Here is a 50,927-nt window from a genome sequence, read left to right as displayed (position 1 = left end):
CGGTGGAGCTGTGCGTAGATGTGATCAAGAGACAGGCCAGTTCGATGATTTTCGCTTCCCACTCAGCKTCGCCTTCCAGCGCTTTCAGAGCAGAACCACGAACGATTGGGGTATCGTCGCCTGGGAAATCGTACTGAGACAGCAGTTCACGAACTTCCATCTCTACCAGTTCCAGCAGCTCTTCGTCATCAACCATGTCGCATTTGTTCAGGAACACGATGATGAAAGGAACGCCTACCTGACGACCCAGCAGGATGTGCTCACGAGTCTGAGGCATTGGGCCGTCAGTCGCAGCAACAACCAGGATCGCGCCGTCCATCTGCGCAGCACCGGTGATCATGTTTTTAACATAGTCGGCGTGGCCTGGGCAGTCTACGTGTGCGTAGTGGCGAGTCGGGGTGTCGTACTCAACGTGAGAGGTGTTGATGGTGATACCACGAGCTTTTTCTTCTGGTGCGTTATCGATCTGGTCGAATGCACGAGCAGAACCACCGTAGGTTTTAGCCAGAACGGTAGTGATTGCAGCAGTCAGGGTAGTTTTACCATGGTCAACGTGGCCGATAGTACCAACGTTGACGTGCGGTTTTGTACGTTCAAATTTTTCTTTAGACACGGCTATATTCCTTACTATAGTGCTCTCCCCTGTGGAGAGAGCACGGGACTTAGGTTTTAATCCTGTGGATTACTTACCACGGGCTTCAATAACGGCCTGAGCAACGTTGTTAGGCGCATCATCATACTTCAGGAATTCCATGGTGTATGATGCACGACCTTTGGTCAGAGAACGCAGCTGAGTTGCATATCCGAACATTTCAGACAGCGGAACTTCAGCGTGGATCTTAACGCCAGTTACTTCGGATTCCTGACCACGCAGCATACCGCGACGACGGCTCAAGTCACCGATAACGTCACCGGTGTTCTCTTCAGGAGTTTCTACTTCAACCTTCATGATTGGCTCAAGCAGAACTGGTTTTGCTTTCTTAAAGCCTTCTTTAAAGGCAATAGACGCAGCCAGTTTAAACGCCAGTTCAGAGGAGTCAACGTCGTGGTAAGAACCGAAGTGCAGACGAACACCCATGTCAACAACCGGATAGCCAGCCAGAGGGCCCGCTTTCAGCTGTTCCTGGATGCCTTTATCAACGGCTGGGATGTATTCGCCAGGAATTACACCACCTTTGATGTCGTTGATGAACTCGTAACCTTTCGGGTTAGAGCCCGGCTCCAGTGGGTACATGTCGATCACAACGTGACCGTACTGACCGCGACCACCAGACTGCTTAGCGTGTTTACCTTCAATGTCGGTAACTTTCGCGCGAATCGCTTCGCGGTAAGCAACCTGAGGTTTACCCACGTTCGCTTCAACGTTGAATTCACGCTTCATACGGTCAACGATGATGTCCAGGTGCAGTTCACCCATACCAGCGATGATGGTCTGGTTAGATTCTTCATCAGTCCATACGCGGAATGATGGGTCTTCTTTCGCCAGACGGCCCAGAGCCAGACCCATTTTTTCCTGGTCAGCTTTGGTTTTTGGTTCAACTGCGATGGAGATTACCGGCTCTGGGAATTCCATACGCTCCAGAATGATCGGGTGATCCGGGTCACACAGGGTGTCACCAGTGGTCACGTCTTTCAGACCGATAGCTGCAGCGATGTCGCCCGCACGAACTTCTTTGATCTCTTCACGTTTGTTAGCGTGCATCTGTACGATACGGCCAAAACGCTCACGCGCCGCTTTCACGGAGTTCAGGATGGTGTCACCGGAGTTAACCACACCAGAGTAAACGCGGAAGAAGGTCAGGTTACCCACGAATGGGTCGGTAGCAATTTTGAACGCCAGTGCAGAGAATGGCTCTTCGTCGCTTGCGTGACGCTCAGCCGGGGTATCTTTACCGTCGTCCAGGATGCCGTTGATCGCAGGAACGTCAACTGGGGATGGCAGGTAGTCAACTACCGCATCCAGCATCGCCTGAACACCTTTGTTCTTGAACGCAGAACCACAGGTTACCAGGATGATTTCGTTGTTCAGAACGCGCTGACGCAGAGCTTTTTTGATCTCTTCTTCAGTCAGTTCTTCACCACCCAGGTATTTCTCCATCAGCTCTTCAGAAGCTTCAGCAGCGGATTCGATCAGGTTCTGGTGCCATTCGTCAGCCAGGTCCTGCATTGCAGCTGGGATATCTTCGTATTCGAAGGTAACGCCCTGGTCTGCATCGTTCCAGTTGATGGCTTTCATTTTCACCAGGTCGATTACGCCGGTGAAGCCTTCTTCAGCACCAATTGCCAGCTGCAGCGGAACAGGGTTCGCGCCCAGACGGGTTTTGATCTGACCAACAACTTTCAGGAAGTTAGCACCCATACGGTCCATTTTGTTAACGAACGCGATGCGTGGAACTTTATATTTGTTCGCCTGACGCCATACGGTTTCAGACTGTGGCTGAACACCACCAACTGCGCAATAAACCATTACCGCGCCGTCAAGAACACGCATGGAACGTTCTACTTCGATGGTGAAGTCAACGTGCCCTGGGGTGTCGATGATGTTTACGCGATGCGGTTCGTACTGCTTAGCCATACCTGACCAGAATGCAGTAGTCGCTGCGGAGGTGATAGTGATACCACGCTCCTGCTCCTGTTCCATCCAGTCCATGGTGGCTGCGCCGTCATGAACTTCACCGATTTTGTGGTTTACACCGGTGTAGAACAGAATACGTTCGGTAGTAGTGGTTTTACCGGCGTCGATGTGCGCACTGATACCGATGTTACGGTAGCGTGCGATGGGTGTTGTACGAGCCATTTGATTCCTCGTTTATATCTTTAGGCGTTCAGTTAAGTTACCCAGAGCGGGCGGCTTCTCTGAAGCGCCCGCCTGGTGACTAAGACTCCGAAGGGATTACCAACGGTAGTGTGCGAACGCCTTGTTGGCTTCTGCCATACGGTGAACGTCTTCACGTTTCTTAACTGCAGTACCTTTGTTGTCTGCAGCATCAGAAAGTTCGTTCGCCAGACGCAGAGCCATGGATTTATCACCGCGTTTACGAGCAGCTTCAACGATCCAACGCATTGCCAGGGCATTACGACGAACCGGACGAACTTCAACTGGAACCTGATAAGTAGAACCACCAACGCGGCGGGACTTAACTTCTACAGTTGGGCGAACGTTGTCGAGAGCGACTTCGAAAGCTTCCAGTTCATTTTTACCAGAACGCTGAGCCAGGGTCTCAAGCGCGCTGTATACGATTGCTTCTGCAGTAGATTTTTTACCATCTACCATCAGGATATTGACAAATTTTGCCAGCAGTTCTGATCCGAATTTCGGATCTGGAAGAATTTTACGCTGACCAATGACGCGACGACGTGGCATGGGAATACTCCGTTGTTAATTCAGGATTGTCCAAAACTCAAAGAGTTTAGTGTGACATTAAGATAAATCAGTTTGGCCTTACTTAACGGAGAACCATTAAGCCTTAGGACGCTTCACGCCGTACTTGGAGCGAGCCTGCTTACGGTCTTTAACACCTGAGCAGTCCAGCGCACCACGAACGGTGTGGTAACGAACACCCGGAAGGTCTTTAACACGACCGCCACGGATCAGGATCACGGAGTGCTCCTGCAGGTTGTGACCTTCACCACCGATGTAGGAAGTCACTTCGAAACCGTTAGTCAAACGCACACGGCATACTTTACGCAGTGCGGAGTTTGGTTTTTTAGGAGTGGTGGTATATACACGAGTACATACGCCACGTTTCTGCGGGCAGGCTTCCAGCGCAGGCACGTTGCTTTTCGCAACTTTGCGTGCACGTGGTTTGCGTACCAGCTGGTTAACTGTTGCCATTAAATAGCTCCTGGTTTTAGCTTTTGCTTCGTAAACACGTAATAAAACGACCTCATACAATATGAGGACGCGAAATTTTAGGGCTACGTCGAAAAGGTGTCAAGAAATATACAGCGATCTCAAATCACCAGTTCATTTGACTGGCGTGTGTCACAGTAAGATTGACGAAATCAGTATAGCCAACCACGTCAATTTTGGCTGAAATTTGACCAGAAAGACCCCGCGCATCCAGATCGTCTTTCAGCGCAGAGACTGTTATGGGGGCATTCGTGAGAATTTCAACGAAACGACTGCCTTCAAGTGCGGCAAGCACGCCGTCCTGAATCAGCAGCAGATCATCACCGTCGCGCAGCATACTCAGTAACGCGTCGATGTCACATTGCCATGGTGAATGGCTCAGAGTATGGAGCATGGCAGCCTCAGAAAGTCAGAACGGTGTCGTAGTGGGAAAGGTGTTCGCGCAATGCCGCAGAAGACACGACGGTCACATCCAGCACGAAAGGCGTCTTCTCATCCAAACCGCGAGCGGCCAGCGAATCGGCGCAGACATACAGGGTTTCAATGTCGTACAGCGGCAGCACTTTGAAGGTCGCGATGTAATCCCGCGCCAGAATGGCCTGTGGCTGCTGATCCGCCAGAAGCTGAAACACCCCGTCCCCCAAAAAGAAGACGCCGATATCTTCGGTCAGCGCGGACGTCGCAAGTAACGCATCCAGCCCTTCGCGGCCGGAAGCGCTGCCGTGCGGCGCAGACGTAAACACAAATGCCACGCGCTTCATCAGAATTGCACCACTCTGTCGCAGGTTAACGCCGCCTGTGCCAGCGCACCCAGGCCACTTAACGAAAAACCGGGCTGCAGGTTAGAACCCGATAAACCAAGACGCGCGGCTTCGGTTGCATCTGTCACGCCGCGGCGCAGTGCCGCCGCGACGCAGATATGCAGTTCTACGCCCTGCTTTTCGTTTAGTGCCTGCCAGCCGCGCACCACGTCAAACTCATCGCTCGCCGGTGACGTAAACTGGTTCGCGTTATACACCCCTTCCCGATAGAAGAAGACGCTCGCCAGCTCATGTCCGGCTGCCAGCAGCGCATGCGCAAACTGCAGCGCGCTGCTGGCCTGCTGAGTCCCGTACGCCGGGCCTGTCACCATTAACGCAAAACGCATTACTTGTCTTGTCCCAGGAAATCACCGCTTTTGAACTGGCGAATATAGAGATAGACCGTGTGCTTGGAGATGTTCAGACGATCGGCCACCTGGTTGATGGCGTCTTTAATATCAAAAATCCCTTTTTCATAGAGATTGAGCACGATCTGACGATTCTTGGCGTTGTTCGAGACGTTGCGATCGGCATTCACCTCTTCAATGGTGAACTCCAGCGTCTGCGTCACAAGATCTTCGACGGAAGAGGCAAAGTTAACAGAAGAGCCAACATCCGGCGTTTCGGGTGGAACAAAGGTGCTCATGATCTGCGAGAATGGCACATCAAGGTTCATGTTGATGCACAGCAGCCCAATCACGCGATGCTCGCGGTTTCGAATCGCGATGGTTTCTGACTTCATCAGCACGCCGCTTTTGGCGCGGGTGAAATAGCATTTGGAGACGCTGCTGTCCGCGCCGGTCATGTCATGCAACATACGCAATGCAAGGTCGGTAATTGGCGAACCAATTTTACGGCCAGTATGCTCACCATTCGCAATGCGGATGGCGGAACACTTCAGATCTTGCAGGGAGTGCAATACGATTTCGCAGTGGGAGCCAATGAGCATCGCTAACCCGTCCACTACCGCTTCATAGGATTTCAGAATATCGAAGTCGGTCTGATCGAAAGGACGTTGATCCAGTAAATCAAGTTCACTGGTTTCGTTGGTTAAAAGCGACCTGGACATGAAAAAAACACTCCTTTTCAGGAGCCTGTCGTTAGGTTTTCAGGGCAGGCTCATTATCTACACGGACAACTAAATTAATACAGCGTGCCTAACGCTTTCCAGTGTTAATTATATCTGCCCCACAATAAAAAACCGCCGCCTTAAAGGCGGCGGTTTTTTTTCAGCATTACTTCTTAGCGGCAGCGGCTTTATCGTCAGCCGGTGCGTCTGCCTTGGCATCCGCTTTCGGTGCCGGTTTGATATCCAGCAGCTCTACGTCAAAGACTAGGGTAGAGTTGGCAGGGATACCTGGAACGCCGGTTTTGCCATAGGCCAGATCCGGTGGAATAACCATCTTGATCTTGCCGCCTTTCTTGATGTTTTTCAGGCCTTCAGTCCAGCCCGGGATCACACCATCCAGACGGAAGGAGAGTGGCTCACCACGGGTGTAAGAGTTATCAAACTCTTTACCGTCGATCAGCGTACCTTTGTAGTTCACGACAACGGTGTCGCTGTCTTTAGGCGCATCGCCGGTGCCTTCTTTCTCAACTTTGTACACCAGGCCAGTCGAAGAGGTTTTCACACCCTTCTCTTTAGCAAAGGCATCGCGGTAGGCTTTGCCTTTCGCTTCGTTGTCTTTAGCGTCCGCGTCCATCTTGGTCTGCGCGGCGCCCTTCACACGCGCTTCGAACGCCTGCAGAGTCTGTTCAATTTCCTGGTCAGACAGCTTGCTCTTATCGGCAAATGCGTCCTGAACGCCCGCGATCAGCTGAGCTTTATCCAGTTTGATGCCCAGTTTCTCTTGTTCTTTCAGAGAGTTTTCCATGTAACGACCCAGAGATGCGCCCAGTGCGTAGGCGGATTTCTGGTCGTCATTTTTGAACGCCGCTTTGCTGTCTGCAGTGGCAGCAGGCTTCGCAGCAGTATCAGCAGCGAATGACAGCGGCGCGTTCAGCGCAACAGCCATCGTCGTCGCCAGCAGCGTTACTTTAAACAGTGATTTCATCCATATCTCCAGGGCCTGGGGACTCTCACCCCAGCGTTAAACGTAAATGAGTGACGTACTATAAAACGTTGCAGAAGAAATCTACAGACAGACACGTCCAATTCTCGCCACTTTTCAGACTATTTTTGTTTAAATAAGTTTCTTGCCAGAGGGATGCGAACTGTACTTAAGGATAAACTCAGTTAAACTGCGCCGCCGCTGGGCCATTATGGCGAATCTGAAATAAACGAGGTGAATGATGAAGGATACAACGATAGAAGCGAGAATGGCTGAGCTGGAAAGCCGCCTGGCTTTTCAGGACATCACCATCGAAGAGCTAAACCAGACCGTGACCGCACATGAGCTCGAAATGGCGAAACTGCGGGATCATATGCGCCTGCTGACGGAAAAGCTGAAGGCTACGCAGCCGTCGAACATTGCCTCTCAGTCGGAAGAGACGCCACCTCCTCATTATTGAGGCGTAAAAAAAGCGGGATTATCCCGCTTTTTTATTTTCCGCATGACGGAATTAGTGGCAGCCGCAACCGCCGTTACCGCAACCACCTTTACCGTGGCCGTGGTCATGACCATGGTCGTGGCCGTGACCACCGCAGCAGCCATCGTGGCCGTGATCGTGGTCATGGTCGTGACCGTGCGCACCGTGAACGTGGCCATGAGCCAGCTCTTCTTCGGTCGCTTCACGGATCGCAACAACTTCTACGTTGAACTTCAGGTTCTGGCCAGCCAGCATGTGGTTGCCGTCAACCACGACGTGGTCATCTTCCACTTCGGTGATTTCAACTGGAACCGGGCCCTGGTCGGTTTCTGCCAGGAAGCGCATGCCAACCTGCAGTTCGTCAACGCCCATGAACACGTCTTTAGGAACGCGCTGAACCAGGTTGTCGTCATACTGACCGTAAGCGTCGTTCGCGCCTACAGCAACGTCAAATTTGTCGCCAACTTCATGACCTTCCAGCGCGTTTTCCAGGCCGGAAATCAGGGAACCGTGACCATGCAGGTAGTCAAGCGGCGCACTCACCGGAGACTCATCAACCAACACACCGTCTTCTGTACGTACCTGATAGGCCAGGCTGACCACCAGGTCTTTTGCTACTTTCATGATATCTCCTGAGCGTGGGAAAATTGCTGGCGCAGATTGTAGCGGAAATCTGCACCTGTGTACCCTTTAGCTTAAAAAAACTCAGGGCATATCGCTAGTCCGGATGAAAAATCCCGATAACTTGCTCTTCTTTGCGAACGTGATCGCGGGCCTCTTTGTCGGCCTCACGCATCTGGTGACCGCACTTAACACACTCAACAACATCAATATTATTTTCCCGCCACATCGCCAGGGTATCTTGCGCCTGGCAGGTCGGGCATTTTGCACCCGCGATAAAGCGTTTACGTACAGCCATCTTTCGTTACCCTTTATTCAAATTCATCCCAGCCATCAAGCTGGCGTCGTTCCTGCTGCATCTCGCGCTGGAAGATCTCCTCCAGCTCGCGACGCGCTTCCCGCACGCGGGAGATTTGCGCCGTATCGGTATGTACCGGCATCAGCTCGCGCAGCATCCGCATATCCAGCCGGCGGAAGTGCATCTGGGCACGCTGCGCCTGATGCGGATGCATGCCAAGCGAGATCAGCGCCTTGCGCCCCAGCTCCAGCGCACTGGAGAACGTCTCACGGGAGAAGTGTTTCACACCCGCCTGCAATAATTCGTGAGCTTCAACACGTCCCCGCGCACGCGCCAGAATATGCAGATGCGGGAAATGCTGCTGGCAGAGATCTACCAGCTTCATCGTGTCTTCCGGATCGTTACAGGTAATGACGATGGACTCTGCCGCCTCTGCCCCCGCCGAGCGCAGTAGCTCGAGCTGGGTCGCATCGCCGTAGTAAACTTTGTAGCCGTATTTGCGCATCAGGTTGACCGCGCTGATATCCCGCTCCAGCACCGTAATGCGCATTTTGTTCGCCATCAGCAAACGCCCGATCACCTGTCCAAAGCGGCCAAAGCCCACCACGATCACCTGGGGCTTATCATCCTCCACCCACGGCGCTTCGTCTTCATCGTCTGACGGATTCAGGCGGCGCGACAGCAGTTTATCCACCAGCTTCATCAACAGCGGCGTGGTCATCATTGACAGCGTGACCGTCACCAGCAAAAGCGCCATCTGATCGTCTTTAAACAGCTTCTGGGAGGAGGCGGTAGAGAACAGCACAAACGCGAACTCGCCTCCCTGACTCAACACGCTCGCAAACTGCATGCGTTCCGAACTGCGCAAGCCGTAAATGCGCGCCATGACGTACAGCACCAGCGTTTTCACCGCCACCAGGATGGCCACGCTCACCACAACCCACAGCAGATGGGTATAGAGCACGCCAAGGTTGAGCGCCATCCCCACCGAAATAAAGAACAGGCCTAACAGCAGCCCTTTAAAGGGATCGATGGCAATTTCCAGCTCGTGCCGGTATTCACTTTCCGCCAGCAGCACCCCGGCGATAAAGGTCCCGAGCGCCATCGACAGCCCCAGCGCATCCACAAACAATGCCGACCCCAGCACCAGCAGCAGCGTCGCGGCGGTAAACACCTCGCGCACGCCGGATGCGGCAATAAAGCGGAACACCGGACGTAACAGGAAACGTCCGCCAATCAGCATCCCCGCGAAGGCCAGCACCTTCATCGCGATTTTCGCCCAGTCGAAGTGGTCGTCGCCGGAGCCCGCCAGCAGCGGCACCAGCGCCAGCGCCGGGATGACCGCCAAATCCTGGAACAGCAGCACCGAAAAACCCAGCTGACCGGCTTCGTTGCGGTTCATCCCCTTGTCGCGCATCAGCTGCAGGGCCATCGCCGTCGACGACATCGCAAGGCCTATCCCCCCTATCACCGCCGCCTGCCAGGAGAAATTCGTCAGCATTAACAGGCCCCCCAGAATCGCGGCGCTGAACACCACCTGCGCGGCACCCACGCCAAAGATGGAGCGTCGGAGCTGCCACAATTTAGAAGGGTTGAGCTCAAGGCCGATGATGAACATCAGGAACACCACGCCCAGTTCGGAGAAGTGAAGAATTTCATCTACATCGCTGATGAATCCCAGTCCCCAGGGACCAATCGCGATCCCCGCCAGCAGATACCCCAGTACCGCACCGATACCAATACGCGCAGCAAGCGGCACCGCGACGACGGCCGCAAATAAAAACAGCACCCCGGCGAGGAGCAAATTCGATCCTTCCATTAACGACCTCCTGCCGGAATCGGTGACGCCAGCCATTCACCATAGGCTCTGGCGTGGCTGGCCAGTTCTTTCGGATCCTGACGTCGGGCCCAGTAGACAATAATCGGGCTCATCCAGTGCATACGGCACATTGCCGCCGTCAGTTCGAAAGGCCGCAGAATGTCGCTCATCGGATAGCGGTTCAGCCCGTCGTGGCGGTAAGCGCTTTCGGGTTCACCGGTCGTAATCACGCTACGCCAGTACTTTCCCGCCAGCTGGTTGCCCCCCACCCCACTGGAGAAGCCCCGGCTCAGCACGCGGTCCAGCCACTCTTTGAGCAGCGCCGGACAGCTGTAGGTATAAAGCGGATGCTGGAACACAATCACGTCATGCTGACGCAGCAGTTCCTGCTCGTAAGGAATATCAATAAAGAAATCAGGATAGTGCGCGTAGAGATCGTGCACCGTCACGTTACTGAGCTGTGTGGCCGGCTTAAGCAGCACCCGGTTTGCCACCGAGTCCTGAGATTCCGGATGGGCATACAGCAGCAGCACTTTTGCTGTCTGAGACATCATTCCCCTCCCGGTCTTGTTTCTGTTTTTGTGTATCGTTGTTGTTTTGGGCTACCATGGCGGCCCGGTGCGGAAAATGGCCCACACCTTACATTATCATAATGACAAATTAACATAGTCGGAACATACGGCGCTTCTATGATTGTTTTCTCCTCGTTACAAATTCGTCGCGGCGTGCGCGTCCTGCTGGATAACGCCACTGCTACCATCAACCCAGGCCAAAAAGTGGGTCTGGTCGGCAAAAACGGCTGTGGTAAATCCACGCTGCTGGCGTTGCTGAAAAACGAGATTAGCGCGGATGGCGGTAACTTCACCTTCCCGGGGAACTGGCAGCTCGCCTGGGTGAACCAGGAGACGCCAGCCCTGAGCGAACCGGCACTCGACTATGTTATCGACGGCGACCGGGAATACCGTAAGCTCGAGGCGGAACTTAACGCCGCTAACGAGCGCAACGACGGTCACGCCATCGCCACCGTTCACGGCAAGCTGGACGCCATTGACGCGTGGACCATTCGCTCCCGCGCCTCCAGCCTGCTTCACGGCCTGGGCTTCAGCAATGAACAGCTGGAACGCCCGGTCAGCGACTTCTCCGGTGGCTGGCGCATGCGCCTCAACCTGGCGCAGGCGCTGATCTGCCGCTCTGACCTGCTGCTGCTCGATGAACCGACTAACCACCTCGATCTCGATGCGGTTATTTGGCTGGAGAAGTGGCTCAAGAGCTATCAGGGCACTCTGATTCTGATCTCCCACGACCGAGACTTCCTCGACCCGGTGGTGGATAAAATCATTCATATCGAACAGCAAACGATGTTCGAGTACACCGGCAACTACAGCTCGTTCGAGCGCCAGCGCGCGACGCGTCTTGCCCAGCAGCAGTCCATGTACGAAAGCCAGCAGCAGCGCGTGGCGCACCTGCAGAGCTTTGTGGATCGCTTCAAGGCCAAAGCGTCAAAAGCAAAGCAGGCCCAGAGCCGCATCAAGATGCTGGAGCGCATGGAGATGATCGCCCCGGCGCACGTCGACAATCCGTTCCACTTCAGCTTCCGCGCCCCGGAAAGCCTGCCAAATCCGCTGCTGAAAACGGAAAAAGTCAGTGCGGGCTATGCCGACCGCATTATTCTCGACTCCATCAAGCTCAACCTGGTGCCGGGTTCACGTATTGGTCTGCTGGGACGCAACGGTGCCGGTAAATCGACGCTGATCAAACTGCTGGCGGGCGAGCTTAACCCGGTCAAGGGTGAAATCGGCCTGGCGAAGGGCATCAAGCTGGGTTACTTCGCCCAGCATCAGCTGGAATTTTTACGCGCGGATGAATCCCCGATTCAGCATCTCGCGCGTCTGGCGCCGCAGGAGATGGAGCAGAAGCTGCGCGACTACCTCGGCGGCTTCGGCTTCCAGGGCGATAAGGTCACCGAAAACACCGAGCGTTTCTCGGGCGGTGAAAAAGCCCGTCTGGTGCTGGCGCTGATCGTCTGGCAGAGACCCAACCTGCTGCTGCTCGATGAACCGACCAACCACCTGGATCTCGATATGCGTCAGGCGCTGACCGAAGCGCTGATTGAGTTCGAAGGCGCACTGGTGGTGGTTTCGCACGACCGTCACCTGATCCGCTCCACCACGGACGATCTCTACTTAGTGCACGATGGCAAAGTCGAACCGTTCGACGGCGATCTGGAAGACTACCAGCAGTGGCTGACGGACGTGCAGAAGCAGGAGAACCAGCCGGAGGAGTCGACGAAAGACAACGCCAACAGCGCGCAGGCACGTAAAGACCAGAAGCGCCGTGAAGCGGAGCTGCGCACTCAGACGCAGCCGCTGCGTAAAGAGATTGCCCGTCTCGAAAAAGAGATGGAAAAGCTCAACGCCACGCTTGCTACCGTTGAAGAGAAGCTCGGCGACAGCGGTCTGTATGACCAGAGCCGTAAAGCCGAACTGACGGACTGCCTGCAAACCCAGGCGAAAACCAAATCCAGCCTCGAAGAGTGCGAGATGGCGTGGCTGGACGCGCAGGAACAACTGGAAGCGATGCTACAGGCTGACTGATCCACCGGGAGGGCTATGAGTTTCGATAACACGAGCGAGATTACATTCCGCAAGCTCAGCATCTTCATGACGTTTATGGAGAAGGGGAATATCGCGCGTACCGCCGAAACTCTGGGCCTGAGCGGCGTCAGCGTTCACCGTGCGCTGCACACGCTGGAAGAGAACGTGCGCTGCCCGCTCTTTACCCACAAGGGGCGTAACCTGATTGCTCTCCCTTCCGCCTGGACCTTGCTGGAATATTGTCAGGAAGTGATGCAGGTGATGGAGCGCGGGCTGGAAGCGTCGCGCAAAATTGCCGGGATCGGCCAGGGGCGGCTGCGCGTGGGCACGCTCTACTCGCTCACCCTGGAAACCGTGCCGCGCCTGATCATGGGCATGAAGCTGCGCCGTCCGGATCTGGAAATGGATCTGACGATGGGCTCCAACGAAACCCTGCTGCACATGCTGGATGAAGGCTCGCTGGACGCCATTCTTATCTCCATTTCCGAGAGCGATATCGACCGTAACAGCCTGGAAGTGCTCCCCCTGTTCCACGACGATATTTTCCTTGCCGCACCGGCCTCCGCGACGCTCAATACCCGCGGCCCGGCCGATCTGCGCGACTATAAAGATCGGAAATTTGTCTCTCTTGCGGAAGGGTTCGCCACCTATGCAGGCTTCCAGGAGGCGTTTCATATCGCCGGGTTCGAACCGGAGATTGTTACCCGGGTGAATGACATTTTCTCCATGCTCAGTCTGGTGCAGGCGGGAGTGGGCTTTACGCTGATGCCGGGCAGGATGAAAAAGGTCTATGAGAATTCCGTGCAGCTCCTGAAGCTTGCCGAGCCGTACCAGATGCAACAGCTGATCGCCATCGTCTTTGCCCGTAACCGCGAGCAGGATCCAAGCCTGCGGGCGCTGGCCGCCGAAGGGCGGATGTATGCCCGCAGTTTGCAGGATAGTGCCTGATGTTATTGCCCGGTGGCGGCTGCGCCTTACCGGGCTAAACCATCACGCACGGAGTCGCTTAGCCAGATGTACCGCCACATCAACTCCGCTGCGCTCCAGCGAAATGGTCTCTCCTTCCCACGGCGCCTGACGCGTCAGGCAGGTCAGTACGCCGCCGGGGGGCATCTCGATCGCCAGCCGGGCTTCGCGTTCATTCGCTGAAATCATCGCCTCCTGCCAGCGCACCGTACGCGCCATGTTCATCGCCAGATCGTCGGCGATCTTTTCCGGCTGCCACAGCACGCGCCCGGTGCTGCCGCTCAGGTAGGCGCAGCGTGGGCGTGAAAGCGTGACCGATTCAAACGCCGTTGCCAGCTTTTGCGCGGGCGCTGTCAGCAGTTCGCAGTGCGACGGCACGCTGACCGCCAGCCGTTTGGCCTTGCTCGCCCCTTTCGCCAGCGCGCGCGACGCCGCCTCCGCCATTCCTTCATCGGTTCCGGCAATCACGATCTGCGTTTCGGCATTCAGGTTGGCAATATAGGTCCCGGTGCCCTGGATAAGGTCTTCCACCTGCGGCAGGGTGAGCCCCATAATTGCCGTCAGGCCGTAGCCGTGCGGATACGCCTGCTCCATCAGATCGCCACGCAGCGCCACCAGCTTCAGCGCATCCGTGAAGTCCAGCGCGCCTGCAATGACCGCCGCCGGATAAGCGCCGATGGACAGCCCGCTGACGATATCCGGCGCCACGCCGCGCCGTTCCAGCTCGCGCGCCCAGGCCACGCCTGCAATTAGCAGGCAAAGCTGAACCGCGCGGGTATGGCTTAACGCGTCTGCGCTATCCAGCGTATCCACTTCGGTGCCAAGCACCTCACGCGCCTGAGCCAGTTCCGTTCCCGGCAGGTTTTGCAGCATGCCTTCGTGCTGCGTGCCCTGCCCCGGAAAGGTAAACACTATTTTCATCACTCCTCCCTGCGCCACGGATCCGCCACCAGGCGCGGTCCACGGCGGGTTTTCAGCAGCGTTTTGCCGTCGCGCAGCCACTCCGCCAGCGCGAAACCGCCCTCGGGCGTATCCACCTGCGTATCGGCACGACACAGCGCACGGCTTAGCCGGGACTGCCACGTCGTCAGGGCGTCCGGTGAGATCGGCAGCGGAGCGCGGATAAGCAGATCGAGATCGCTGTCGGCATGGATCACCGGGATACCGGTCGCCAGCGCGTAGCCGGTACTGCCGGTAATGCCCCACGTCCACGGCCACGCCTGCTGAGAAAGCTGAAGCGCCACCTGAACGGGTGGCTGAGTTACAAAGGGCGAGCGCAGCAGTTCGGCCGCAACGCTCAGGTCTTCCGGTGAAACCACGCGTAACACGTTTTCGGGCTTCACCCATCCGGCCGCCCGCTGGTCGCGACGTAAACCGCGTACGCCAACGGGGATCCGGCCTTCGCTATCCACATCACGCCGCACCACCACCGGCAGGCCGGTATGCCAGGCGGCCTCCACCCAGGATTCAGTGATGCCTTCCAGCGCATCGCGGGCAGTAAGCCAGATAAGGTCGTGCGGGCGTAATGGGGTGGTCATGGTTACATTCCTGAAGTTAGCGAGATAAACAGCGGCAGCGACAGGATACACAGGACGGAGCTTAACAGCAGCACGGCTTCTGCATCCGGCGACTGCACGCCAAAGCGGTTACCGAACACAACGCCGAAGAAGCCCGCAGACAGCGCAATCATCAGGATAGCGGTGATCGCCACGGAGCCGTGCAGACCAAAAATCAAGACGATACCCCAGGCAATGGCTGGCTGAATCAGCAGCTTAGCGATCGTGGAGGTGATGACCATGGTATTAATCTGCAGCTTACGGGCAGAAAGGATCACCCCGGTCAGGAACAGCGCCGCAGCGGTCGCGGACAGTCCCAGCGGTTTGATCGCCGCCAGCACCAGCTCCGGCATTTTGATGCCGATGGCAGACAAAATCACGCCCAGCAGCGGGCCCATCACGATCGGTTTTTTAATGGAACGCCACATCAGCACCGGCAGCATCGAGAGCGTTGAGCCGGAGCTATTGCCTTCAGCGCGCGCTTTTTCACGCTCCAGAATGAGCAGGCAGAACGGGGTCATCAGCACCGAACCGCAGGCGATGGAGACCGCGACGGAGAGCGACGTAGAGGAGCCTTCGCCCAGCACGCTGCCCAGAATCGGCAGACCCAGCGCTGCATAGTTGGGCAGCGCGACGGTGAGCGTCAGCACGGCCGCATCCTGTGGCGATTTCTTAAAGACGCCGGTGGCGAGGAAATAGATGACCGCATAGGTGATCCACATCGCCAGCGTCAGCACCAGGATCAGCGGAGACTGGGCAACGATGCCGGTCCACGGGGTTTGCACGGTGGCACTGAACAGCGCGGCAGGGAGTGCAAAATCCATTACGAAGATATTAAGCAGGGAAACATTTTTGTTATCGACCATCTTTGCCTTGCCGGCCCAGAATCCCAGCAGCATGATGACGAAAATCGGTGCAAGAGCATGAACAATTACGTAAGTCATAAATCACCTGTAGTAAAAAAGTTTTAGCACTGGCGCGATGATTATTATTTTCAGGATGCAGGTTCCCGCGTGGGCGCTGTCACGCGCCCACGGGTTGATGCATCTGGCAGGTCTCTTTTTACTTACCAGCTGGCTCGCATACGTTCGCGTACGAGCGCCGAGCTGCGGCGATTGTCAGCACCCAGACGGTTTTTCAACGTGGTGTCCTGACGAGCGTCACTGATGGCCTGTTGCAGGGTGGATTTCACCAGCGTCAGATCGTTATCGGAGGGGGCATCCGGGTTGCTGATATCCAGCAGGTTAGAGAGCAGCCCCAGCGTGGCGTAGTTGCTGATGTCGTAGGCCATTGGCGGAATGGTCGCCGCCAGTTTTTCCAGCGCCTCGACGGTACGCAGCGTGATGCGCGCCGCAGACTCTTTGCCCATCGCGTGGATCAGCACGCCTTTGTCGTTAAAGGCGATCAGACGGTTAGCCTGGTAGCCGTGCGCCAGGAACGCGCCGGACATCGCCTTGCCGACGATAAGCCCAATCACCGGGTGACCGGCCAGGCGGGCATTCGCATAGGCTGCTGCCGCACCGGCCAGCGCCTGATGAATCCCAAACGCCTCTTCGCGTCGGCCATAGGCCTGGCTTGGGACGTCGATCACCGCCACAATCGGGCGCTTCACGGGTTTGTCAGCATCCGCCGCGACGGTTTCACTGACCACTTTCGCCAGGGTCCAGCCTTCCAGCAGCCCCACTTCCCCTTTCGCCGCGCGCGGGAAGTGGTTGTTGGCATCCGGGACGACGGCAACAAAGCGCACCGCCTCGCCGTTCAGCTCGCCGTCTGCCGCCTGGACGGACGGGCATAGCCCCTCGATACGTTTGGCGTTCGGGGCGAGGATGTCCAGCCAGCGTTCGCCACGGCTCATTGCGTTACTCATCATTTCACCTCCCGGGCAAAAAGCGCGTTAATCTGTTCGGCATCAGCCTGTTTGCGGGTGTCGAAATTCGTCAGACGGTTCAGGTAATCATCGTAGTTATCGGTGCGATGTTTCGCGGGAACGCCTTTAGCAATCGCGTCGTTCATCGCCTGTTTCACCGCGTTGATACCGTCGCCGACGAGCGCATCCACCAGACCGCTTTGATAGCGCACTTCACCGCCGGTCATGCTCCAGATAAACGGACGATCGCGGGAGTCGTACTCCTCAATGCCCGCCTCCTGCTCGATAACCTGCGGGCCGTTGAGGCCAAGACGTGCTTCGCGGGTCACGATCAGGTAGCTGCAGAGCGCCGCCGCGATGGACATCCCGCCGAAGCAGCCCACGGTTCCGGCCACAATGCCAATAACCGGCGTGAAGCGACGCAGGTCCACAATCGCCGCGTGAATATCGGCAATCGCCGCCAGGCCGAGGTTCGCCTCCTGCAGACGCACGCCGCCGGTTTCGAGACACAGCACCGCCTGAGTCGGAATGCCGTTGCGGTTATCTTCTGCCGCCAGCTCCAGCGCCGCCGCCATTTTGGCACCGGACACTTCGCCCATGCTGCCGCCCTGGAACGCGCCTTCAATCGCCACGACGACGGCAGGCTTGCCGTTGATGGTGCCCTTCGCCACCACCATGCCGTCGTCCGCCTGCGGCACAATGCCCTGTGGCCCAAGCCACGGAGAGATAATGCCTTCAAACGGATCCAGCAGTTCGCGGTAGCTGCCCTCGTCGAGCAGGGCCTGCGCGCGCTGGCGCGCTTTCAGTTCGATAAAGCTGCTGTCATCACGCATGGCTCACCCCCTCAAAAACCTGTTCGATGCGAATGCGCGCCACGCCCGGCGTCGCGCCGAAGTCGTGGATGGTCAGCTTCCCTGCGGGCAGGCTGCTGACGGTTTGCAGACGGTTGAACAGCGCCTCCCAGCGCCCCCGGCTGTTGTCCACGGAGGTGGTGATATCAATGGTTAACGTCTGACCCGGTTCGGCGGTGAAGAGCACCTCCATATCCCCGGAACCGACTACCCCTGCCAGCGCCCTGCCGCTTAACGTGCGGCTGGCTGGCACGGTCAATGTGATTTTTTCCATAACATCCTCTTAATGCTTTGAATTTGGCGTTTCGACACGGTCGAGAAACAGCGTGGCGGCAAGCAGGTCGGCAGCGCCGCCCGGTGAGGCGTTGAGCGCCAGCATCTGACGGTCTAACCTCGCCAGCGCCTGCTGGCCCGCAGGCGTTGCGCTGCCGCCGGCATTCAGCACCGCACGGGCGCCGTCTTGCATGGCATCAAGTCCTTCCATTCCGGCACGTGACAGCACGCAGGTGTCGGTGAGTGAGGTCATGATGGCCATCAGCGCGTCGAGCCTGGCGTGCGTTTCACTGCTGCCGTTGAGGCGGCTCAGGCGAAGCTGCGGCAGCGCGCGTTGCATAACGTGCGGGAACGCCTGCTGCGCTTCTTCACGCGCGCCCGGCACGCGGTAACGGTGCGTGGCGCGCAGGCCTTTACTGAACACCTTCGGCGCCGCGTCGTCCGGCAGTCTCGCCAGCTGTGCGGCGGTGCGGGCGACGTCTTGCGCCCTGGCATCACCGCCGAGCATCGCCACCGCGCTGACCAGCAGCCCCAGCGCCCAAATCGCGCCGCGATGGGTGTTTACGCCACCAGTTGCGGCCATCATCTGCTGCTCGCCTTCGCGACCGAGTCGCCCGACGGTTTGCCGAAGTGCGATATCTGCCGGGCGCTGCCAGCTTTGCAGCGCCAGCGCCTGAAACGTGGAGGTCAGGCTGTGCGCGGAGCGCTCCATCAGCGCAAGGGATAAATCGTGGTGCGCGCCGTTCCCCCGACTGTCCACCAGACCGGGTTTCGGGCTTAAACGTGCTTCGTCAATCAGACACTGCGTGGCGGTTCGCGCCAGCCATTCGGCACCGCCTTCAACCTGAATCTGGGGGAGAAGTTTCATTACCAGCTCCGGAATTTCGCAGGTGGGTTATAGAGACCGCCGGACCATTCCACGAGATCAGACACGCTACCTGCCGCCAGCAGAGAGCGGGTGGCATCAGTGCGGCGGATCCCCATATCTTCCGGATAGAGCACCTTGCCGCTCTGACGCAGCTCCGCCACGCGTTTGGCATCTACGCCCAGCCCGATGTCGGTGATCCCCGCGACGGCGGCGACCATGGCACGACGCTCTTCCAGATCTTTCGCCCGATAGAGGTAGGCAATCCCCTCTTCCGTCAGCACGTGGGTGACGTCATCGCCGTAGATCATCACCGGCGCCAGCGGCATACCGGAGGCTTTCGCCACGTCAACGGCATCGAGTTTTTCCACGAAGGTCGGCTTCACACCCGCCTGGAAGGTTTCCACCATCTGCACGACCAGTTTTTTGCCGCGCTGCATTGGGTCAGGTTCGGTGATCATGTTCAGCCAGGCTGGCGTGGCGTGGCGACGACCGTGCGGGTCGTGCCCCATGTTTGGCGCACCGCCGAAGCCGGACAGACGACCACGGGTCACGGTTGAGGAGTTGGCGTAGCCGTCAACCTGCAGGGTTGAGCCGATAAACATATCCACCGCGTACTGACCTGCCAGCTGGCAGAACGCGCGGTTGGAGCGCATGGAGCCGTCGGCACCGGTAAAGAAGACGTCCGGACGCGCGCGGATGTACTCTTCCATCCCCAGCTCGCCGCCGAAGCAGTGCACGCTTTCGACCCAGCCGCTTTCAATAGCCGGGATCAGCGTCGGATGCGGATTCAGCGTCCAGTGTTTACAGATTTTGCCTTTAAGGCCGAGCTGTTCACCGTAGGTAGGCAGCAGCAGCTCGATCGCCGCGGTGTTAAAGCCGATCCCGTGGTTCAGGGACTGCACCTGGTGTTCCGCATAAATACCCTTGATGGCCATCATCGCCATCAGGATGTGTTCCTGTTTAATCAGGCGCGGGTCGCGGGTAAACAGCGGTTCGATAAAGAACGGCTTATCGGCCACCACCACGAAGTCAATCCACGAGCCCGGAATGTCCACGCGCGGCAGGTCACACTCGTCATCCACCAGCTCGTTCACCTGCGCGATGACGATGCCGTCGTGGAACGCGGCGGCTTCCACCAGCGCCGGGGTATCTTCGGTGCTCGCCCCGGTATAGAGGTTGCCTTTGCGGTCAGCTTTAAAGCCGGCAATCAGCGCCACGTTGGGCGACAGGTCGACGTAGAGACGGGAGTAGAGTTCGATATAGGTGTGAATCGCGCCGATTTCGAGCTGACCATCCTCCAGCAGTTGGGAGATGCGCAGGCTCTGCGTCCCGGAGAAGGAGAAATCCAGCTTGCGAGCGATGCCTTTCTCAAAGATATCCAGATGTTCGCTACGGCCAACACTCGGCATGATCATATGCAGGTCGTGGACGATCTGCGGGTTCACTTCGGCCAGCGAGCGGGAAAGGAAATCGGCCTGCTTCTGGTTGTTACCTTCCAGCACGACCTTGTCGCCTGGCGCGATCAGTTTTTCCAGCATGGCGACGAGATCGCCGGTTGGCAGTACCTTTCCCTGCACCGGTACGGAGGCCAGACGACGCGCTTTTTCGCTGCGTCGCGTGTTCCATTGCCGGGTGGGTGTTTGCCCAGATAACATTATTAACCTCCTGATTCAGCTAATCATTTTGATTTGCTTAACGTTGAGTAAAGTGTGCGCTCTGGTGAGAAAGGCATCAATTAAGCGTAGAGCTGAATCATTAGCCTGAGAGTAATAATCAAGGTAAATATTTGTGATCGGGATCAGTTCATGTTTCGGAAAACCAGGCTAAACGGGGTACAATTCGGAAAGTATCGTTAATTTCCGACAAGAATCAGCATCGCGCTTATGACCCAAATCATTCCATCAGGCTTCGAGATTGCAGCCGAAGACAGCACTGAGTTCGTGCCTATGCGCGGCGTCGCCAATCGCCATTTGCAGACCATGCTGCCGCGGCTGATCCGCCGCAAGGTGCAATTCACCCCACACTGGCAGCGGCTAGACCTGCCAGACGGTGACTTTCTGGATCTCGCCTGGAGCGAAGCGCCTGATCAGGCTCGCCATAAGCCGCGGCTGGTGGTTTTTCACGGTCTGGAAGGCAGCCTGCACAGCCCGTATGCGCACGGGTTAATTGAGGCGGCCAAAGCGCGCGGCTGGCTCGGCGTGGTGATGCATTTTCGCGGCTGCAGCGGCGAACCGAATCGTCAGAAACGCATCTATCACTCGGGTGAAACCGAAGACGGCACGTGGTTTTTACACTGGCTGCGGGACAACTTCGGCACCGTACCCACCGCGGCCGTAGGCTACTCGCTGGGCGGCAATATGCTGGCCTGCCTGCTGGCTAAAGAGGGGGAAAGCGTCCCGCTGGATGCCGCCGTCATCGTCTCCGCCCCGTTCATGCTGGAGCAGTGCAGCTACCACATGGATAAAGGCTTTTCCCGCGTCTATCAGCGCTACCTGCTCAACCTGCTGAAGGCCAACGCGGCGCGTAAGCTGAAGGCCTACCCGGACACCCTCCCGGTCAGCCTGCGCCAGCTGAAAAAGGTACGCCGCATTCGCGAATTCGACGATCTGATCACCGCGAAAATTCACGGCTTCGCCGATGCGATTGACTATTATCGTCAGTGCAGCGCCATGCCGTTGCTCAGCAAGATCACGCAACCGACGCTGATCATTCATGCCAAAGATGACCCATTTATGGATCATCACTCGATTCCCGCTCAGGAATTCCTGCCCGACAACGTTCACTATCAGTTGACCGAGCACGGCGGCCACGTCGGGTTTATCGGCGGCACGCTGCGCCGCCCGAAAATGTGGCTTGAGACGCGTATTCCTGACTGGCTAACCCCTTATCTGGACGGTGCAACATGATTATTCCCTGGCAGGATCTGGCTCCCGAAACGCTCGATAATCTGATTGAAAGCTTTGTATTACGCGAAGGCACCGATTATGGTGAACAGGAACGCTCGCTTGAGCAAAAGGTCAACGATGTAAAGCGCCAGCTGAAAAGCGGCGACGTGGTGCTGGTGTGGTCAGAGCTGCATGAGACGGTCAATATCATGCCCCGCAACGCGTTTCACGGCTGATCTTCCACCCTTTTCAGTCAGGGAGTTGCTATGTCTGCCAGACATCCGGTTATTGCCGTTACGGGGTCAAGTGGTGCGGGAACCACCACCACCAGCCTCGCATTTCGCAAGATTTTCGCCCAGCTGAATCTCCGTGCGGCGGAGGTCGAAGGCGACAGCTTTCACCGCTACACGCGTCCGGAGATGGACATGGCCATCCGTAAGGCGCGCGATCTGGGAAAACACATCAGCTACTTCGGTCCGGAAGCCAATGACTTCGGCCTGCTGGAACAAACCTTTATTGAGTACGGTCAGAGCGGCAAAGGGCAGTCCCGCAAGTATCTGCATACCTATGATGAAGCCGTTCCCTGGAATCAGGTGCCGGGCACCTTTACCCCCTGGCAGCCCCTGCCGGAACCCACCGACGTGCTGTTTTACGAAGGATTACACGGCGGCGTGGTCACGCCGCAGCACGACGTGGCGCGCCACGTGGATCTGCTGGTTGGCGTGGTGCCTATCGTTAACCTGGAGTGGATCCAGAAGCTGACGCGTGACATGAGCGAGCGCGGCCATTCGCGAGAGGCGGTGATGGACTCGGTAGTGCGCTCCATGGAAGATTACATCAACTTCCTGACGCCGCAGTTCTCCCGCACCCATATCAACTTCCAGCGCGTGCCGACGGTGGATACCTCCAACCCGTTCGCGGCCAAAAGTATCCCATCCCTGGATGAGAGCTTTGTGGTGATCCATTTCCGCAATCTCGAAGGCATTGATTACCCCTGGCTGCTGGCGATGCTGCAGGGCTCGTTTATTTCTCACATGAATACATTGGTCGTACCGGGCGGAAAAATGGGGCTGGCGATGGAGCTCATCATGACGCCGCTGGTGGAGCGGTTGATGGAAGGAAAGCAGATTGCGTGACGTCTGTTGCCGGATGGCGCTTCGCTTATCCGGCCTACGTTCGTGCAGTTGTAGCTTTTGTAGGGCGGGTTAGCGAAGCGCCACCCGCCAAAAGATTAAGCCTCGATCACTTCATACGAATGGGTGATTTTTACCGCTTTCTCCAGCATTAACGCCACAGAGCAGTACTTCTCGGCAGACAGGTCCACCGCACGTGAAACCGCCGCGTCTTTCAGCGCTTTACCGGTGACCACAAAGTGCAGATTAATGTGGGTGAACAGGCGTGGCGCCTCTTCGCGACGTTCTGACGTGAGTTTCACCTCACAATCCGTCACGTCATGACGACCTTTTTGCAGAATCGACACCACGTCAATGGCGCTGCATCCCCCTGCCGCCATCAGCACCATTTCCATTGGGCTGGGCGCTTTATCGCCGGAGTTACCGTCCATTAAAATCTGGTGCCCTGACGCGGATTCGCCCAGGAACGTTAAACCTTCAACCCACTTCACGCGCGCTTGCATATTCTTAAACTCCAACGTTGCATTTTTGGTGACAGATTACGCGTGCGTTACATTTCTCGCAATGGAAGGCGACCTGCATCATGCTGAAGCGAGACACCAGGAGACACGCGGCGAAAGCTATGCTAAAACACTCAGGATGCTACAGTAATACATTGACGTTACACATGTATGCAGAGGACATCAAACTTTACTGGCTGCGAAACGTTACGGTAGCCGACTTCCCAGGGTATGGGTAAGAATTCGATTGCAACCCCAGAGTCCGGATGCATCTGATGACTCTGGTGACAGCTTATAACAGAGGATAACAGCGCATGGTGCTTGGCAAACCGCAAACAGACCCGACTCTCGAATGGTTCTTGTCTCATTGCCACATTCATAAGTACCCATCGAAGAGCACGCTGATTCACCAGGGTGAAAAAGCGGAAACGTTGTATTACATCGTTAAAGGCTCGGTGGCAGTGCTGATCAAAGATGAAGAAGGGAAAGAGATGATCCTTTCTTATCTGAACCAGGGCGATTTCATCGGTGAACTGGGCCTGTTTGAAGAGGGCCAGGAACGTAGCGCCTGGGTTCGTGCAAAGACAGCATGTGAAGTGGCTGAAATTTCTTACAAGAAGTTCCGTCAGCTGATTCAGGTTAACCCTGACATCCTGATGCGTCTCTCTTCCCAGATGGCGCGCCGCCTGCAGGTCACCTCAGAGAAAGTGGGCAACCTCGCCTTCCTGGACGTGACGGGCCGCATCGCACAAACTCTGCTGAACCTGGCGAAACAGCCGGACGCCATGACCCACCCGGACGGCATGCAAATTAAAATTACCCGTCAGGAAATTGGTCAGATCGTTGGTTGCTCCCGTGAAACAGTGGGCCGTATCCTGAAAATGCTGGAAGATCAAAACCTGATTTCCGCCCACGGTAAAACCATCGTGGTCTACGGAACGCGTTAATTCCGCTCAAACGGCGTGCCATCGCAAGGTGTCACGCCGTTTTTGTCTCTACTCCCCATGTGGCGCAGGCTGATCTATCACCCGGAAGTTAACTACGCACTGCGACAAACGCTGGTGTTGTGTCTTCCCGTGGCCATCGGCCTGATCCTCGGACATCTTCAGCAAGGCCTGCTGTTTTCCCTCGTGCCCGCCTGCTGCAACATCGCCGGTCTGGACACGCCGCATAAGCGCTTTTTCAAACGCCTGATTATTGGTGGCTGCCTGTTTGCCGGCTGTAGCCTCGCCGTACAGCTGTTACTGGCTCGTGATATCCCGCTGCCGCTGATCCTGACCGTGCTGGCGATGACGCTCGGCGTCACGGCGGAAATCAGTTCGCTGCACGCTCGCCTGCTTCCCGCGTCGCTGATTGCGGCCATCTTCACGCTGAGCCTCGCCGGGAATATGCCGGTGTGGGAGCCGCTGCTGATCTACGCCCTGGGGACACTGTGGTACGGGCTGTTCAACTGGTTCTGGTTCTGGCTGTGGCGGGAACAGCCGCTGCGCGAATCCCTGAGCCTGCTCTATGTGCAGCTAGCGGAGTACTGCGAAGCCAAATACACCCTGCTGACCCAGCATACCGATCCGGAAAAAGCCTTACCGCCGCTGCTGACGCGCCAGCAGAAGGTGGTGGATCTGATAAGCCAGTGCTATCAGCAGCTGCATATGCTCGCCGCCAACAAGAACCACGAGTACAAACGGCTGCTGCGCACCTTCCAGGTCGGGCTGGATCTGCAGGAGCATATCTCCGTGAGCCTGCACCATCCGCAGGAGGTGCAAAAGCTGGTCGAGCGCAGCCACGCCGAAGCGGTGATCCGCTGGAACGCGCAGACCGTTTCGGCACGTCTGCGGGTGCTGGCAGACGATATTCTTTACCACCGCTACCCCACGCGATTTAACATGGAAAAACAGCTCGGCGCGCTGGAGAAAATCGCCCGTCAGCATCCGGATAACCCGGTCGGCCAGTTTGCCGCCTGGCACTTCAGCCGCATCGCCCGCGTGCTGCGCACCCAGCGCCCGCTCTATCCGCGCGACCTGATGGCGGATAAACAAAAACGGCTGCCGTTATTACCCGCGCTCAGGAGCTATCTGTCGCTTAAATCGTCCGCCCTGCGCAACGCCGCACGAATTAGCGTGATGCTCAGTACCGCCAGCCTGATGGGCATGGCGCTGCATCTGCCGAAACCTTACTGGATCTTAATGACCGTGCTGTTTGTCACCCAGAACGGCTACGGCGCCACGCGGGTGCGTATTCTGCATCGGGCGGGCGGCACCATGGCCGGGCTGATCATTGCGGGCGTGACGCTGCACTTCCACGTGCCGGAAGGCTACACCCTGGCAGGGATGCTGGCGATCACGCTGGTGAGTTACCTGATTATCCGCAAAAACTACGGCTGGGCGATGGTGGGCTTCACGGTGACGGCGGTATACACCCTGCAGCTACTCACGCTCAATGGCGAACAGTTTATTGTCGCCAGGCTGATCGATACCCTGATCGGCTGCCTGATTGCCTTCGGCGGTATGGTCTGGCTCTGGCCGCAGTGGCAAAGCGGACTGCTCAGGCAGAACGCCCACGACGCGCTGGAAGCCGACCAGCAGGCCATTCGCCTGATCCTGAGCGACGACCCGCAGCCCTCCCCGCTGGCGTATCAGCGCATGAAGGTTAACCAGGCGCACAACGCCCTGTTTAACTCGCTCAACCAGGCGATGCAGGAGCCGGGCTTTAACTCACACTATCTGGCCGATATGAAGCTCTGGGTGACGCACAGCCAGTTTATCGTCGAGCACATTAACGCTATGACCACGCTGGCGCGCGAGCACACGATGCTCACGCCGGATCTGGCGCAGCGCTATTTGCAGTCGTGTGAAATTGCGTTGCAGCGGTGTCAGCAGCGTCTGGAGTATGACTCGCCGGGTGAGTCGGGGGATTCAAATATTCTGGAAGCGCCGGAAACGCTGACCCACGGCCCAATGAGCACCCTGGAACAGCATTTACAGCGCGTGCTGGGGCATCTGAACACCATGCACACCATTTCGTCGGTGGCATGGCGTCAGCGTCCGCATCATGGGGTTTGGTTAACGCGCGTGTTGAAACGAACGCCGTACTAATTCTGCTGGACGATCTTCGCAACCGCCGCGGCAAAGCGGGTTAATCCGTCTTCAATATCCTTATCTTCCACCACCAGCGACGGCGCAAAGCGCATGACGTCAGGCCCGGCGTTGAGCACCATCACCCCTTCGCGAGCGGCGGCGTGCAGGAAATCACGCGCGCGGCCCTTGTACTGCGGCTTCAGCTCAGCGCCAATCAGCAGCCCCATCCCACGGATCTCGCTGAACACGTCGTACTGCTCATCAATCTTTTTCAGGTGTTTCACAAACAGCTCGCGCTTCGCGCTAACGCCGTTCAACACCTCTGGTGTGTTGATGATGTCGAACGCGGCACCCGCCACGGCGCTCGCCAGCGGGTTACCGCCGTAGGTTGAGCCGTGAGAACCGACGTGGAACGCGGAGGCGATCTCCTGCGTCGTCAGGACCGCACTTACCGGGAATCCACCGCCGAGCGCTTTCGCGCTGGTCAGAATATCCGGCGTCACGCCGTAGTGCATATAGGCAAACAGGTCCCCGGTACGTCCCATTCCGCACTGCACTTCATCAAAGACCAGCAGCGCCTGATGTTCGTCGCACAGCGCGCGCAGCCCTTTCAGGAACTCCGGGGTTGCCGCGGTCACGCCGCCTTCCCCCTGAATAGGTTCCACCACCACCGCGCAGGTGTGATCGTCCATCACCGCTTTTACCGCGTGCAGATCGTTAAACGGCACGTGGACGATGTCGGCCGGTTTCGGGCCAAACCCGTCGGAATACTTCGGCTGGCCGCCAACGGAGACGGTAAAGAAGGAGCGCCCGTGGAAAGCGTTATGGAAGGCGATGATTTTGGTTTTATACGGGCTGTGGCGCGTAGTCGCGTAGTAGCGCGCCAGCTTAAAGGCGGTTTCGTTGGCTTCGGTGCCGGAGTTCATAAACAGCACGCGCTCGGCAAACGTGGCATCAATGATCTTGCGGCCCAGGCGCAGCGCCGGTTCGTTGGTGAACACGTTGCTGGTGTGCCACAGGGTTTCGCCCTGGGTTTTCAGCGCCTCCACCAGCGCGGGATGGCAATGACCCAGCGCCGTGACCGCAATTCCGCCCGCGAAATCCACATACTCTTTACCCTGCTGATCCCAGACGCGGCTGCCTTTCCCCTTCACAGGGATAAACTCAGCCGGTGCATAAATCGGCAGGATCACTTCATCAAATGTTGCGCGGGTAATTGCTGGTTGTTCAGTTGCCATGTCATGCCCATCCATTTTATGTCACATTGATTGTGAAAATATAATCACAAAATATGCATAAAAAATCACAACAAGGCAACAGATATTCAGCGATGGAGGAAATTTGCCAGCAGCGCGTGCCCCTGCTCGCTGAGGATACTTTCCGGATGGAACTGCACGCCTTCGAGATCCCATTCGCGATGGCGAATCCCCATGATCTCCTGCGTATCGCTCCAGGCGGTCACCTCAAAGCCGTCAGGCAGCGTCGGCGGGTCAATCACCAGCGAGTGGTAGCGCGTCACGGTTAACGGATTATTGAGCCCCGTGAACACCCCGGTGCCCGCGTGCGTAACCGGCGAGGTTTTACCGTGCATCACTTTGGCGGCCCGCACGATGGTAGCACCAAACGCCTGGGCAATCGCCTGATGACCCAGGCAGACGCCCAGGAGCGGCAGCCTGCCGGCATAGTGCTGGATAACCTCCAGCGAAATACCCGATTCCGACGGGGTGCAGGGGCCGGGTGAAATCACGATTTTCTGCGGAGCCAGCGTCTCGATATCGGCGAGCTCGATCTCGTCGTTGCGACGAACAACCACCTCTGCACCCAGTTCGCAAAAATACTGGTAAAGGTTCCAGGTGAAGGAATCGTAGTTATCAATCAGCAGAATCATGGCGGCTCCCGAAAAAAATGCCGCCCTATTCTACTCAGATTCCCGCGCTTCGCTCACTACTTTGGCAAAGATAGCGTTTAGCGCGGTTAAATCCCCCGTTGCGCCGCTGCGGTTAGCGGTCACCCACTGCTCAGGATCGATATCGCGCCAGTCCAGCGCGTAACCCGCGTGAAGCGCCAGTTGCTCGAAGAACACCCGTTGGGCAATGCCATTGCCGCGCATAAACGGGTGCAGCATGTTGATTTCGCAGTAATAGTGGCTAACCCGGTCAACAAACGCCGCTTTCTCAAGACCCACAAGATACTTTTCGCTTTCCAGCGCCGCCATCAGTTCATTCCCCATCTTCTCGATGTATTCGAAATGGCAGAAGGGAATATCCCCCTTGAAAATATCGTCGGTACGGAACTCCCCTGCCCGCTTCATCTCTCTGCGGTAGAGATGGCGGTGAATAAGGCACAGATGGGGTAACCCGGGCGCGGAAGGCCCAAGCTCCAGGGTCTCAATGTCGGGCTCCGATGGACCATTACCTTTCTCAAGGAGACAACTGGCCTGAAAGTTGACGCTACGCTGCTGCTCCCAGAGACGGGATTTTTGCTTGTCGGTGAGTTTTTTCACTTAACGCCTCCCTGAATAGTCCGTTTGCCACAAGTATAAGCAGCAAAACGCGCTTTCGCAGGGAGGGCGACATCACGCGGGCAGGAGAAGCCCGCGTTCAGAAGAATTACGGCAGAACTTTTGCGGAGAGGATCACGACAGGTTTTGACGGCACATTCTGGTACGGACCGACGTCGTGAGTAGGCACCTGAGAAATCTTGTCGGCGACGTCCATCCCTTTCACAATTTTACCGAAAACGGCATAGCCGAAGTCGCGCTGACCGTGGTCAAGGAAGGCGTTATCCGCCACGTTGAGGAAGAACTGGCTGGTCGCGCTGTCTTTGTCCGCGGTACGCGCCATAGAGATCGTGCCGCGCTTATTCAGCAGGCCGTTATCCGCTTCGTTTTTGATTGGCGGGTTCGGCTGTTTCTGCTGCATCTGCTCGTTGAAGCCGCCGCCCTGAATCATGAAGCCCGGGATCACGCGGTGGAAGGTGGTGTTGTTGTAGAAGCCGCTGTTCACATAGTCGAGGAAGTTTTTCACAGAAACCGGAGCTTTCTGGCTATTCAGTTCCAGCTCAATATTCCCGGCGGAGGTGGTCAGCAGAACGTGAGGGTCCCCTTTTGCTGCCAGCGCAGCAGGGGAAACGGCAGAAAGAGCAAACACAGCTGCGACAGCCGCCAGTGTTGATTTGAGCATGAGAATTCCTTAACAAAGCGCAGTATAAAAAGCGAATGGCTTGATTCTAAAGAGCAGTATGAACGGAGACCAGCCTTTTACCTAATTTTACGAAATTGAAACAGTTGTAACCACGCAAACGATTGGTTTTATCGCCTTTTTATGTGATCGTGATCACATAAAAACCTGCAATGAACTTCTAATTTCTCTTAAAAGATATGAATAGATCACTTTAATGTCTAAAATCTGCCCGCTCTCAGCGCCCAATGGGCGCTTTTCTTTTTCTGAACAGGCCAGACATGACTAACAGCAATCGCATCAAGCTCACATGGATCAGCTTCTTCTCCTACGCCCTGACCGGCGCGTTGGTGATCGTCACCGGGATGGTGATGGGGAATATCGCAGACTACTTCCAGCTGCCCGTTTCCAGCATGAGTAACACCTTCACCTTCCTCAACGCGGGGATCCTGATCTCTATCTTCCTGAATGCCTGGCTGATGGAAATCGTGCCGCTGAAAACCCAGCTTCGCTTCGGCTTTGTGCTGATGGTCGCCGCCGTGGCGGGGCTGATGCTGAGCCACAGCATCGCCCTGTTCTCTGCCGCCATGTTCGTGCTCGGCCTGGTTAGCGGGATCACCATGTCGATCGGTACGTTCCTGATTACCCATATGTATGAAGGCCGCCAGCGCGGCGCGCGCCTGCTGTTTACCGACTCCTTCTTCAGCATGGCCGGCATGATCTTCCCGATGGTCGCGGCCGTTCTGCTGGCCCGCAGCATTGAATGGTACTGGGTCTATGCCTGCATTGGGCTGGTCTACGTGGCGATCTTTATTCTGACCTTCGGCTGCGAGTTCCCGGTACTGGGCAAGAAAGCGCAAACCACGGCAGAGCCTGTGGCGAAAGAGAAATGGGGTATCGGCGTGCTGTTCCTCTCCATCGCCGCCTTGTGCTACATCCTGGGCCAGCTGGGCTTTATCTCCTGGGTACCGGAATACGCCAAAGGTCTGGGCATGAGCCTGAACGATGCGGGTAAACTGGTGAGCGATTTCTGGATGTCTTACATGTTCGGCATGTGGGCGTTTAGCTTCATCCTGCGCTTCTTCGACCTGCAGCGCATTCTGACCGTGCTGGCAGGTCTGGCGACCGTGCTGATGTATCTGTTCATCAACGGTTCCCCGGAACATATGCCGTGGTTCATTCTGACCCTGGGCTTCTTCTCCAGCGCGATCTACACCTCGATCATCACCCTGGGCTCTCTGCAGACCAAAGTGGCCTCGCCGAAGCTGGTTAACTTCGTTCTGACCTGCGGCACCATCGGCACTATGCTGACCTTCGTGGTGACGGGCCCGATCGTTGCCCACAGCGGCCCGCTGGCCGCGCTGCACACCGCGAACGGTCTGTACGCCGTGGTGTTCATCATGTGCTTCATCCTGGGCTTTGTGACCCGCCACCGCCAGCACAACGCGGCAGCGGCATCGCACTAAACCCTGCGCCCCTTTGCATTATGCAGAGGGGCTGTTTCTGGCGAAACTGACCTCTTCTCCTCCGGTATCCATCTGGATCCAGGTCTGCGCCAGTTGCGTGGTGGCGATAATCCGCCCCTGACGAATCGACCAGCGCACCGGCACCTGACAGCGCACCGCTTCAAACCCGCTCTCCGCAGGCAAAATAATCAGGTTTGCCGGGTTTCCCGTTTCAATACCGTAATCGCTCAGGCCGAAGGTACGGGCGCTGTTATGGGTGATCAGATTCAGACCATTGTCGATTTGCGGATAGCCCATCATCTGGCAGACGTGTAGCCCCATATGCAGCACCTGCAGCATATTGCCGGTGCCGAGCGGGTACCACGGGTCGAAGACATCGTCGTGACCAAAGCAGACGTTAATGCCCGCCTCCTGCAGCTCTTTCACGCGGGTGATGCCGCGACGCTTCGGATAGTCATCAAAGCGCCCCTGCAGGTGGATGTTGACCAGCGGGTTAGCAACGAAGTTAATCCCCGACATCTTCAGCAGACGGAAGAGCCGCGAGGTGTAAGCGCCGTTGTAGGAGTGCATGGCGGTGGTGTGGCTGGCCGTCACGCGCGGGCCGATGCCAGCCTCATACGCCAGCGCGGCCACCGTCTCGACAAACCGCGACTGTTCGTCGTCAATTTCATCGCAGTGGATATCCAGCGGTCGGTCATACTTCTTCGCCAGTTCAAAAGCGATGTGCAGCGACTGGACGCCATATTCCCGGGTAAATTCGAAGTGCGGGATCGCCCCCACCACGTCGGCCCCCAGTTTTAACGCCTCTTCCAGCAGCGCCGCGCCGTTCGGGTAAGAGAGAATACCTTCCTGCGGAAACGCGACGATTTGCAGCGTTACCCACGGCGCCACCTCCTGCTTCACCTCCAGCATCGCCTTCAGGGCGGTGAGCGTCGGGTCAGAGACATCCACATGGGTACGAACAAACTGGATGCCGTTAGCGATTTGCCACTTCAGCGTTTTCCAGGCGCGTGCTTTCACATCCTCATGGCTGAGCAACGCCTTGCGCTCCGCCCAGCGTTCAATGCCTTCGAACAACGTGCCGGACTGGTTCCAGTTCGGCTCCCCTGCCGTCTGGGTGGTATCAAGATGAATATGCGGCTCGATGAACGGCGGGAGAGCGAGACCACCGCGCGCGTTCAGTACCTCATAACTTTCGGCGTGGGTATCGTCCATGGGGGTGATGTCACCAAATCGCCCGTTCTCGATGGCAAGTTGCCACAGCCCATCCCGACCCGGTAAACGTACATTCTGAACAAGCCATAACGGTGATGTAGACATACCTTTCCCCTCATAAACGCAGCTGATATTCAGGCGTATCGATTTTTGCAAAACCGCCCCTGAGTTGTACACAAATTCAACGAACACGAAAAGCCTGCGATTTCCGCTACTTATAAAAATCCTGACAAATCAGTCATATACCACCTAAGGAGTAGGCGAAGACGTATTTGATTTGCATCAATAAGCGCCCCTGCTGAATCGTTAAGGTAGGCAATAATAGAAAAGAAATCGAGGCAATAATGAGCAAAGTCAGACTCGCTATCATCGGTAACGGTATGGTCGGCCACCGCTTTATTGAGGATCTTCTCGATAAGGCCGATGCTGAGCAGTTCGATATTACCGTGTTCTGTGAAGAACCCCGCAAGGCGTACGATCGTGTGCACTTGTCTTCCTACTTCTCCCATCATACCGCCGAAGAGCTCTCTCTGGTGCGCGAAGGTTTCTACGAGAAGCATGGCGTAAAAGTGCTGGTGGGCGAACGCGCTATCACCATCAACCGTCAGGAAAAAGTGATCCACTCCAGTGCTGGCCGTACGGTTTTTTACGACAAGCTGATCATGGCGACAGGCTCGTACCCGTGGATCCCGCCAATTAAAGGCTCGGAAACACAGGATTGCTTCGTTTACCGTACCATTGAAGATCTCAACGCTATCGAATCCTGTGCGCGTCGAAGCAAACGTGGTGCGGTGGTGGGCGGCGGCCTGCTGGGTCTGGAAGCGGCAGGCGCGCTGAAAAACCTCGGCGTGGAAACCCACGTCATCGAATTTGCCCCGATGCTGATGGCCGAACAGCTCGACCACATGGGCGGTGACCAGCTGCGTCGTAAAATCGAAAGCATGGGCGTGAAGGTTCACACCAGCAAGAACACCAAAGAGATCGTTCAGGAAGGGACTGAAGCGCGCAAAACCATGCGCTTTGCCGACGGTAGCGAGCTGGAGGTGGACTTCATCGTCTTCTCCACCGGTATTCGTCCGCGCGACAAGCTGGCGACCCAGTGCGGTCTGGCCGTCGCGCAGCGCGGCGGGATCATGATTAACGACACCTGCCAGACCTCCGATCCGGATATCTACGCCATCGGCGAATGCGCTAGCTGGAACAACCGCGTATACGGCCTGGTGGCGCCGGGCTACAAAATGGCGCAGGTCGCCGTGGATCATATCCTCGGCAGCGAAAACGCCTTCACCGGCGCAGACATGAGCGCCAAGCTGAAGCTGCTGGGCGTGGACGTAGGCGGTATTGGCGATGCGCACGGCCGCACCCCGAATTCCCGCAGCTACGTCTATCTGGACGAAAGCAAAGAGGTCTACAAAAGACTCATCGTCAGCCAGGACAACAAAACCCTGCTCGGCGCGGTGCTGGTGGGCGACACCAGCGACTTCGGTAACCTGCTCCAGCTGGTGCTCAACGCCATCGAGCTGCCGGAAAACCCGGATGCGCTGATCCTCCCGGCGCACGCCTCCAGCGGCAAGCCGTCCATCGGCGTGGATAAACTGCCGGACAGCGCGCAGATTTGCTCCTGCTTCGACGTGACCAAAGGCATGCTGATCTCCGCGATCAACAAAGGGTGCCACACCGTTGCGGCGCTGAAAGCGGAAACCAAAGCCGGTACTGGCTGCGGCGGCTGTATTCCGCTGGTCACTCAGGTGCTGAACGCCGAACTGGCGAAACAGGGCATCGAAGTGAACAACAACCTGTGCGAGCACTTCGCGTATTCTCGCCAGGAACTGTACCACCTGATCCGCGTGGAAGGCATTAAGTCCTTCGACGAACTGCTGGCGAAGCACGGCCAGGGCTACGGCTGTGAAGTGTGTAAACCGACCGTCGGCTCCCTGCTGGCCTCCTGCTGGAACGAGTACGTGCTCAAGCCCGAGCATACGCCGCTGCAGGACACCAACGACAACTTCCTGGCCAACATCCAGAAAGACGGCACCTACTCCGTGATTCCACGCTCGGCCGGTGGTGAAATCACGCCGGAAGGGCTGGTCGCGGTGGGCCGTATCGCACGTGAATTTAACCTCTACACCAAAATTACCGGCTCCCAGCGTATCGGCCTGTTTGGCGCGCAGAAGGACGACCTGCCGGAAATCTGGCGTCAGCTGATTGAAGCGGGCTTCGAAACCGGCCACGCGTACGCTAAAGCGCTGCGCATGGCGAAAACCTGCGTGGGCAGCACCTGGTGCCGCTACGGCGTCGGCGACAGCGTGGGCTTCGGCGTTGAGCTGGAAAACCGCTACAAAGGCATCCGTACCCCGCACAAAATGAAGTTCGGCGTCTCCGGCTGTACCCGCGAATGTGCGGAAGCGCAGGGTAAAGACGTGGGTATTATTGCCACCGAGAAAGGCTGGAACCTGTATGTGTGCGGCAACGGCGGGATGAAACCGCGCCATGCGGACCTGCTGGCGGCGGATCTCGATCGTGACACGCTGATTCAGTATCTCGACCGCTTCATGATGTTCTACATCCGTACCGCCGATAAGCTGACCCGTACCGCCTCCTGGCTCGATAACCTCGAGGGCGGCATCGACTACCTGAAATCGGTCATCATCGACGACAAGCTGGGCCTGAACGAACATCTGGAAGCGGAGATGGCGCGCCTGCGCGAGGCGGTGATCTGCGAGTGGACGGAAACCGTCAACACCCCGGCGGCGCAGACGCGCTTCAAACACTTTATCAACAGCACCCAGCGCGACCCGAACGTACAGGTTGTGCCGGAGCGCGAACAGCATCGTCCGGCGACGCCGTATGAACGTATTCCGGTCAAGCTGGTGGAGGAAAACGCATGAGCCAGTGGGTAAACATCTGCAATATTAACGACATTCTCCCCGCCACCGGCGTCTGTGCGCTGCTGGGCAGCGAGCAGGTGGCGATTTTCCGCCCTCGCCACGATGAACAGGTTTTTGCCATCAGCAATATCGACCCGTTCTTTGAGGCCAGCGTGCTCTCCCGCGGCCTGATTGCCGAGCACCAGGGTGAACTGTGGGTCGCCAGCCCGTTGAAAAAGCAGCGTTTCCGCTTAACCGACGGACTCTGCATGGAAGATGAAAGCTTCTCGGTCAAACACTACGACGTCCGCGTGAAGGACGGCGAGGTGCAGCTGAAAGCGTAACCCCTCGCCTTTTCAACAGGAAAGGCTTATGACCCCTTATGGGTAACGGCAGGAAAAACCGTATGTTCGGTACGATTCCTGCTGTTATCCTGACGTCAATTCTTCCCCCGCCATGAATGCTGTGAGGTAACGTCGTGGATCACCTGCCGATTTTTTGTCAATTACGCAACCGCGACTGCCTGCTCGTGGGCGGCGGCGACGTGGCCGAGCGCAAAGCGCGCCTGCTGTTAGAGGCTGGCGCCCGCCTGACCGTGAATGCCCTGTCCTTCGCCCCCCAGTTTGAGGTTTGGGCCCAGGAAGGGATGCTCACGCTGGAACAGGGCGCGTTTAATGAATCCCTGCTGGATACCTGCTGGCTGACCATTGCCGCGACGGATGACGATGAAGTGAACCAGCGCGTGAGCGACGCCTGCGAAGCACGCCGTATCTTCTGCAACGTGGTGGATGCGCCGAAAGAGGCCAGCTTTATCATGCCGTCGATTATCGACCGCTCGCCGCTGATGATTGCGGTCTCGTCCGGGGGACGTTCGCCGGTTCTCGCGCGTCTGCTGCGGGAAAAACTGGAAGCCCTGTTGCCCCAGCATCTTGGCCAGATTGCGCATTATGCCGGGCAGCTGCGTTCACGCGTGAAGCAAACCTTCGCGACCGTGGGCGAGCGCCGTCGCTTCTGGGAAAAATTCTTTGTGAACGACAGGCTGGCGCAGTCGCTGGCGAATCAGGACACCAAAGCCGTTGAAGAGACGACCGAACAGCTGCTGAGCGAACCGCTGGACCATCGCGGCGAAGTGGTGCTGGTGGGCGCAGGCCCCGGTGATGCGGGCTTGCTGACGCTGAAAGGGCTACAGCAGATCCAGCAGGCCGATATCGTGGTGTACGACCGTCTGGTGTCCGATGACATCATGAATCTGGTCCGTCGCGATGCCGACCGCGTCTTCGTGGGCAAACGGGCGGGCTACCACTGCGTGCCGCAGGAGGAGATCAACCAGATCCTGCTGCGCGAGGCGCAGAAAGGTAAACGCGTAGTGCGCCTTAAGGGCGGCGATCCGTTTATTTTTGGGCGCGGCGGCGAGGAGCTGGAAACTCTGTGTGACGCGGGCATTCCGTTCTCTGTCGTGCCCGGCATTACGGCGGCATCCGGCTGTTCAGCATACTCTGGCATTCCGCTGACCCATCGCGACTACGCTCAGAGCGTGCGTCTGGTGACGGGCCACCTGAAGACCGGCAGCGAGCTGGACTGGCATAACCTGGCCGCCGAAAAGCAGACGCTGGTGTTCTACATGGGGCTCAATCAGGCCGCCACGATTCAGGCGAAGCTGCTGGAGCACGGTATGAATGCGGATATGCCCGTCGCGCTGGTCGAAAACGGCACCGCCATTACGCAGCGCGTGGTGGATGGCGTGCTGACGCAGTTAGGCGAGCTGGCGCAGCAGGTTGAAAGCCCGGCGCTGATCGTGGTAGGTCGCGTGGTTGAACTGCGCGACAGGCTGAACTGGTTCTCGAATCACTAACGCATATTCTCCCTTCCTGGAGTAGTCCTTAAGCGGACTACTCCCCTCTTACGCCTACCGATAACATACCGCCCGCATAGTGGAACTTTTCCATTTATTCCCTCGTATTACATCCATTTTTTAGACAAGGAATGCATATGTTCAAACTGGCAAAAGCCGCCGTTCTGGTTGGCCTGTTATCGACGCTGACGGCCTGCACCGGTCACGTACAGAACACCAAAAATAATTGCAGCTACGATTATCTGCTGCACCCGGCGATCTCCATTTCGAAAATCATCGGTGGTTGCGGCCCGGCAGCGCAGCAGTAAGTGTTTTACAGGCGTAAAAAAACCGGGATGTCCCGGTTTTTTAGTTTTGGAGAGTGTGTTTTTTGTCGGGTGGCGGCTTTGCCTTACCCGACCTACACGATCCTGTAGGCCGGGTAAGCGTTAGCGCCACCCGGCAAAGCAGGCTTAAGGTTTACCCACAAACCCAATCGCTTCATACACCGCTTTCAGGGTTTCGGACGCGCGCGCGCTGGCTTTTTCCGCGCCCTCTTTCATCACTTTCTGCAGGAAAGCTTCGTCGTTACGGTAGCGGTGATAACGCTCCTGCAGCTCGGTCAGCATGCCGGAAACGGCATCTGCCACTTCGCCTTTCAGGTGGCCGTACATCTTGCCTTCGAAGTGTTTTTCCAGCTCAGGGATGCTCTGACCGGTGACGCCGGAGAGGATATCCAGCAGGTTTGAGACGCCCGCTTTGTTCTGCACGTCGTAGCGCACTACAGGCGGCTCGTCGGAATCGGTCACCGCGCGCTTGAGTTTTTTCACCACCGATTTCGGATCTTCCAGCAGGCCGATAACGTTGTTACGGTTATCGTCAGACTTGGACATCTTCTTGGTCGGCTCCAGCAGCGACATCACGCGCGCGCCGGACTTCGGAATGAAAGGCTCAGGCACTTTAAACACATCGCCGTAGATCGCGTTAAAGCGCTGGGCGATATCGCGGCTCAGCTCCAGGTGCTGCTTCTGGTCTTCACCCACCGGGACCTGGTTAGTCTGGTACAGCAGAATGTCTGCCGCCATCAGCACCGGATAGTCAAACAGACCGGCGTTGATGTTTTCTGAGTAGCGCGCGGATTTATCCTTGAACTGCGTCATGCGGCTCAGCTCGCCGAAATAGGTGTAGCAGTTCAGCGCCCAGCCCAGCTGCGCGTGCTCCGGCACGTGAGACTGAACGAAGATAGTGCTCTTCTCTGGATCAATACCGCAGGCCAGATACAGCGCCAGGGTGTCCAGCGTGGCTTTGCGCAGCTTCTCAGGATCCTGACGCGCGGTAATCGCATGGAGATCGACGATGCAATAAATGCAATGGTAGTCATCCTGCATGCTGACCCACTGACGTAACGCACCCATGTAGTTACCAATGGTCAATTCACCTGAAGGCTGTGCGCCACTAAAAACGATGGGCTTAGTCATTATTCAATTCCTGATGTTCACTGTGCGAAAGCCCGAGTGCGGGCAACAAATCTTTGAAGTGGTCGAAAACGACGTCCGGCTCACTCAGCGTGATGGCTTCACCGTAGTTGTAGCCATAGGTTAACCCCACGGAAGGACACCCGGCCGCGCGGGCAGCCAGAATATCATTGCGGGAATCGCCGACAAAGAGCAGCTCCGCAGGCGTTAAGGATAATTTTCCTGCCACCAGCAGCAGCGGTTCCGGATGAGGCTTTTTGTTTTGCACATCGTCGCCGCCCACAATCACGGAGAAATACTTCGCGATATCGAGCGCGTCGAGCAGCGGTGCGACAAACGGCGTGGGTTTGTTGGTCACCAGACCCAGCGGGATGCCCTTCGCGTGCAGCGCACTCAGCGTTTCCTGAACGTCCGGGAACAGGAAGCTGCCCTCCTCGACGGTCTCTTCATAGAAACGATCGAACAGTTTGCGCAGAATACGCAGCTGCTCTTCCTGCGGGATGTCCGCGTGATCGACGCTCGGTTTCCCCTGGGCGGAACGCTGTGACGCACGCTCCTGACGCGCCCACGTCAACGCGCGCGCCATCAGAACATCGGCGCCGTTGCCAATCCACGTGACGACACGCTCTTCACCCGCAACGGGGAGTTCAAGTGCATACAGCGCCTGGTCAACGGCGCTCGTTAAGCCCGGCGCGCTGTCAACCAGCGTGCCGTCGAGGTCGAATGCCACACCCCGAATAGCCTGTAATTTATCCATGACTTACCTTCGCCAGCTCGCGGCGCATTTCATCGATGACTTTTTTGTAATCCGGTTGGTCGAAAATGGCTGAACCGGCAACGAACATATCCGCGCCTGCCGCCGCAATTTCACCAATGTTATTCACTTTCACGCCGCCGTCCACTTCCAGACGAATATCGTAGCCTGACTCGTCAATACGACGGCGGACTTCACGCAGCTTATCCAGCGTGTGAGGAATGAATGACTGGCCGCCAAAGCCCGGGTTAACGGACATCAGCAGGATCACGTCCAGCTTGTCCATGACATAGTCGAGATAGCTCAGCGGCGTGGCCGGGTTAAACACCAGACCCGCTTTACAGCCGTTCTCTTTGATCAGCTGCAGCGTGCGATCCACATGTTCAGAGGCTTCCGGATGGAAGGTGATGATACTGGCACCCGCCGCGGCGAAGTCAGGCACGATGCGATCAACCGGTTTCACCATCAGGTGAACGTCGATCGGGGCGGTAATGCCATAGTTGCGCAGCGCCTTGAGCACCATTGGACCGATGGTCAGGTTTGGAACGTAGTGGTTATCCATCACGTCGAAATGGACGACATCCGCGCCAGCCGCCAGTGCGTTGGCAGTGTCTTCACCCAGGCGGGCAAAATCGGCCGACAGAATTGAGGGAGCAATCAAAAACTGTTTCATCCGCTTCTCCTTGAAATGTGTTTACCGGCGGGCAAAACGGCTCAGGGGCGATAAAGAGCCAGGAGTTCGTCCACCTTTTTACGTGTGCCGCCGTTGCTGCTAATGCTACGCCGCACCTTAACCTGAAAATGCTTCGCGGCTTTGTACCATTCGCGCGTATCAGGCGTGTCGTGATTCGAAATTAACACCGGAATTCTTTTGCTGACCAGCTTTTCCGCCATCTCCGCCAGGCGCGCCTGCTCGGCAGGGCTGAAGCTGTTAGTGTGATAGGCGGTGAAGTTCGCCGTCGCAGACAGCGGCGCGTATGGCGGGTCGCAGTAAACCACCGAATTGACGCCAGCCAGCTCCATACACTCTTCATAGGAGAGGCAATGGAACTCCGCGTTCTGTGCTTTTTCGGCAAAGTGATACAGCTCGTCCTGTGGGAAATACGGGCGCTTATAGCGGCCAAAAGGCACGTTAAATTCCCCACGAAGATTATACCGGCACAGGCCGTTGTAACCATGCCGGTTGAGATAGAGGAACAGCAGGGCTCTGCGGAACGGATCCTGGCTTTGGTTAAACTCCGCGCGGAACTGGTAGTAAACGTCCGGGTTATTGTTCTCGGGCGTAAACAGTTTGCGCGCCTCGGCGACATACTCATCGGTACGCAGCTTAACGATGTTATAGAGGCTGATAAGGTCGCTGTTGATATCCGCCAGGATATAACGAGAAAAATCGGTGTTGAGAAACACCGACCCCGCACCCACGAAAGGTTCGATAAGGCACTCGCCTTTAGGCAGGTGCTTTTTAATATCATCGAGCAGGGGGTATTTCCCCCCTGCCCATTTCAGAAAAGCGCGATTTTTTTTCATGCTGACTAACTGATTACACCTTCTCCGGCTGTGGAGAAAGCTCCGACAGCATCCTGCGCTTTAAACATTACTTCAGATCGGCCTGAACCTGATGAATCGGCTTCGCCCATGGGTTCTTCGCCTGAACGTCAGCTGGCAGCGCCGCTACGGCACGTTTTGCTTCATCTTTGGACGAATAAACACCGCTCACCAGCACATACCACGGCTGACCGTTACGGGTCGTCTGATAAACAACGTAGTTTTTCAGATTTGATTTCTTCGCCCAACTGTTGAGGTTGTCATAGTTGGACGAACTGCTCAGCTGCAGCGTGTAGTTGCTGGATGGCGCTGATTTCAGCGATCCAACGTTGCCTGCCGTTTTACCTGCCGCGCTGCTGGAGGCTGTTGCCGTCGCTGCTGGCGCCGCTGTGGCAGCCGGTGCCGTGGTGGTCGCCGTGGCTTTCGGCGCAGTCTGCGTGACGGGCGCTTTAGCAGGCTCGCTCACTGCAGCCGTTTCAGTGTGTTTCGGCTGCGCCGGAACAGCTTTCACTTGAGGCGCTTTCACCACTGCCTGAGGTTTGGTTTCACGCTTAGGCTCAATCACCGCCTGCTTACGTTCAGGACGTGTCGCAGTCTGCGTCTGGCGCGGCTTGGTTTCCGTCGCAGCCGTTTGCGGCTGAGCGTTACCACCGCGAACCGGGGCAACGGTTGCAGGTTCAGTTGGCAGCGTAGAGTTAACCACGACGTTATCAACCTGCTGCTGGTTCTGCGGCTGCGTCAGCGCATTATTCAGGTCTCCCTGAACTTCCACACGCTGCTGACCTTCAGGCGCAGCAGATGCCTGACCCTGAGCAGGGGTTGAAGAAACAGGCGGCAGAGAAACATCCTGCGGCGCTGTGGTGTTCCCTGCGGTCTGCTCAGCAGAAGTGGCACCCGGCGCTGGCTGTGCACCATTCGCCTGGTCGGACGCATCGTTACCGGAAAGGTTGATGCTCTTCTCAGCGGAAGCCGTTTGCTCGGTTGTGTTCGTTGACGGTGCTTTAAGCGCGGAGCCAATGCCGACAATCAGCAGCACAAGCACCAGAACGCCAAGGCCCATCATAATATACTGGCGGGAAGCCGGTTTTGGCGCAGCGGCTTTTTTACGTTTACGCGGGCGACGCTCTACAGGCTGTTCGTCCATTGAATCTTCTTCGGACTCATAATCCTCTTCTGCTCGCTCTTCGTGCGCGTTGCGGCTGCGCGAAGGACGACGATCGTCTGCATCCAGATCAACATCGTCAAAGTTGATCTGCGGCTCGTTATCACGTTCTGAAGATTGACGAGAACGACCAGTACGACGATCGCTGGGATCGGGTTTCAGCTCGTCTTCTGGTTTGAATTCATCCATTTAACACCCCACTCAAAGGCTTATGCCAACGACTTTGCATTTCACCTGAAGCTAAACGACCACCTGCGACAGTGGCCTGACCTTTCTAGTTGTTACGCCTGCTGACAGTCAGCGATAGCGCCAAGAACGACATCGTGCGGCACTCCGCCGCGTACTTCACTCTTCCCTATTGCAAGCGGGAGTACAAGACGCATCTCACCTGCCAATACTTTTTTATCGCGCATCATGTGGGGTAAATACGCTTGCGCCGACATCTCCTGCGGCCCGGTCACCGGCAAACCAGCACGCTCAAGCAGCGCAATGATACGTGCCGTCTCTTCCGGTTTGAACTGTCCGAGACGTTCAGAGGTGCGGGCAGCCATCACCATGCCGGCCGCGACGGCTTCACCGTGCAGCCAGTTGCCGTAGCCCATTTCGGCTTCAATCGCGTGGCCAAACGTATGCCCAAGATTCAGTAAAGCACGTAAGCCCGTTTCACGCTCGTCTGCGGCAACAACTTCTGCTTTCAGCTCACAGCAACGACGAATGCAGTATGCCAGTTTAGCCTCATCGAGGCCCAGCAACGCATCCATATTCTCTTCAAGCCAGCTAAAGAACTCACCGTCCAGAATAATGCCGTATTTGATCACTTCCGCCAGACCCGAAGCCATTTCGCGCTTCGGCAGCGTTTTCAGACAGTCGAGATCCACCACCACCGATGCGGGCTGGTAGAACGCGCCAATCATGTTTTTACCGAGCGGATGGTTCACTGCCGTTTTGCCACCGACAGAGGAGTCGACCTGGGACAGCAACGTGGTTGGGATTTGAATAAAACGGACGCCACGCTGATAGCTTGCGGCCGCAAAGCCGGTCAGATCGCCCACAACACCGCCGCCCAGGGCAAGCAGTGTTGTATCGCGACCATGCGGTTTTTGCAGCAATGCGGTAAAGACGGTATCCAGTACCGTCAGGCTTTTATACTGCTCGCCATCGGGGAGAATCACACTGTCGACTTTTACGCCCGCCTGCTCAAGCAGGTGGCGCACACGGTCGAGATAAAGCGGAGCCAGCGTCTCATTGGTGACCAGCATCGCCTGATCACCCGCTTTCAGTGGTAAAAAGGAAGCTGGGTCGTTAAACAAACCAGCCGCGATGGTGATAGGGTAACTACGTTCCCCGAGAGTAACTGTAATCCTCTCCATGACGCGACATCCACCTTTAATGCTTTTACCCGCAGGCGAGTGTATATAAAGCCAGAATCAGTTGCTTTCCAGCATATGAATAATCTGGTTTGCAACCACTTTAGCGCTCTGGTCGTCAGTACGAATGGTCACATCAGCAATCTCTTCATACAGCGGATTGCGTTCATCGGCCAACGCTTCCAGAACTTCGCGTGGTGGCGTTTCAACCTGCAGCAGCGGGCGCTTTTTATCGCGCTGCGTACGTGCCAGCTGTTTCTCAATGGTCGTCTCAAGATAGACCACTACGCCACGGGCGGAGAGACGGTTGCGGGTTTCGCGAGATTTCACAGAGCCGCCGCCTGTTGCCAGAACGATGCCCTGTTTTTCCGTGAGTTCGTTGATCACTTTTTCTTCTCGGTCACGGAAACCTTCTTCGCCTTCTACGTCGAAAACCCAGCCCACATCAGCTCCGGTTCGTTTCTCAATCTCTTGATCAGAATCGTAAAATTCCATATTGAGTTGTTGAGCTAACTGACGCCCAATAGTGCTTTTGCCGGCACCCATAGGCCCAACCAGAAAGATATTGCGTTTCTCTGCCATTTTATCGGTACTACTAAGACTATTCGTTAATGGTAATCCCCGCTTCGCAGACACCCGGCGTAGCAGGACATGAACTGAAACCTCATATGCAATAGAGCGAGAGTCAGACTAAAAATTATCTCAATACTCCGGCTTGTTTGGCAACTGATTAAATCACCGCGCCGGGCGCATAAGGTAATAAGACGTAAGTCCAACTCAAATCGGTACTCCTTGTATGCTAATTCATGCCCCACGTCAAACATCTGCAACAAACTGAATGCAAAATCATTGCGGTGATCGTTACCCGTCAGCGAATACCGACCAGACGTGGTGTAATAAACACCACTAATTCACGCCGTTCGTTGTCTTTCCCGTCATGACGAAAAAGCGACCCAATCCAGGGGATGCTTCCCAGACCGGGTACGCTGTCACTGCCGGTTTTGTTCTTCTGGGAAAAAATTCCGCCCAACGCCAGCGTTTCTCCACTTTTTACCTCCACCTGGGTTTCTATCTCCTGCTTGTCGATAGCCAGCGTTTCGCCATCGGCCTGCTGCAGAACCTGTCCCGGCATATTTTCGCTGATGTGTAGTTTCAGGCGCACGCGTCCCCCCGGTAAGACCACCGGTGTGACCTCCATTCCGAGTACCGCCTCTTTAAACTCAACGGAGGTGGCGCCGCTTTCCCCGCTTGAGACCTGATACGGAATTTCGCTGCCCTGCTTGATACTGGCCGGTTGCCCGTGCGAGGCCAGCAGCCGCGGGCTGGCGATGATATCGACCTGCTGTTTTTGCTCCAGCGCTGAGAGCTCCAGATCCAGCAGCCGACCATTGATCCTCCCGATATTAAAACCCACGTGGCTGGTAGCGCTGGCGACGGAAAGATCGCTGCCCAGCGTCGTCAGTCGTCCAACCTTGCCCGCGTCGGTCGCGTCGGCGAGATTCCACTTCACCCCAAGCTCACGCAGGCTTTTTTCGTTAATGGTCACAATATGCGCCGCCAGCTCGACCTGATCGATGGGAATATCCATCTGGGCGGCCCAGCGCTGCAGCGTTTCCACCACCGTCTGGTTATCGCGGATCAGCAGACGGTTGGTACGCGTGTCGACAGACAAACTCCCCTTTGGGCTCAGGAGTTTTTCCGCGGCTTTTTGCAGCTCCCCGGCGTCGGCATAGGAAAAGGGAATGCCCTGAGTGACCAGCGGGGCATCAAGCTGTCGGCGCGCCTGTTCCTGCTCTGTACGCTCCCGCTGCTCACGCTGCCAGGCCGCGGTATGCACATAAAAAATGCCGCCTTCCTCGCGCAAGACGAGTCCGGCACTGGTGACAACCGTCCGTAACGCCTGCCGCCAGGGGACACGCGTCAGGTTTAGCGAAAGCGTGCCGCTGACATCAGGCGATACCACCAGATTACGATTCTCCTGTGCGACCAGGGCCTGTAACACCTGAACCACAGGAACGTCATCCACCACCAGCGTGACCGGTTTTGGCTCGGCGGCCCACAGGGGATGGCTGAACGCCAGCAGCCACAGCATTATCCGTAAATTCATTTTTGTCCGTTCCTTCTCGTTGCCACGTCCATTTTCCCGGGTCACAGGTGTCACCCACATCAACTGCCAGCTCCGCTGCATTGATGGCTGTTATCCTCCAGCCTGACGGGAAGCGCTCATGCGTTTTCAGCCGGTACCAGCGCTTTTGCCCATCCTGTAAAATGCCGATAGTCTCCTGCCCTTCCACCATGCCGCGAAAGTGCCACTGCGCCAGCTCGCCAATGGCGCAAGGATCGTCCGGGGGACGAAACGGATCGCGCATACCGGTTAATAGCAGCACTGAGCAAACCAGCAAAAATCGCGCGCTATTTCGCATGTTCCAGCTCCAGCCGCAGGCGTAACGCCGAACCTTGTGGCGAAATCGTGAAAGCCGCGATCTGCACATCCTGCTGTGCCAGCCGGGAAAAAAGCTCAGGAATGGCCTGCCACTCCGCATCCAGCGCCAGCTCCCCTCCATTTTGCAGCGGCTTCCAGTGAACCAGCGTCGTGTTATCGCCCTGAAAATCGAGGGGGGAGAACGACGTCAGCGCCTGTGCTTTTACAGCGTCCGGACGAAACGGCACCTTTCTGACGGCAGGCCATAACGCCGCGTTCGTCCTCACATCTTCAATCAGCTGGCGTTGTTGTTCAGCACACTGCTTGTCTACCGGTCTGAGCAATGTCCCCCACGCGACCAGTCCTGCCAGGAGACTCCCCAGGCACCAGCAGAGTACCCGATGCCGGGGACGGCTTTCGCACCAGCGTTCTACCAGGGTATCCACGCGTTACTCCTCGCTTTTGAGATGAAGCGTAAACAGCCAGTGCCCCCGGCTATCCTGCCGAAGCTCGCCCGCCGTCCCGGACGTAAAGCCCGCGAGTTGTCCCAGCCCATCGCGCAGGACAGAGAGGGCCGGCAGGGTGATGGCATAACCGGTCAATATCAGCGCAGGCGGCTGATAGCGCAGCTCTGTCAGCCAGACCTGTGCCGGAATGTCGCTGGAAAGGGATTCCAGCACCGGTTGCCATGCGCGTCGTTGCAGGGTCTGCACGGGCATTTGCGCCTGTGCGGTCAGTCTTTGTCGGGCGACAAGCGCGTGCTGCACGGACTGCATTCCCGTCAGATCCGTTTGCAGCGCGCGCAGCCTCACGAGCTGGTTCATCCGCAGACAGAAAAAGACCACGAACAGCAACAGCACTGTGCCGACACACATTGCGCCCCAGAAACGCAGGCATCGCGTGCGCCGTTGCTGTCGCCAGGGCAGAAAGTTCAGGATGCTCATTCGGGCACCTCGCTCATGGCCAACGCCAGCGCGACGGTATAATCAGCGCCACATTCCGGCAGCGGAGCCTGGCAGCGTGCCAGGATTTCCCACGGATCACGTCGGCGATCAAACAGCGCGATATCATTCGGCCCCAGGGCCAGCAGCGCCGCCAGTTCGGCCACGTTTTCTGCTTCAGTAGTTAAGCGGCGTCCCCACTGGTGGCGCATCGCCCAGAGCCACTGCCGATCGTCCCGCCAGGCGACGCACTGCGCCGGTGCCAGCGCAGGAAGAAGATTCGTCAGCGCGCTGGCATCCGGGGTAATGGTCACCAGCCGCAAACGCAGCGTTTTCGCCAGCGCCAGAAGGATGTCGACCTCGTTGTTTTGTGCGGCCGTCACGTGAAAGGTATTGCTGAAAGTATCCTGCGCGTAATCGAAACAGAGCGTATCGGCAGACATCTCCAGTTCACGGGCGAGCGCGGCGCCAAGCCATGAGAGCTGATCGCTGTCGCGCAGCGCAACGGTTGGACGGGGAAGTGACCGCTGCAGGGTGCGTGCTGCCGGGAAAGAGAGGAACACCCGATGGGCGTGCGGCAGCGTTTTTCGCCAGTCGCGTAACGCATCAACCAGCTGTTCTGGCTGACAAATTTTGCCGTCACGAATGATGTCTTTGGCCAGCGGGATTGCCCACCAGCGCCGCAGGCGCCAGCAGGACTTCTCCCGGGCCAGCGCCACGATCAGCACCCTATCCTGTTGAATATGAACGCCCGTTTGCCATGTTTTGAAGGCCATGCTTCACGATCTCCTTATCGCCCGTCGCCCTGACGGCTATATCAATGAATCAGGCTTGCCTTTATACTACCGCGCGATTGTTTAGAAACTGCCCAAGTGAAACCAAATGGGAAATCTCCGGTGAAGTTCGTAAAGTATTTATTCATCCTTGCAGTCTGTTGCATTCTGCTGGGAGCAGGCTCGATTTACGGTTTGTACAAATATATTGAGCCACAGCTACCTGATGTCGCCACGCTTCGCGATGTGCGTCTCCAGATCCCGATGCAGGTCTATAGCGCCGATGGCGAGCTCATGGCGCAGTATGGCGAGAAGCGTCGTATTCCGTTGACCTTAAACCAAATCCCCCCGGTGATGGTGAAAGCCTTTATCGCCACGGAGGACAGCCGTTTTTACGAGCACCACGGTGTCGATCCGGTGGGGATTTTCCGTGCCGCGAGCATTGCGCTGTTCTCAGGTCACGCCTCTCAGGGGGCGAGCACCATTACGCAGCAGCTGGCGCGTAACTTCTTCCTCAGCCCTGAAAAGACGCTGACCCGTAAGATCAAAGAGGTGTTCCTTGCGATCCGTATTGAGCAGCTGCTGAGCAAAGACGAGATCCTTGAGCTGTACCTCAACAAAATCTACCTGGGCTACCGTGCCTATGGCGTGGGGGCGGCCGCGCAGGTGTACTTCGGTAAGCCTGTTGAGCAGCTCACCCTAAGCGAAATGGCCACCATCGCCGGTTTGCCAAAAGCGCCATCCACATTTAACCCGCTCTACTCGCTCGACCGCGCCACTGCCCGTCGTAACGTCGTCCTGTCACGTATGCTGAGCGAAGGCTATATCAGCCAGAGCGAGTATGACCAGGCGCGCAACGACGTCATTGACGCTAACTACCACGCCCCGGAGATCGCCTTCTCAGCGCCTTACCTGACCGAAATGGTTCGCCAGGAGATGGTGAATCGCTATGGCGACAAGGCCTATGAAGATGGCTATCGCGTGTACACCACCGTCACCCGTAAAGTGCAGCAGGCGGCGCAGGAAGCGGTACGCAACAACGTGATAGACTACGATATGCGTCACGGCTATCGCGGCCCCTCAAACGTGCTCTGGAAGGTGGGCGAAAGCGCGTGGGACAGCAAAAAAATCACCAGTACGCTAAGAGCGCTGCCTACCTACGGTCCGCTCCTTCCTGCGGTGGTGACGCAGGCCGATCCTCAGGAAGCCGTTGCAACGCTCGCGGACGGTACGTCCGTCTCCCTGCGCATGGACGGTATCCGTTGGGCGCGTCCGTACCGTTCGGATACCCTGCAGGGCGCCACGCCGCGTAAAGTGACCGATGCGGTACAGACCGGGCAGCAAATCTGGGTGCGCAAGGTCGGCGAATCCTGGTGGCTGGCGCAGGTGCCGGACGTCAACTCTGCCCTGGTTTCTATCAATCCGCAGAACGGCGCTGTACTGGCCCTGGTCGGCGGGTTCGATTTCAACCAGAGCAAATTTAACCGCGCCACCCAGGCGCTGCGTCAGGTCGGTTCCAATATCAAACCGTTCCTCTACACGGCCGCGATGGATAAGGGGCTGACTCTCGCCAGCATCCTCAACGACGTGCCGATCTCCCGCTGGGATGCGGGTGCAGGTTCCGACTGGCAGCCGAAGAACTCCCCTGCGGAGTATGCCGGCCCGATTCGCCTTCGTCAGGGTCTGGGACAGTCGAAAAACGTGGTGATGGTGCGTGCCATGCGCGCGATGGGCGTCGACTATGCCGCAGAGTATCTGCAGCGCTTCGGTTTCCCGGCGCAGAACATCGTTCGCACCGAGTCGCTGGCGTTAGGCTCAGCCTCCTTTACGCCGCTTCAGGTCGCGCGCGGATACTCGGTGATGGCCAACGGCGGCTTCCTGATTGACCCGTACTTCATCAGCAAGATCGAGAACGATGAGGGCGGCGTGCTGTTCGAGGCGAAGCCGAAAATTGCCTGCCCTGACTGCGATATTCCGGTCATTTATGGCAATACGCCGAAATCCGAGGTGCTTGAGAATAAGGACATGGAAGATCCTGCCGTGTCGCAGGAGCAGCAGAACGGCGTGGTGCCGCAGCCGCAGCTCGAGCAGGCGAACCAGGCGCTGGTCGCGCAGACCGGCGCGCAGGAGTACGCCCCGCATGTGATCAACACGCCGCTGTCGTTCCTGATCAAGAGCGCGCTGAACACCAATATCTTCGGTGAGCCAGGCTGGCAGGGTACCGGCTGGCGCGCAGGGCGCGATCTGCAGCGCCATGATATCGGCGGTAAAACGGGGACAACCAACAGCTCGAAAGACGCGTGGTTCTCCGGTTACGGTCCCGGCGTAGTGACCTCGGTCTGGATCGGCTTCGACGATCACCGCCGCGATTTAGGACGTACCACGGCATCCGGCGCGATTAAAGATCAGATTTCCGGCTACGAAGGCGGCGCGAAGAGCGCGCAACCGGCCTGGGACGCCTACATGAAGTCCGTTCTTGAAGGCGTGCCGGAGCAGCCGCTGACGCCACCGCCGGGCGTGGTGACGGTCAATATCGACCGCAGCACGGGCCAGCTCGCCAACGGTGGTAACAGTCGCGAAGAGTATTTCATTGAGGGCACGCAGCCAACCACACAGGCGGTGCATGAGGTGGGTACAGAGATCATCGATAACGGCGAAACGCACGAGCTGTTCTAAAAATAAAAATGCCCGGTAAAAACCGGGCAAAGCATCGTAGGCCGGGTAAGGCGAAGCCGCCACCCGGCTTTTTTATGGCCTACAGTCGCCCCTGCCCCTTCAACCACTCCCGTACCAGGAACAGCGCGCTCACGTTGCGAGCCTCATTAAAGTCAGGGTCTTCCAGCAGATCCATCAGGTGCGCCAGCGGCCAGCGAACCTGCGGCAGCGGCTCCGGCTCATCCCCTTCCAGCGATTCAGGATAGAGATCTTCCGCCACCACGATATTCATTTTGCTGGAAAAATAGGACGGCGCCATGCTCAGTTTTTTCAGGAATGAAAGCTCATTCGCCCCGAAGCCCACCTCTTCTTTCAGCTCGCGGTTGGCCGCTTCAAAGACGGTTTCACCCGGGTCGATGAGCCCTTTCGAGAACCCAAGCTCGTAAGATTCCGTTCCCACCGCGTATTCGCGGATCAAAATCAGATGATCGTCGACAATCGGCACAATCATCACCGCTTCGCGCGACGAGGGGCGCATACGTTCATAAACGCGACGCACACCGTTGCTGAACTCCAGATCCACACTTTCGACATTAAACAGGCGCGATTTGGCGACAGTTTCAACATTCAGAATGGTGGGTTTTTGTAGTGGTTTGCTCATCTTGATGGGTCTTAGCAGTGAGAACTGGGGTTATTGTGCGATACGCCGCACGGTTTCGGCAATGTCAATTGTTCTTTATTTACATTTATGCAACGTATTTGGGATCAATCCTCAATTCAAAACAAAT

Annotated in this window: 54 protein-coding genes; 14 read left to right on the top strand and 40 right to left on the bottom strand. The window is 57.0% G+C overall.

Annotated features, from left to right (window positions below; genetic code table 11):
• From BFG58_RS22185 to fkpA, 9 genes are all read right to left on the bottom strand, one after another.
• Window positions 1–613 (bottom strand): GTP-binding protein (locus BFG58_RS22185; RefSeq protein ID WP_083261560.1); only part of this gene is annotated, 613 nt, incomplete at its 3' end.
• A 69-nt stretch (window positions 614–682) separates the two neighbouring features.
• A complete protein-coding gene (gene fusA / locus BFG58_RS22180) occupies window positions 683–2,797 on the bottom strand; it encodes an elongation factor G (RefSeq protein WP_008503004.1) in 2,115 nt (704 codons plus the stop codon).
• A gap of 96 nt (window positions 2,798–2,893) precedes the next feature.
• Entirely contained in the window at window positions 2,894–3,364 is a 471-nt protein-coding gene (gene rpsG / locus BFG58_RS22175; protein ID WP_004106370.1) for a 30S ribosomal protein S7, read from the bottom strand.
• 96 nt (window positions 3,365–3,460) lie between these two features.
• Complete coding sequence (gene rpsL, locus BFG58_RS22170; protein WP_000246815.1) at window positions 3,461–3,835, bottom strand: 30S ribosomal protein S12; 375 nt, start codon at window positions 3,833–3,835, stop codon at window positions 3,461–3,463.
• A 124-nt stretch (window positions 3,836–3,959) separates the two neighbouring features.
• Window positions 3,960–4,247: a sulfurtransferase complex subunit TusB gene (tusB, locus tag BFG58_RS22165; RefSeq protein ID WP_045909310.1), complete on the bottom strand. Its 288-nt coding sequence runs from the start codon at window positions 4,245–4,247 to the stop codon at window positions 3,960–3,962.
• A gap of 7 nt (window positions 4,248–4,254) precedes the next feature.
• Window positions 4,255–4,614: a sulfurtransferase complex subunit TusC gene (tusC, locus tag BFG58_RS22160; RefSeq protein WP_063622727.1), complete on the bottom strand. Its 360-nt coding sequence runs from the start codon at window positions 4,612–4,614 to the stop codon at window positions 4,255–4,257.
• Window positions 4,614–5,000, bottom strand: coding sequence for a sulfurtransferase complex subunit TusD (tusD, locus tag BFG58_RS22155; RefSeq protein ID WP_023294706.1), 387 nt, complete (start codon window positions 4,998–5,000; stop codon window positions 4,614–4,616). The genes tusC and tusD overlap by 1 nt, the downstream gene beginning before the upstream one ends.
• A complete protein-coding gene (locus tag BFG58_RS22150) occupies window positions 5,000–5,722 on the bottom strand; it encodes a transcriptional regulator (RefSeq protein ID WP_045330517.1) in 723 nt (240 codons plus the stop codon). The genes tusD and BFG58_RS22150 overlap by 1 nt, the downstream gene beginning before the upstream one ends.
• A gap of 166 nt (window positions 5,723–5,888) precedes the next feature.
• Window positions 5,889–6,707, bottom strand: a complete 819-nt coding sequence (gene fkpA, locus BFG58_RS22145; RefSeq protein WP_008503008.1) for an FKBP-type peptidyl-prolyl cis-trans isomerase — start codon at window positions 6,705–6,707, stop codon at window positions 5,889–5,891.
• A 238-nt stretch (window positions 6,708–6,945) separates the two neighbouring features.
• On the opposite strand from fkpA, the gene BFG58_RS22140 reads away from it, so the two are divergent.
• Window positions 6,946–7,164 (top strand): protein SlyX, encoded by a 219-nt coding sequence (locus BFG58_RS22140; RefSeq protein ID WP_008503009.1) that lies wholly within the window; start codon window positions 6,946–6,948, stop codon window positions 7,162–7,164.
• A gap of 51 nt (window positions 7,165–7,215) precedes the next feature.
• Here BFG58_RS22140 and slyD read toward each other — a convergent pair whose 3' ends face one another.
• From slyD to kefG, 4 genes are all read right to left on the bottom strand, one after another.
• Window positions 7,216–7,806 carry a peptidylprolyl isomerase gene (gene slyD, locus BFG58_RS22135; protein WP_008503010.1) on the bottom strand — a complete coding sequence of 197 codons (591 nt, stop codon included), beginning with the start codon at window positions 7,804–7,806 and terminating at the stop codon, window positions 7,216–7,218.
• Between the two features lie 94 nt (window positions 7,807–7,900).
• On the bottom strand, window positions 7,901–8,101 hold the full coding sequence (locus BFG58_RS22130; RefSeq protein WP_010436300.1) for a YheV family putative zinc ribbon protein: 201 nt from the start codon (window positions 8,099–8,101) through the stop codon (window positions 7,901–7,903).
• Between the two features lie 13 nt (window positions 8,102–8,114).
• Entirely contained in the window at window positions 8,115–9,920 is a 1,806-nt protein-coding gene (gene kefB, locus BFG58_RS22125; RefSeq protein ID WP_069720582.1) for a glutathione-regulated potassium-efflux system protein KefB, read from the bottom strand.
• On the bottom strand, window positions 9,920–10,474 hold the full coding sequence (kefG, locus tag BFG58_RS22120) for a glutathione-regulated potassium-efflux system ancillary protein KefG (RefSeq protein WP_021242220.1): 555 nt from the start codon (window positions 10,472–10,474) through the stop codon (window positions 9,920–9,922). The genes kefB and kefG overlap by 1 nt, the downstream gene beginning before the upstream one ends.
• Window positions 10,475–10,609: 135 nt before the next feature.
• Between kefG and BFG58_RS22115 the strand changes: the two genes are divergently transcribed.
• Together BFG58_RS22115 and BFG58_RS22110 are read left to right on the top strand one after the other, a co-directional pair.
• Entirely contained in the window at window positions 10,610–12,514 is a 1,905-nt protein-coding gene (locus BFG58_RS22115) for an ABC transporter ATP-binding protein (protein WP_069720581.1), read from the top strand.
• A gap of 15 nt (window positions 12,515–12,529) precedes the next feature.
• Window positions 12,530–13,462 (top strand): LysR family transcriptional regulator, encoded by a 933-nt coding sequence (locus tag BFG58_RS22110; protein WP_021242218.1) that lies wholly within the window; start codon window positions 12,530–12,532, stop codon window positions 13,460–13,462.
• 42 nt (window positions 13,463–13,504) lie between these two features.
• Here BFG58_RS22110 and mdcH read toward each other — a convergent pair whose 3' ends face one another.
• The 8 genes from mdcH to mdcA form a co-directional block, all read right to left on the bottom strand.
• Window positions 13,505–14,401 carry a malonate decarboxylase subunit epsilon gene (gene mdcH / locus BFG58_RS22105; protein WP_023294708.1) on the bottom strand — a complete coding sequence of 299 codons (897 nt, stop codon included), beginning with the start codon at window positions 14,399–14,401 and terminating at the stop codon, window positions 13,505–13,507.
• Window positions 14,401–15,018 (bottom strand): malonate decarboxylase holo-ACP synthase, encoded by a 618-nt coding sequence (locus tag BFG58_RS22100; protein ID WP_069720580.1) that lies wholly within the window; start codon window positions 15,016–15,018, stop codon window positions 14,401–14,403. Before BFG58_RS22100 ends, mdcH begins: the two co-directional genes overlap by 1 nt.
• A gap of 2 nt (window positions 15,019–15,020) precedes the next feature.
• On the bottom strand, window positions 15,021–15,980 hold the full coding sequence (locus BFG58_RS22095) for an AEC family transporter (RefSeq protein WP_021242215.1): 960 nt from the start codon (window positions 15,978–15,980) through the stop codon (window positions 15,021–15,023).
• A gap of 122 nt (window positions 15,981–16,102) precedes the next feature.
• Window positions 16,103–16,903, bottom strand: coding sequence for a biotin-independent malonate decarboxylase subunit gamma (mdcE, locus tag BFG58_RS22090; RefSeq protein ID WP_069720579.1), 801 nt, complete (start codon window positions 16,901–16,903; stop codon window positions 16,103–16,105).
• On the bottom strand, window positions 16,903–17,736 hold the full coding sequence (locus BFG58_RS22085) for a biotin-independent malonate decarboxylase subunit beta (RefSeq protein ID WP_045909319.1): 834 nt from the start codon (window positions 17,734–17,736) through the stop codon (window positions 16,903–16,905). Before BFG58_RS22085 ends, mdcE begins: the two co-directional genes overlap by 1 nt.
• Complete coding sequence (gene mdcC, locus BFG58_RS22080; protein ID WP_023294711.1) at window positions 17,729–18,028, bottom strand: malonate decarboxylase acyl carrier protein; 300 nt, start codon at window positions 18,026–18,028, stop codon at window positions 17,729–17,731. The genes BFG58_RS22085 and mdcC overlap by 8 nt, the downstream gene beginning before the upstream one ends.
• 9 nt (window positions 18,029–18,037) lie before the next feature.
• Entirely contained in the window at window positions 18,038–18,895 is an 858-nt protein-coding gene (locus BFG58_RS22075; protein ID WP_047072445.1) for a triphosphoribosyl-dephospho-CoA synthase, read from the bottom strand.
• Entirely contained in the window at window positions 18,895–20,550 is a 1,656-nt protein-coding gene (gene mdcA / locus BFG58_RS22070) for a malonate decarboxylase subunit alpha (protein WP_021242210.1), read from the bottom strand. Before mdcA ends, BFG58_RS22075 begins: the two co-directional genes overlap by 1 nt.
• 228 nt (window positions 20,551–20,778) lie before the next feature.
• Between mdcA and BFG58_RS22060 the strand changes: the two genes are divergently transcribed.
• The 3 genes from BFG58_RS22060 to BFG58_RS22050 are packed head-to-tail and all read left to right on the top strand — an operon-like array spanning window position 20,779 to window position 22,916.
• Window positions 20,779–21,801, top strand: a complete 1,023-nt coding sequence (locus BFG58_RS22060; protein WP_045909321.1) for a hydrolase — start codon at window positions 20,779–20,781, stop codon at window positions 21,799–21,801.
• On the top strand, window positions 21,798–22,016 hold the full coding sequence (locus BFG58_RS22055; RefSeq protein ID WP_008503016.1) for a YheU family protein: 219 nt from the start codon (window positions 21,798–21,800) through the stop codon (window positions 22,014–22,016). The genes BFG58_RS22060 and BFG58_RS22055 overlap by 4 nt, the downstream gene beginning before the upstream one ends.
• Before the next feature lie 30 nt (window positions 22,017–22,046).
• Window positions 22,047–22,916 (top strand): phosphoribulokinase, encoded by an 870-nt coding sequence (locus BFG58_RS22050; protein ID WP_008503017.1) that lies wholly within the window; start codon window positions 22,047–22,049, stop codon window positions 22,914–22,916.
• 95 nt (window positions 22,917–23,011) lie between these two features.
• Here BFG58_RS22050 and BFG58_RS22045 read toward each other — a convergent pair whose 3' ends face one another.
• Window positions 23,012–23,416, bottom strand: a complete 405-nt coding sequence (locus tag BFG58_RS22045; protein WP_014885509.1) for an OsmC family protein — start codon at window positions 23,414–23,416, stop codon at window positions 23,012–23,014.
• Between the two features lie 311 nt (window positions 23,417–23,727).
• Here BFG58_RS22045 and crp point away from each other — a divergent pair, with 311 nt between their 5' ends.
• Window positions 23,728–24,360 (top strand): cAMP-activated global transcriptional regulator CRP, encoded by a 633-nt coding sequence (crp, locus tag BFG58_RS22040; RefSeq protein ID WP_000242758.1) that lies wholly within the window; start codon window positions 23,728–23,730, stop codon window positions 24,358–24,360.
• A 57-nt stretch (window positions 24,361–24,417) separates the two neighbouring features.
• On the top strand, window positions 24,418–26,505 hold the full coding sequence (locus tag BFG58_RS22035) for a YccS/YhfK family putative transporter (protein ID WP_045909322.1): 2,088 nt from the start codon (window positions 24,418–24,420) through the stop codon (window positions 26,503–26,505).
• Here the strand turns inward: BFG58_RS22035 and BFG58_RS22030 are convergent.
• The 4 genes from BFG58_RS22030 to ppiA form a co-directional block, all read right to left on the bottom strand.
• Window positions 26,502–27,725 (bottom strand): aspartate aminotransferase family protein, encoded by a 1,224-nt coding sequence (locus tag BFG58_RS22030; protein WP_175430186.1) that lies wholly within the window; start codon window positions 27,723–27,725, stop codon window positions 26,502–26,504. The genes BFG58_RS22035 and BFG58_RS22030 overlap by 4 nt on opposite strands.
• An 86-nt stretch (window positions 27,726–27,811) precedes the next feature.
• Window positions 27,812–28,375 carry an aminodeoxychorismate synthase component 2 gene (pabA, locus tag BFG58_RS22025; protein ID WP_069720577.1) on the bottom strand — a complete coding sequence of 188 codons (564 nt, stop codon included), beginning with the start codon at window positions 28,373–28,375 and terminating at the stop codon, window positions 27,812–27,814.
• A 30-nt stretch (window positions 28,376–28,405) separates the two neighbouring features.
• Complete coding sequence (locus BFG58_RS22020) at window positions 28,406–28,990, bottom strand: putative adenosine monophosphate-protein transferase Fic (RefSeq protein ID WP_048027677.1); 585 nt, start codon at window positions 28,988–28,990, stop codon at window positions 28,406–28,408.
• Between the two features lie 106 nt (window positions 28,991–29,096).
• Entirely contained in the window at window positions 29,097–29,669 is a 573-nt protein-coding gene (gene ppiA, locus BFG58_RS22015; protein WP_014885514.1) for a peptidylprolyl isomerase A, read from the bottom strand.
• A gap of 278 nt (window positions 29,670–29,947) precedes the next feature.
• Between ppiA and tsgA the strand changes: the two genes are divergently transcribed.
• Window positions 29,948–31,132 carry an MFS transporter TsgA gene (tsgA, locus tag BFG58_RS22010; RefSeq protein ID WP_021242206.1) on the top strand — a complete coding sequence of 395 codons (1,185 nt, stop codon included), beginning with the start codon at window positions 29,948–29,950 and terminating at the stop codon, window positions 31,130–31,132.
• An 18-nt stretch (window positions 31,133–31,150) separates the two neighbouring features.
• Here tsgA and BFG58_RS22005 read toward each other — a convergent pair whose 3' ends face one another.
• On the bottom strand, window positions 31,151–32,452 hold the full coding sequence (locus BFG58_RS22005; RefSeq protein ID WP_069720584.1) for a cytosine deaminase: 1,302 nt from the start codon (window positions 32,450–32,452) through the stop codon (window positions 31,151–31,153).
• A gap of 239 nt (window positions 32,453–32,691) precedes the next feature.
• Here BFG58_RS22005 and nirB point away from each other — a divergent pair, with 239 nt between their 5' ends.
• From nirB to BFG58_RS21985, 4 genes are all read left to right on the top strand, one after another.
• Window positions 32,692–35,235: a nitrite reductase large subunit NirB gene (nirB, locus tag BFG58_RS22000; RefSeq protein WP_069720576.1), complete on the top strand. Its 2,544-nt coding sequence runs from the start codon at window positions 32,692–32,694 to the stop codon at window positions 35,233–35,235.
• A complete protein-coding gene (nirD, locus tag BFG58_RS21995) occupies window positions 35,232–35,558 on the top strand; it encodes a nitrite reductase small subunit NirD (RefSeq protein WP_045909328.1) in 327 nt (108 codons plus the stop codon). The genes nirB and nirD overlap by 4 nt, the downstream gene beginning before the upstream one ends.
• Before the next feature lie 134 nt (window positions 35,559–35,692).
• Window positions 35,693–37,066: a siroheme synthase CysG gene (gene cysG, locus BFG58_RS21990; protein ID WP_008503028.1), complete on the top strand. Its 1,374-nt coding sequence runs from the start codon at window positions 35,693–35,695 to the stop codon at window positions 37,064–37,066.
• Window positions 37,067–37,203: 137 nt separating this feature from the next.
• Entirely contained in the window at window positions 37,204–37,374 is a 171-nt protein-coding gene (locus BFG58_RS21985) for a YhfL family protein (protein ID WP_008503029.1), read from the top strand.
• A gap of 144 nt (window positions 37,375–37,518) precedes the next feature.
• Here the strand turns inward: BFG58_RS21985 and trpS are convergent, their stop codons facing one another.
• The 12 genes from trpS to pilM form a co-directional block, all read right to left on the bottom strand.
• Window positions 37,519–38,523, bottom strand: a complete 1,005-nt coding sequence (trpS, locus tag BFG58_RS21980) for a tryptophan--tRNA ligase (RefSeq protein WP_045333928.1) — start codon at window positions 38,521–38,523, stop codon at window positions 37,519–37,521.
• Entirely contained in the window at window positions 38,516–39,277 is a 762-nt protein-coding gene (gene gph / locus BFG58_RS21975) for a phosphoglycolate phosphatase (RefSeq protein WP_021242202.1), read from the bottom strand. The genes trpS and gph overlap by 8 nt, the downstream gene beginning before the upstream one ends.
• A complete protein-coding gene (gene rpe / locus BFG58_RS21970) occupies window positions 39,270–39,947 on the bottom strand; it encodes a ribulose-phosphate 3-epimerase (protein WP_008503032.1) in 678 nt (225 codons plus the stop codon). The genes gph and rpe overlap by 8 nt, the downstream gene beginning before the upstream one ends.
• Window positions 39,948–39,988: 41 nt before the next feature.
• Window positions 39,989–40,801, bottom strand: coding sequence for an adenine-specific DNA-methyltransferase (gene dam, locus BFG58_RS21965; protein WP_045909331.1), 813 nt, complete (start codon window positions 40,799–40,801; stop codon window positions 39,989–39,991).
• 67 nt (window positions 40,802–40,868) lie between these two features.
• On the bottom strand, window positions 40,869–42,170 hold the full coding sequence (gene damX, locus BFG58_RS21960) for a cell division protein DamX (RefSeq protein WP_069720575.1): 1,302 nt from the start codon (window positions 42,168–42,170) through the stop codon (window positions 40,869–40,871).
• Window positions 42,171–42,262: 92 nt separating this feature from the next.
• On the bottom strand, window positions 42,263–43,351 hold the full coding sequence (gene aroB / locus BFG58_RS21955) for a 3-dehydroquinate synthase (RefSeq protein ID WP_069720574.1): 1,089 nt from the start codon (window positions 43,349–43,351) through the stop codon (window positions 42,263–42,265).
• A 57-nt stretch (window positions 43,352–43,408) separates the two neighbouring features.
• Window positions 43,409–43,930 (bottom strand): shikimate kinase AroK, encoded by a 522-nt coding sequence (aroK, locus tag BFG58_RS21950; protein WP_003861630.1) that lies wholly within the window; start codon window positions 43,928–43,930, stop codon window positions 43,409–43,411.
• A gap of 286 nt (window positions 43,931–44,216) precedes the next feature.
• Window positions 44,217–45,455 carry a DNA uptake porin HofQ gene (hofQ, locus tag BFG58_RS21945; protein WP_069720573.1) on the bottom strand — a complete coding sequence of 413 codons (1,239 nt, stop codon included), beginning with the start codon at window positions 45,453–45,455 and terminating at the stop codon, window positions 44,217–44,219.
• Window positions 45,367–45,771 carry a HofP DNA utilization family protein gene (locus tag BFG58_RS21940; protein ID WP_048226373.1) on the bottom strand — a complete coding sequence of 135 codons (405 nt, stop codon included), beginning with the start codon at window positions 45,769–45,771 and terminating at the stop codon, window positions 45,367–45,369. The genes hofQ and BFG58_RS21940 overlap by 89 nt, the downstream gene beginning before the upstream one ends.
• Entirely contained in the window at window positions 45,761–46,216 is a 456-nt protein-coding gene (locus tag BFG58_RS21935; protein ID WP_069720572.1) for a HofO, read from the bottom strand. Before BFG58_RS21935 ends, BFG58_RS21940 begins: the two co-directional genes overlap by 11 nt.
• A gap of 3 nt (window positions 46,217–46,219) precedes the next feature.
• Entirely contained in the window at window positions 46,220–46,714 is a 495-nt protein-coding gene (locus tag BFG58_RS21930; RefSeq protein WP_069720571.1) for a PilN domain-containing protein, read from the bottom strand.
• Window positions 46,711–47,487, bottom strand: coding sequence for a pilus assembly protein PilM (pilM, locus tag BFG58_RS21925; RefSeq protein WP_069720570.1), 777 nt, complete (start codon window positions 47,485–47,487; stop codon window positions 46,711–46,713). Before pilM ends, BFG58_RS21930 begins: the two co-directional genes overlap by 4 nt.
• Before the next feature lie 120 nt (window positions 47,488–47,607).
• Between pilM and mrcA the strand changes: the two genes are divergently transcribed.
• Window positions 47,608–50,160: a peptidoglycan glycosyltransferase/peptidoglycan DD-transpeptidase MrcA gene (mrcA, locus tag BFG58_RS21920; RefSeq protein ID WP_069720569.1), complete on the top strand. Its 2,553-nt coding sequence runs from the start codon at window positions 47,608–47,610 to the stop codon at window positions 50,158–50,160.
• A 79-nt stretch (window positions 50,161–50,239) separates the two neighbouring features.
• Here mrcA and nudE read toward each other — a convergent pair whose 3' ends face one another.
• A complete protein-coding gene (nudE, locus tag BFG58_RS21915) occupies window positions 50,240–50,800 on the bottom strand; it encodes an ADP compounds hydrolase NudE (RefSeq protein WP_008503041.1) in 561 nt (186 codons plus the stop codon).
• Window positions 50,801–50,927 lie beyond the last annotated feature (127 nt).

The organism is Enterobacter sp. ku-bf2 (genome assembly GCF_001742765.1).
In the GTDB taxonomy this organism is placed as follows: domain Bacteria; phylum Pseudomonadota; class Gammaproteobacteria; order Enterobacterales; family Enterobacteriaceae; genus Enterobacter; species Enterobacter quasiroggenkampii.
This window is presented reverse-complemented; position numbering and strand designations above follow the sequence as displayed.

Coding starts and splice junctions, on each gene's coding strand:
- fusA (WP_008503004.1), bottom strand. CDS start 2,797: ATGGCTCGTACAACACCCATCGCACGCTACCGTAACATCGGTATCAGT.
- rpsG (WP_004106370.1), bottom strand. CDS start 3,364: ATGCCACGTCGTCGCGTCATTGGTCAGCGTAAAATTCTTCCAGATCCG.
- rpsL (WP_000246815.1), bottom strand. CDS start 3,835: ATGGCAACAGTTAACCAGCTGGTACGCAAACCACGTGCACGCAAAGTT.
- tusB (WP_045909310.1), bottom strand. CDS start 4,247: ATGCTCCATACTCTGAGCCATTCACCATGGCAATGTGACATCGACGCG.
- tusC (WP_063622727.1), bottom strand. CDS start 4,614: ATGAAGCGCGTGGCATTTGTGTTTACGTCTGCGCCGCACGGCAGCGCT.
- tusD (WP_023294706.1), bottom strand. CDS start 5,000: ATGCGTTTTGCGTTAATGGTGACAGGCCCGGCGTACGGGACTCAGCAG.
- BFG58_RS22150 (WP_045330517.1), bottom strand. CDS start 5,722: ATGTCCAGGTCGCTTTTAACCAACGAAACCAGTGAACTTGATTTACTG.
- fkpA (WP_008503008.1), bottom strand. CDS start 6,707: ATGAAATCACTGTTTAAAGTAACGCTGCTGGCGACGACGATGGCTGTT.
- BFG58_RS22140 (WP_008503009.1), top strand. CDS start 6,946: ATGAAGGATACAACGATAGAAGCGAGAATGGCTGAGCTGGAAAGCCGC.
- slyD (WP_008503010.1), bottom strand. CDS start 7,806: ATGAAAGTAGCAAAAGACCTGGTGGTCAGCCTGGCCTATCAGGTACGT.
- BFG58_RS22130 (WP_010436300.1), bottom strand. CDS start 8,101: ATGGCTGTACGTAAACGCTTTATCGCGGGTGCAAAATGCCCGACCTGC.
- kefB (WP_069720582.1), bottom strand. CDS start 9,920: ATGGAAGGATCGAATTTGCTCCTCGCCGGGGTGCTGTTTTTATTTGCG.
- kefG (WP_021242220.1), bottom strand. CDS start 10,474: ATGATGTCTCAGACAGCAAAAGTGCTGCTGCTGTATGCCCATCCGGAA.
- BFG58_RS22115 (WP_069720581.1), top strand. CDS start 10,610: ATGATTGTTTTCTCCTCGTTACAAATTCGTCGCGGCGTGCGCGTCCTG.
- BFG58_RS22110 (WP_021242218.1), top strand. CDS start 12,530: ATGAGTTTCGATAACACGAGCGAGATTACATTCCGCAAGCTCAGCATC.
- mdcH (WP_023294708.1), bottom strand. CDS start 14,401: ATGAAAATAGTGTTTACCTTTCCGGGGCAGGGCACGCAGCACGAAGGC.
- BFG58_RS22100 (WP_069720580.1), bottom strand. CDS start 15,018: ATGACCACCCCATTACGCCCGCACGACCTTATCTGGCTTACTGCCCGC.
- BFG58_RS22095 (WP_021242215.1), bottom strand. CDS start 15,980: ATGACTTACGTAATTGTTCATGCTCTTGCACCGATTTTCGTCATCATG.
- mdcE (WP_069720579.1), bottom strand. CDS start 16,903: ATGAGTAACGCAATGAGCCGTGGCGAACGCTGGCTGGACATCCTCGCC.
- BFG58_RS22085 (WP_045909319.1), bottom strand. CDS start 17,736: ATGCGTGATGACAGCAGCTTTATCGAACTGAAAGCGCGCCAGCGCGCG.
- mdcC (WP_023294711.1), bottom strand. CDS start 18,028: ATGGAAAAAATCACATTGACCGTGCCAGCCAGCCGCACGTTAAGCGGC.
- BFG58_RS22075 (WP_047072445.1), bottom strand. CDS start 18,895: ATGAAACTTCTCCCCCAGATTCAGGTTGAAGGCGGTGCCGAATGGCTG.
- mdcA (WP_021242210.1), bottom strand. CDS start 20,550: ATGTTATCTGGGCAAACACCCACCCGGCAATGGAACACGCGACGCAGC.
- BFG58_RS22060 (WP_045909321.1), top strand. CDS start 20,779: ATGACCCAAATCATTCCATCAGGCTTCGAGATTGCAGCCGAAGACAGC.
- BFG58_RS22055 (WP_008503016.1), top strand. CDS start 21,798: ATGATTATTCCCTGGCAGGATCTGGCTCCCGAAACGCTCGATAATCTG.
- BFG58_RS22050 (WP_008503017.1), top strand. CDS start 22,047: ATGTCTGCCAGACATCCGGTTATTGCCGTTACGGGGTCAAGTGGTGCG.
- BFG58_RS22045 (WP_014885509.1), bottom strand. CDS start 23,416: ATGCAAGCGCGCGTGAAGTGGGTTGAAGGTTTAACGTTCCTGGGCGAA.
- crp (WP_000242758.1), top strand. CDS start 23,728: ATGGTGCTTGGCAAACCGCAAACAGACCCGACTCTCGAATGGTTCTTG.
- BFG58_RS22035 (WP_045909322.1), top strand. CDS start 24,418: ATGTGGCGCAGGCTGATCTATCACCCGGAAGTTAACTACGCACTGCGA.
- BFG58_RS22030 (WP_175430186.1), bottom strand. CDS start 27,725: ATGGCAACTGAACAACCAGCAATTACCCGCGCAACATTTGATGAAGTG.
- pabA (WP_069720577.1), bottom strand. CDS start 28,375: ATGATTCTGCTGATTGATAACTACGATTCCTTCACCTGGAACCTTTAC.
- ppiA (WP_014885514.1), bottom strand. CDS start 29,669: ATGCTCAAATCAACACTGGCGGCTGTCGCAGCTGTGTTTGCTCTTTCT.
- tsgA (WP_021242206.1), top strand. CDS start 29,948: ATGACTAACAGCAATCGCATCAAGCTCACATGGATCAGCTTCTTCTCC.
- BFG58_RS22005 (WP_069720584.1), bottom strand. CDS start 32,452: ATGTCTACATCACCGTTATGGCTTGTTCAGAATGTACGTTTACCGGGT.
- nirB (WP_069720576.1), top strand. CDS start 32,692: ATGAGCAAAGTCAGACTCGCTATCATCGGTAACGGTATGGTCGGCCAC.
- nirD (WP_045909328.1), top strand. CDS start 35,232: ATGAGCCAGTGGGTAAACATCTGCAATATTAACGACATTCTCCCCGCC.
- BFG58_RS21985 (WP_008503029.1), top strand. CDS start 37,204: ATGTTCAAACTGGCAAAAGCCGCCGTTCTGGTTGGCCTGTTATCGACG.
- trpS (WP_045333928.1), bottom strand. CDS start 38,523: ATGACTAAGCCCATCGTTTTTAGTGGCGCACAGCCTTCAGGTGAATTG.
- gph (WP_021242202.1), bottom strand. CDS start 39,277: ATGGATAAATTACAGGCTATTCGGGGTGTGGCATTCGACCTCGACGGC.
- rpe (WP_008503032.1), bottom strand. CDS start 39,947: ATGAAACAGTTTTTGATTGCTCCCTCAATTCTGTCGGCCGATTTTGCC.
- dam (WP_045909331.1), bottom strand. CDS start 40,801: ATGAAAAAAAATCGCGCTTTTCTGAAATGGGCAGGGGGGAAATACCCC.
- damX (WP_069720575.1), bottom strand. CDS start 42,170: ATGGATGAATTCAAACCAGAAGACGAGCTGAAACCCGATCCCAGCGAT.
- aroB (WP_069720574.1), bottom strand. CDS start 43,351: ATGGAGAGGATTACAGTTACTCTCGGGGAACGTAGTTACCCTATCACC.
- aroK (WP_003861630.1), bottom strand. CDS start 43,930: ATGGCAGAGAAACGCAATATCTTTCTGGTTGGGCCTATGGGTGCCGGC.
- hofQ (WP_069720573.1), bottom strand. CDS start 45,455: ATGAATTTACGGATAATGCTGTGGCTGCTGGCGTTCAGCCATCCCCTG.
- BFG58_RS21940 (WP_048226373.1), bottom strand. CDS start 45,771: ATGCGAAATAGCGCGCGATTTTTGCTGGTTTGCTCAGTGCTGCTATTA.
- BFG58_RS21930 (WP_069720571.1), bottom strand. CDS start 46,714: ATGAGCATCCTGAACTTTCTGCCCTGGCGACAGCAACGGCGCACGCGA.
- pilM (WP_069720570.1), bottom strand. CDS start 47,487: ATGGCCTTCAAAACATGGCAAACGGGCGTTCATATTCAACAGGATAGG.
- nudE (WP_008503041.1), bottom strand. CDS start 50,800: ATGAGCAAACCACTACAAAAACCCACCATTCTGAATGTTGAAACTGTC.